The 57671-nt window shown below is 45.2% G+C and carries 51 protein-coding genes and 1 tRNA gene (1 of these 52 running past the window's edge); 33 read left to right on the forward strand and 19 right to left on the reverse strand.

The genetic code is table 11. From position 1 onward, the window contains the following. From QUB56_RS15490 to QUB56_RS15520, 7 genes are all read left to right on the forward strand, one after another. Positions 1 to 922, forward strand: a 922-nt coding sequence (locus QUB56_RS15490; RefSeq protein ID WP_332956234.1) for an ERV1/ALR-related protein, incomplete at its 5' end; no start/stop codon positions are given. 389 nt (positions 923 to 1311) lie between these two features. Next, positions 1312 to 3732: an EF-hand domain-containing protein gene (locus QUB56_RS15495; protein ID WP_332956235.1), complete on the forward strand. Its 2421-nt coding sequence runs from the start codon at positions 1312 to 1314 to the stop codon at positions 3730 to 3732. A gap of 511 nt (positions 3733 to 4243) precedes the next feature. Continuing rightward, on the forward strand, positions 4244 to 4885 hold the full coding sequence (locus QUB56_RS15500) for an RNA ligase family protein (protein WP_332956236.1): 642 nt from the start codon (positions 4244 to 4246) through the stop codon (positions 4883 to 4885). Positions 4886 to 5472: 587 nt separating this feature from the next. Beyond that, positions 5473 to 6237: a hypothetical protein gene (locus tag QUB56_RS15505; protein WP_332956237.1), complete on the forward strand. Its 765-nt coding sequence runs from the start codon at positions 5473 to 5475 to the stop codon at positions 6235 to 6237. A gap of 69 nt (positions 6238 to 6306) precedes the next feature. Next, on the forward strand, positions 6307 to 6585 hold the full coding sequence (locus QUB56_RS15510) for a hypothetical protein (RefSeq protein WP_332956240.1): 279 nt from the start codon (positions 6307 to 6309) through the stop codon (positions 6583 to 6585). 7 nt (positions 6586 to 6592) lie between these two features. Further along, positions 6593 to 7669, forward strand: a complete 1077-nt coding sequence (locus QUB56_RS15515; protein ID WP_332956242.1) for a hypothetical protein — start codon at positions 6593 to 6595, stop codon at positions 7667 to 7669. Positions 7670 to 7740: 71 nt separating this feature from the next. After that, positions 7741 to 7917 carry a hypothetical protein gene (locus QUB56_RS15520; RefSeq protein ID WP_332956244.1) on the forward strand — a complete coding sequence of 59 codons (177 nt, stop codon included), beginning with the start codon at positions 7741 to 7743 and terminating at the stop codon, positions 7915 to 7917. Here the strand turns inward: QUB56_RS15520 and QUB56_RS15525 are convergent. The 3 genes from QUB56_RS15525 to QUB56_RS15535 are packed head-to-tail and all read right to left on the reverse strand — an operon-like array spanning position 7900 to position 8653. Continuing rightward, complete coding sequence (locus QUB56_RS15525) at positions 7900 to 8262, reverse strand: type II toxin-antitoxin system PemK/MazF family toxin (RefSeq protein ID WP_332956245.1); 363 nt, start codon at positions 8260 to 8262, stop codon at positions 7900 to 7902. The two genes, QUB56_RS15520 and QUB56_RS15525, sit on opposite strands and share 18 nt — an antisense overlap. Then, positions 8217 to 8447 (reverse strand): ribbon-helix-helix domain-containing protein, encoded by a 231-nt coding sequence (locus tag QUB56_RS15530; RefSeq protein ID WP_332956246.1) that lies wholly within the window; start codon positions 8445 to 8447, stop codon positions 8217 to 8219. The genes QUB56_RS15525 and QUB56_RS15530 overlap by 46 nt, the downstream gene beginning before the upstream one ends. A 5-nt stretch (positions 8448 to 8452) precedes the next feature. Next, on the reverse strand, positions 8453 to 8653 hold the full coding sequence (locus QUB56_RS15535) for a hypothetical protein (RefSeq protein WP_332956247.1): 201 nt from the start codon (positions 8651 to 8653) through the stop codon (positions 8453 to 8455). A 192-nt stretch (positions 8654 to 8845) separates the two neighbouring features. On the opposite strand from QUB56_RS15535, the gene QUB56_RS15540 reads away from it, so the two are divergent. Continuing rightward, the gene (locus tag QUB56_RS15540) at positions 8846 to 9277 is read left to right on the forward strand and encodes a hypothetical protein (RefSeq protein WP_332956248.1); all 432 of its coding nucleotides are present in this window, start codon (positions 8846 to 8848) and stop codon (positions 9275 to 9277) included. A 307-nt stretch (positions 9278 to 9584) separates the two neighbouring features. Here the strand turns inward: QUB56_RS15540 and QUB56_RS15545 are convergent, their stop codons facing one another. The 6 genes from QUB56_RS15545 to QUB56_RS15570 all read right to left on the reverse strand — a co-directional run bounded on the left by QUB56_RS15545 (position 9585) and on the right by QUB56_RS15570 (position 16805). Then, positions 9585 to 10025 (reverse strand): ACP S-malonyltransferase, encoded by a 441-nt coding sequence (locus QUB56_RS15545; RefSeq protein ID WP_332956249.1) that lies wholly within the window; start codon positions 10023 to 10025, stop codon positions 9585 to 9587. Further along, complete coding sequence (locus QUB56_RS15550; protein ID WP_332956250.1) at positions 9968 to 10351, reverse strand: DUF433 domain-containing protein; 384 nt, start codon at positions 10349 to 10351, stop codon at positions 9968 to 9970. The genes QUB56_RS15545 and QUB56_RS15550 overlap by 58 nt, the downstream gene beginning before the upstream one ends. A 102-nt stretch (positions 10352 to 10453) precedes the next feature. Then, positions 10454 to 11647 carry a glutathione S-transferase family protein gene (locus QUB56_RS15555; RefSeq protein WP_332956251.1) on the reverse strand — a complete coding sequence of 398 codons (1194 nt, stop codon included), beginning with the start codon at positions 11645 to 11647 and terminating at the stop codon, positions 10454 to 10456. Between the two features lie 203 nt (positions 11648 to 11850). After that, on the reverse strand, positions 11851 to 12450 hold the full coding sequence (locus QUB56_RS15560; protein ID WP_332956252.1) for an SDR family NAD(P)-dependent oxidoreductase: 600 nt from the start codon (positions 12448 to 12450) through the stop codon (positions 11851 to 11853). Positions 12451 to 12492: 42 nt separating this feature from the next. Then, a complete protein-coding gene (locus QUB56_RS15565) occupies positions 12493 to 13374 on the reverse strand; it encodes a tetratricopeptide repeat protein (protein WP_445243358.1) in 882 nt (293 codons plus the stop codon). Positions 13375 to 13583: 209 nt separating this feature from the next. Next, complete coding sequence (locus tag QUB56_RS15570) at positions 13584 to 16805, reverse strand: ATP-binding protein (RefSeq protein ID WP_332956256.1); 3222 nt, start codon at positions 16803 to 16805, stop codon at positions 13584 to 13586. 420 nt (positions 16806 to 17225) lie between these two features. Here QUB56_RS15570 and QUB56_RS15575 point away from each other — a divergent pair, with 420 nt between their 5' ends. The 16 genes from QUB56_RS15575 to QUB56_RS15645 all read left to right on the forward strand — a co-directional run bounded on the left by QUB56_RS15575 (position 17226) and on the right by QUB56_RS15645 (position 32538). Then, positions 17226 to 18137: a circadian clock protein KaiA gene (locus tag QUB56_RS15575; protein ID WP_445243359.1), complete on the forward strand. Its 912-nt coding sequence runs from the start codon at positions 17226 to 17228 to the stop codon at positions 18135 to 18137. A 189-nt stretch (positions 18138 to 18326) separates the two neighbouring features. Beyond that, positions 18327 to 18641 carry a circadian clock protein KaiB gene (gene kaiB / locus QUB56_RS15580; RefSeq protein ID WP_332956258.1) on the forward strand — a complete coding sequence of 105 codons (315 nt, stop codon included), beginning with the start codon at positions 18327 to 18329 and terminating at the stop codon, positions 18639 to 18641. Positions 18642 to 18982: 341 nt separating this feature from the next. Beyond that, positions 18983 to 20545, forward strand: coding sequence for a circadian clock protein KaiC (gene kaiC, locus QUB56_RS15585; protein ID WP_332956260.1), 1563 nt, complete (start codon positions 18983 to 18985; stop codon positions 20543 to 20545). A 337-nt stretch (positions 20546 to 20882) separates the two neighbouring features. Further along, on the forward strand, positions 20883 to 22052 hold the full coding sequence (locus QUB56_RS15590) for a DUF3987 domain-containing protein (protein WP_332956262.1): 1170 nt from the start codon (positions 20883 to 20885) through the stop codon (positions 22050 to 22052). A gap of 128 nt (positions 22053 to 22180) precedes the next feature. Next, positions 22181 to 22546, forward strand: a complete 366-nt coding sequence (locus tag QUB56_RS15595) for a hypothetical protein (RefSeq protein ID WP_332956264.1) — start codon at positions 22181 to 22183, stop codon at positions 22544 to 22546. After that, positions 22486 to 22626, forward strand: a complete 141-nt coding sequence (locus tag QUB56_RS37255) for a hypothetical protein (protein WP_445243360.1) — start codon at positions 22486 to 22488, stop codon at positions 22624 to 22626. The genes QUB56_RS15595 and QUB56_RS37255 overlap by 61 nt, the downstream gene beginning before the upstream one ends. Further along, positions 22620 to 22991 (forward strand): EAL domain-containing protein, encoded by a 372-nt coding sequence (locus QUB56_RS15600; RefSeq protein WP_332956336.1) that lies wholly within the window; start codon positions 22620 to 22622, stop codon positions 22989 to 22991. The genes QUB56_RS37255 and QUB56_RS15600 overlap by 7 nt, the downstream gene beginning before the upstream one ends. A 328-nt stretch (positions 22992 to 23319) precedes the next feature. After that, positions 23320 to 24072 (forward strand): alpha/beta hydrolase, encoded by a 753-nt coding sequence (locus tag QUB56_RS15605; protein WP_332956266.1) that lies wholly within the window; start codon positions 23320 to 23322, stop codon positions 24070 to 24072. 14 nt (positions 24073 to 24086) lie between these two features. Beyond that, positions 24087 to 25694, forward strand: a complete 1608-nt coding sequence (locus QUB56_RS15610) for a diguanylate cyclase domain-containing protein (RefSeq protein ID WP_332956267.1) — start codon at positions 24087 to 24089, stop codon at positions 25692 to 25694. A gap of 427 nt (positions 25695 to 26121) precedes the next feature. Further along, positions 26122 to 27555: a hypothetical protein gene (locus QUB56_RS15615; RefSeq protein ID WP_332956268.1), complete on the forward strand. Its 1434-nt coding sequence runs from the start codon at positions 26122 to 26124 to the stop codon at positions 27553 to 27555. Positions 27556 to 27712: 157 nt separating this feature from the next. Next, the gene (locus tag QUB56_RS15620) at positions 27713 to 28078 is read left to right on the forward strand and encodes a hypothetical protein (RefSeq protein ID WP_332956270.1); all 366 of its coding nucleotides are present in this window, start codon (positions 27713 to 27715) and stop codon (positions 28076 to 28078) included. Continuing rightward, positions 28071 to 28697 (forward strand): hypothetical protein, encoded by a 627-nt coding sequence (locus QUB56_RS15625; RefSeq protein WP_332956271.1) that lies wholly within the window; start codon positions 28071 to 28073, stop codon positions 28695 to 28697. The genes QUB56_RS15620 and QUB56_RS15625 overlap by 8 nt, the downstream gene beginning before the upstream one ends. 155 nt (positions 28698 to 28852) lie before the next feature. Further along, on the forward strand, positions 28853 to 29071 hold the full coding sequence (locus tag QUB56_RS15630) for a hypothetical protein (RefSeq protein WP_332956273.1): 219 nt from the start codon (positions 28853 to 28855) through the stop codon (positions 29069 to 29071). Between the two features lie 385 nt (positions 29072 to 29456). Next, on the forward strand, positions 29457 to 29624 hold the full coding sequence (locus tag QUB56_RS15635) for a hypothetical protein (RefSeq protein WP_332956274.1): 168 nt from the start codon (positions 29457 to 29459) through the stop codon (positions 29622 to 29624). A gap of 252 nt (positions 29625 to 29876) precedes the next feature. Next, complete coding sequence (locus QUB56_RS15640; RefSeq protein ID WP_332956275.1) at positions 29877 to 32288, forward strand: DUF3854 domain-containing protein; 2412 nt, start codon at positions 29877 to 29879, stop codon at positions 32286 to 32288. Continuing rightward, positions 32278 to 32538, forward strand: coding sequence for a hypothetical protein (locus tag QUB56_RS15645; protein ID WP_332956276.1), 261 nt, complete (start codon positions 32278 to 32280; stop codon positions 32536 to 32538). The genes QUB56_RS15640 and QUB56_RS15645 overlap by 11 nt, the downstream gene beginning before the upstream one ends. Before the next feature lie 39 nt (positions 32539 to 32577). Here the strand turns inward: QUB56_RS15645 and QUB56_RS15650 are convergent, their stop codons facing one another. Further along, complete coding sequence (locus QUB56_RS15650) at positions 32578 to 33378, reverse strand: DUF4339 domain-containing protein (protein WP_332956278.1); 801 nt, start codon at positions 33376 to 33378, stop codon at positions 32578 to 32580. 343 nt (positions 33379 to 33721) lie between these two features. Here QUB56_RS15650 and QUB56_RS15655 point away from each other — a divergent pair, with 343 nt between their 5' ends. Both QUB56_RS15655 and QUB56_RS15660 read left to right on the forward strand, forming a co-directional pair. Further along, on the forward strand, positions 33722 to 34066 hold the full coding sequence (locus QUB56_RS15655; RefSeq protein WP_332956281.1) for a hypothetical protein: 345 nt from the start codon (positions 33722 to 33724) through the stop codon (positions 34064 to 34066). 38 nt (positions 34067 to 34104) lie between these two features. Continuing rightward, the gene (locus QUB56_RS15660) at positions 34105 to 34383 is read left to right on the forward strand and encodes a flagellar alpha dynein (RefSeq protein ID WP_332956283.1); all 279 of its coding nucleotides are present in this window, start codon (positions 34105 to 34107) and stop codon (positions 34381 to 34383) included. A gap of 66 nt (positions 34384 to 34449) precedes the next feature. Here the strand turns inward: QUB56_RS15660 and QUB56_RS15665 are convergent. Continuing rightward, positions 34450 to 34522: transfer RNA gene (locus tag QUB56_RS15665), tRNA-Arg, on the reverse strand. Between the two features lie 364 nt (positions 34523 to 34886). Between QUB56_RS15665 and QUB56_RS15670 the strand changes: the two genes are divergently transcribed. The 4 genes from QUB56_RS15670 to QUB56_RS15685 all read left to right on the forward strand — a co-directional run bounded on the left by QUB56_RS15670 (position 34887) and on the right by QUB56_RS15685 (position 42306). Continuing rightward, positions 34887 to 37751 (forward strand): response regulator, encoded by a 2865-nt coding sequence (locus QUB56_RS15670; RefSeq protein WP_332956285.1) that lies wholly within the window; start codon positions 34887 to 34889, stop codon positions 37749 to 37751. Continuing rightward, the gene (locus QUB56_RS15675) at positions 37744 to 39180 is read left to right on the forward strand and encodes a response regulator (RefSeq protein ID WP_332956286.1); all 1437 of its coding nucleotides are present in this window, start codon (positions 37744 to 37746) and stop codon (positions 39178 to 39180) included. Before QUB56_RS15670 ends, QUB56_RS15675 begins: the two co-directional genes overlap by 8 nt. 127 nt (positions 39181 to 39307) lie before the next feature. Then, entirely contained in the window at positions 39308 to 39703 is a 396-nt protein-coding gene (locus QUB56_RS15680) for a response regulator (RefSeq protein WP_332956287.1), read from the forward strand. Continuing rightward, a complete protein-coding gene (locus QUB56_RS15685) occupies positions 39700 to 42306 on the forward strand; it encodes a PAS domain S-box protein (RefSeq protein ID WP_332956288.1) in 2607 nt (868 codons plus the stop codon). The genes QUB56_RS15680 and QUB56_RS15685 overlap by 4 nt, the downstream gene beginning before the upstream one ends. Positions 42307 to 42410: 104 nt before the next feature. Here QUB56_RS15685 and QUB56_RS15690 read toward each other — a convergent pair whose 3' ends face one another. The 6 genes from QUB56_RS15690 to tkt all read right to left on the reverse strand — a co-directional run bounded on the left by QUB56_RS15690 (position 42411) and on the right by tkt (position 51950). Continuing rightward, a complete protein-coding gene (locus tag QUB56_RS15690; protein WP_332956290.1) occupies positions 42411 to 43499 on the reverse strand; it encodes a response regulator in 1089 nt (362 codons plus the stop codon). 314 nt (positions 43500 to 43813) lie between these two features. After that, positions 43814 to 45313 (reverse strand): ATP-binding protein, encoded by a 1500-nt coding sequence (locus QUB56_RS15695; RefSeq protein ID WP_332956291.1) that lies wholly within the window; start codon positions 45311 to 45313, stop codon positions 43814 to 43816. A 91-nt stretch (positions 45314 to 45404) separates the two neighbouring features. Further along, complete coding sequence (locus QUB56_RS15700) at positions 45405 to 45557, reverse strand: hypothetical protein (RefSeq protein WP_332956292.1); 153 nt, start codon at positions 45555 to 45557, stop codon at positions 45405 to 45407. Between the two features lie 585 nt (positions 45558 to 46142). Further along, positions 46143 to 46589 carry a response regulator gene (locus tag QUB56_RS15705; protein WP_332956294.1) on the reverse strand — a complete coding sequence of 149 codons (447 nt, stop codon included), beginning with the start codon at positions 46587 to 46589 and terminating at the stop codon, positions 46143 to 46145. Positions 46590 to 46636: 47 nt separating this feature from the next. Then, positions 46637 to 49435: a PAS domain-containing sensor histidine kinase gene (locus QUB56_RS15710; protein WP_445243357.1), complete on the reverse strand. Its 2799-nt coding sequence runs from the start codon at positions 49433 to 49435 to the stop codon at positions 46637 to 46639. A gap of 499 nt (positions 49436 to 49934) precedes the next feature. Then, complete coding sequence (gene tkt / locus QUB56_RS15715) at positions 49935 to 51950, reverse strand: transketolase (RefSeq protein WP_332956297.1); 2016 nt, start codon at positions 51948 to 51950, stop codon at positions 49935 to 49937. A 33-nt stretch (positions 51951 to 51983) separates the two neighbouring features. On the opposite strand from tkt, the gene QUB56_RS15720 reads away from it, so the two are divergent. From QUB56_RS15720 to QUB56_RS15730, 3 genes are all read left to right on the forward strand, one after another. Next, positions 51984 to 52121: a hypothetical protein gene (locus QUB56_RS15720; protein WP_332956299.1), complete on the forward strand. Its 138-nt coding sequence runs from the start codon at positions 51984 to 51986 to the stop codon at positions 52119 to 52121. Between the two features lie 747 nt (positions 52122 to 52868). Beyond that, positions 52869 to 54425, forward strand: coding sequence for a lysine--tRNA ligase (lysS, locus tag QUB56_RS15725; protein ID WP_332956300.1), 1557 nt, complete (start codon positions 52869 to 52871; stop codon positions 54423 to 54425). Positions 54426 to 54576: 151 nt separating this feature from the next. Continuing rightward, entirely contained in the window at positions 54577 to 55449 is an 873-nt protein-coding gene (locus QUB56_RS15730; RefSeq protein WP_332956301.1) for a hypothetical protein, read from the forward strand. A 184-nt stretch (positions 55450 to 55633) separates the two neighbouring features. Here the strand turns inward: QUB56_RS15730 and QUB56_RS15735 are convergent, their stop codons facing one another. Together QUB56_RS15735 and QUB56_RS15740 are read right to left on the reverse strand one after the other, a co-directional pair. Then, the gene (locus QUB56_RS15735; protein WP_332956302.1) at positions 55634 to 56233 is read right to left on the reverse strand and encodes a TerD family protein; all 600 of its coding nucleotides are present in this window, start codon (positions 56231 to 56233) and stop codon (positions 55634 to 55636) included. 217 nt (positions 56234 to 56450) lie between these two features. Then, a protein-coding gene (locus tag QUB56_RS15740; RefSeq protein ID WP_332956304.1) for a TerD family protein crosses the window boundary here: on the reverse strand, positions 56451 to 57671 show its 3' portion. The gene runs 234 nt beyond the window's last position; 1221 of the gene's 1455 nt are visible here — the last part of the coding sequence; its start codon lies beyond the right edge, outside the window; the stop codon is at positions 56451 to 56453.

Here is a 57671-nt window from a genome sequence, read left to right on the forward strand (position 1 = left end):
GCTGATGCTTCAACAAGCATGGCGCTTGACGCACCACTACCTCAATGGGGTACAGAAACGGCGGGAACGCTTGGAGTTTGGGCGCGAGTCTGGCGAACTCTCGCAATATGTGGCGTTCATCGATGTTTATATCGATCGCACTGAAGTAAAGAATTCACAAATGCGGGTCAGTTTCCCTTACTATATTGGGCCTGCGGTGTGGCGTTTCTTCCACACTACGGCTGAAATTGTCTCTACCAAGACGCCCCAACAGCAAAAAACTCTGGTGGCCATCTTCAAGGACTTCTTCAAGCTGTTTGCTACTATGTATCCCTGCCCCTACTGCCGCCACCACCTCAACGCCTACGTGGTGCAGAATAAAGAGGTGGAAATGTACCCTGTGGAGTACCTGGTGCTCGGGCGCGATCCGCGTCTGAATAACTTTGAGGTATCAATGGAGGCTAAGCTGTCCACCGTAGTAGACGGTCCTTCTCTGCGCTTGTTCTTCTGGAAGTTGCACAACACTGTCTCCTCATCAATTGCGCGATCGGAAGAGTGGTATCACAAGGATGAGAAAGCATTCTACACCACCCGTTATTGGCCCAGCATTGACTCTGAGCTAGCACGAGCCAAAGCCCTCAAACAAATCAGCATTGCCACCGATCGAATGTACCGCCTCTACGGTATGCTCAAGCCCGCAGCACGGCTGACAGGAGTGAGAGCAACTTTGCAAAAGCTGTTGGAGAAGAGGGATGACGAAGGCATTAAGGAGGCTTGCTTAGTTGCCCAAGATTACATCCAGGAGTTGGAGGAGGCGATCGTCACCGGACAATTCCTACAAGACACATATTACTTTGACCCTGACCTTGTGGATGAAGCTCCCGTCTTTAGTCCTGAAGAAGAGGAGTTTGCTCGCAGCGGTGTGTTCGTCGAGGGGGCTTAGATATCAGCCAGTAAAAAGTTAAGCTTAAAAACTTAACTTTTTACTGCTTCATGTAAGTCATCATAAATTAAAAATTAAAGTAAGTAAGTTGCTAGAAAAAAACATTAAATGATAGGGCGGATTTTGCACTAATTACATCTGTCTTAGTAGAGATATAGCGGTTCTGGGAAAGATGAGGTATTCACCAATTAATTAACAATTCCCCAATCTCAAATCTCAAATCTCAAATCTCAAATCTCAACTTGTACCTCATCTATCTGAGAAAGGCTATAATAGCTTAAACCAGCCCCTACACGATTCTACAAAATATTATTGTTATTTGGCGCTTACCTACTTATATTAGCCATAATTAATAGACATAAAATAAAAAAAATCAGGGAAAATTTAGTATGACATCTGTGGAACTTGAAAAAAAAGCCATGACTGAAGAAGAGGAGGCAAAGTTATGGGAAGTGTTCAAAGTATTTGACGCGGACGCCAGCGGTGCTATTTCATCAGAAGAACTCGGTCAAGTGATGCGATCGCTAGGCCAGAGTCCTAACGAAACTGAGCTGCGCGACATGATCGAGGAAGTGGACTTAGACAAGTCTGGCAGTATCGATTTTGAGGAATTCAAAATGCTGATGGTGTCCGACTCTGGCGATCGCCAGAGCCGTCTCAAAATGTCATTTACTGTATTTGATGAGGATGGCAGCGGTCAAATCACTAAAAACGAGATGCAAAATGTGATGAGCCCGTTTGGGGTGACAGAGCCAGAGCTCGATGAGATGATCGAAGAGGCAGATGGTGACGGCAATGCCTTAATTGACTTTGAGGAATTCTGCAAACTCGTACCGGATGAGTCAGAGATCGCAACAGGATATCAAGACTGGCCGGTTGCGGTTGTCAGTACACAGACAACCGAGATTTCAGATACTACAGCGGCTGCGATCGAAAGTATAGCAACTGCTGTCAACGAGGCAGCTTCTGACACTATTGAACCTAATCTACAAGATCTACAAGAACCAGCCACCGATTGCAATCAAGAAATAGCGCGGCTAAAAGAACTGCTCGCCCAACACCCACAAGGTGAGAAGAAGCGCGGTACGTCCCGCTTGCAGATGCAGATTGGTTTGTTTCGTCTGATCCAAGGAGCAGCTTACCGCAGCTTCCGCGAGAGTTTTTCCGCCAACCACGAGACTCACCTGCGCGTGAGAAACTTGCCCTACAGAATCGTTGATTTTGTGCGATTTGTCAGGAGCGCGATCGCGCTTTATAAAGGATTGGGTGTAGTAGAATCGGCGTGCAACCCTCTACTGGATGCAGTAGTTAAATCGCTCGAAGATGAATTTCGCCGGCTAGAACATCGCATCAAGAATTGGAAAACCATAGAAAAAACTCCTGAAATGTTGGCAGAAGAAAAAGCCATGTTGGAGGCGCGGGGTAAGTCGGCCACCGCCAAGGAGAAATTTGGGGCGGCAGTCGAGTTGGCAATCACCATCAAAAAGAAGAGTCTCAACTTGCGTGACATCGCCGAGGGCGTGCTGGCAATCAACGAACTCAACCGACTGCGAAACATGGAGCTCAGTGAGAACATGGCACCGCCACCAGCCAAATCCGAGGGAGATCCCAAAGAGTACCTGAAGAAGTGGAACCGCGTCATCCTCTCGGATGCATCAGAGGAAATCGATGGTGCGATGATGCCAGTCGCCTATTGGTATGAAGACTTTATGCCGAAGCTGTTGGCTGCCTTCAGCGTCAGCACAGCAGCAGACATCCCCTTTAATACGGTGCCTGACGAAGCAGCTTTAAACCAGTGGTACGAAGCGACTAAAACCTCAGGGGAATTTGGGCGCTATGGGGCGGATGTTGCATCCGGCTTTGCCAAATGCGCTCCCAAACAGAAGCTGATGCTTCAACAAGCATGGCGCTTGACGCACCACTACCTCAATGGGGTACAGAAACGGCGGGAACGCTTGGAGTCTGGGCGCGAGTCTGGCGAACTCTCGCAATATGTGGCGTTTATCGATGTGTATATCGATCGCACTGAAGTAAAGAATTCACAAATGCGGGTGAGTTTCCCTTACTATATTGGCCCTGCGGTGTGGCGTTTCTTCCACACTACGGCTGAAATCGTCTCTACCAAGACGCCCCAACAGCAAAAAACTCTGGTGGCCATCTTCAAGCACTTTTTCAAGCTGTTTGCCAGTATGTATCCCTGCCCGTACTGCCGCCACCACCTCAGCGCCTACGTGGTGGAGAATAAAGAGGTGGAAATTTACCCTGTGGAGTACCTGGTGCTCGGGCGCGATCCGCGTCTCAATAGCTTTGAGGTATCAATGGAGGCAAAGCTGTCCACTGTAGTAGATGGCCCTTCTCTGCGCTTGTTCTTCTGGAAGTTGCACAACACTGTCTCCTCATCAATTGCGCGATCGGAAGAGTGGTATCAAAAGGATGAGGAAGCATTGTACACTACCCGTTATTGGCCCAGCATTGAGTCTGAGCTAGCACGAGCCAAAGCCCTCAAACAAATCAGCATTGCCACCGATCGGATGTACCGCCTCTACACTATACTCAAGCCCGCAGCAAGGCTGACAGGGGTGAGACCAATATTGCAAAAGCTGTTGGATAAGAGGAATGAGGAAGGCATCGAGGAGGTATGCTTAATTGCCCAAGATTATATCAAGGAGTTGGAGGAGGCGATCGTCACGGGACAATTCCTACAAGAGACATACTACTTTGACCCTGACCTTGTGGATGAACCTCCAGTATTCACTCCTGAAGAAGAGGAGTTTGCTCGCAGCGGTGTGTTCGTAGAGGCTACTTGTTGAATATCAGTCACTAAAAACTTAAGTTTTTCAGCTTAACTCACATCTTGCACCCTTCTCAATTACTTGTTTAGGAACAGGCTTTCCGGCCTGTTCCACAAGAAAACTCATTCTTTGTGGAACGGGCCGAAGAGCCGGTTCTGGACAATGGTACAAGATATCAGTTAACTTTTTACCCCTTCAAAAATATAAATAGCAATACTCCAGGAGTTCGGTACGGGAAAAAGCGCGATCGTTTTATGGCAACCCCTTTAGCGGTTATGGCATAAACTGAGAATAGTGTCTTTTGTTGCGGAGCGATCGTCTTCGAGGGCAACGCTAACGCACGACTTATATCAATTCCGCCGTTCATCGTCGGGCGTAAAGTCGAATCCCGAGGCCAACAAATAATTCGCGCAATTTTCATTTTTTTGACCCGCCCGTCATCAGTCAACAGTCAACAGTCAACAGTCAACAGTCAACAGTCAACAGTCAACAGTCAACAAGCATAAGGAGTGCAACCGGAATCGATATCATGCTTCTTGCCTATCCCAAAATTCCAGATAGTAAAAATTGCCCTAACGAACAATGTGTAGCTTTTGAGAAGTACGATGGCACTAATTTGCATTGGGTTTGGGAAGTTGAACTTGGTTGGTATGCTTTTGGTCCGCGCCGCAGTAGATTTGATTTGGATGAGATGGGAATTGCAGAATTTAATGCTGCACATCCTGGTTTAGAAGAAGCACCGGAAATATTTAAAAAAGATTTTGCTAGTCCCTTAGAGTCTATATTTCGAGAGAACGAACTGTATCACTGCCCTGAAATTACTGTGTTTACAGAGTTTTTTGGTGCTAACTCGTTTGCGGGAAAGCACAAAAAGGACGATCGCAAACAACTGGTTCTTTTTGATGTGGAAACTGAGGGCGGTATGGTTGTTCCCGATCGGTTTATTCAGGATTTTGGTAAATTAAATATTGCGCGAGTGATTTATCGCGGCAAACTGACGGGCAAGTTTATGGACGATCTTCGCAAGGGGAAATACGGTGTGGATGAAGGTGTTGTGTGCAAGGGAGGCCGCAATGCTAATAATCTGTGGATGGTGAAGATTAAGACTGATGCGTATATGCAGAGATTGCAGCAAGCTTTTAAGGATGATTGGGAAAATTACTGGGAGTAATATCAAATCTGAAGGCTAACTTTTTTCATGAATCGATCGAGTAGTGCGATCGGTGAAACCTCCTCTTTTGCTCCCCCTTTACCAGAAGAGTTGACAAACAACCTATCTTGTGCAGAGATTGCAGTGCTGAAGGTGCAGAGCGAAAGTATCAATTTTTGATTTGGAGAGTGGGACGGCGCGATCGGTTTATATTACCCAACAGTCGGTGTGGGGGATTTGAAATCTAAAGCTTGAGTCTACCATCGGTCATTTGCCCCACTCTAATTGATGCCTCAATGGAAAATTTTCCATCACAGGCAGGGAATACAGTCAGCGCCATCATACAAGAAGCAATCCAAACGGCAGGACAAGGGCTACATTCCTTAAGCATTTTTGCCTCTGCCGAATTCTGGTAGATTATGGGGTAAAATTATATTTGCAGGAGCAGGCTGCCTAAAAGCTTTACTCTAATGTTAGATAGCATTAAATCTAAGGCTGTCTGGGGCTAAGCTATAAAAGCTATTGAAATAAAAAAAGAAAGGCTTATGACAATAGATACAATAGATATCGATATTTGAGAAGATAAAAAGGTAAAGTGCTACTCTTTTATGGTACAGCTAAGGGTTGAAGATTATCTCAACATGGTAAGTAGGACATTTAAAAATAGAGGAGGCTTAGAAGGACAAAGAGATACATTAAAAACAACAACAGCTATTCGGATTAGGGAGAGAATGGTTCAAGATATAGAAGCAGGCGCACTAATTCCACCAATAGTCTTAGGAGTAATCGTGCCGAAAGATACTTTTGACCAACTGGAGACATTAAAAAACAGAGATTCCTTTTTAGAATTGATGGAAGGAATTGATAGTGATAGCATTTCTATTATCGACGGAATGCAAAGAACTACAGCTCTACATGAAGCACAAAAGAAGACAGATATTACTAACAACAAAATTCGTATAGAATATTGGATTGCCTCTCAAGTAAATAGTCTTACCTACCGGATGTTAGTTTTAAATACTGGTCAAGTTCCTTGGAATATAAGGAGACAGATTGAAACCGTTTTTAGGTCAATTATTAAAGAATTAAATGAACAATCTACTTGCGTCAAAATTTGGGAAATGAATGACGAAAAGCGAAGTTCATCACCTGGACAATTTCAGGCTGATAACATTATAGAATTATTTTTGGTTTTTGGGGCAAGAAAAGAAAAAATTGACTTACAGGAGAGGCTAGCAGATGAATTTATGCGACAAGACTTTATAGAATCAGCAGCCAATTCAAATTTCACAAATATATTTTATGAAGTAATAAATTATTTGGGTAAATTTGATCGAGCTATAGCCACATATAAAGATAAAAAATCAAAATAATATTTTAAAGACGGTAATTTATTCAGAAAAAGTCAACCAGCTTGTGTTGGTTTTGTAACAGCAATAGGTTTGTCTGTACTGGGTAGACCTGGCTCGAATTATAGCCCAGAAAAACAGAATGAAAAATGGAATAAAATTAAAAATGATGCCGATAAAATGTTAGAACGTATATCTAGTCTAAAGAGTAACGAAATAAAAGATTTTCTAGATTTTCCAACTTTAAATGAATTGATTGGTAAAAAACCAGCTAAGTCTAATGAAAGAGAATTCTTTCTGCAAGCTTTTAAAATCTTAATCGAGGAAAACTTTAAAGTTGACAATATGACTCCGTGTTGGAGAGCTTACTGAAAAACTTATGTCTAGAAGCATGATAGACGCTAACAAATATATATTTGAGCTATTAGCTGAATTTGTCCAAACAAGTGAAGTTGCTGTGCCTGTTTCTAATAATAAACGATGTATTAAGACAAATACTAAAGATAAAAAATGGTTGCAAGGACTCAAAATTATAAACAAGCAGTTAATTTTACCCAATTTCCAAACAGCTTCATTTGAATTTAATAGCCAGAAATACTTTGTTGCCGTCGGTTGGCCGAGTAAACAAACTATTCATAGTGATGAAGTAATTGAATTTGTAGAACTGAATGCGGGAATAGTTACAGCATTACTATTTGAACTTAAAATTCCTCTTAGCCATGAAGCAAAACCTTATGATATTGCCGAGAAAATTTTATATAATGACCCTATAAAGTCAATAATTTCATATGAAAATTTTTCTTTAATAAGCAACTTTTTTGAACCATTTTCTGTCTATCGAATTCCAGAAGATTCTCCTTTTATTGAAAAAAATGATATAGATTTAATAAGGATATCAGGCTTCTATGCTTTAAAAAATAGCCAACTAATTGCCTTAAAATTTTCTAGTCAAACAGTTCATAAATTTGAAAATATTTTTTTTGAAGGCTCAAAAAACATACCTTATGCAAATTTATTATTTAGTTTAGTTTCTGTTTCTTGGAAATATTCCTTTCTCGATATTTATAGATGTATAGAAAGGCTGTTTCCCCTATCATATTTAGAAATTTTTCACAAGGAATTGAAGATCCAAGATTCGCTCTTAAAGTTTTCGGCTGATGTTGAAAAGTACATGGGTTGGAAACCTAAAGAAAAAGATGCGGTTAATAAACTAATTGACGAGTCGCCGGAAGAAGCTCGTAAGTTATTGCGACCAATTAAAAAATTGCTTGATGGTACAGAAGAAGGTAATTGTGGAGATTTTGTTTATAAAATTCGGAATTCTATAGTTCATTTTAGACCAGCAACTGAGTCTATTAATCTCGAGGAGGATAATTGGGATATGCTAATAAGAGCATCTTTATATATCGTTGAATATTGGTATAAGCAATATGACGAACAATTAACGCTTAAATAGTCCCGCCATACCTTACCAACCTTTTAAACAATTCCTACTCTAAAACTTCAAATATTAGGATAAATTAACTCATGACGGCCACAATTGCCACCGAAGAAAAACTCAAAATTCCCGTTTTAGATGCTGCTTATACCGATGCCAAAGGGGGCAATATAGGAAAAAGTTTCAACAACCCAGAAATCCTGCGCCACTTGATGCTATATTTGTCACCCCCCAGATTTTGCATTGCCCTACTCTTCAAGTTCTAAATATCGAGCCAAAATCCGTTGAATTTCTGGTATTTGTTGCAACTCCAATTGCCCAAGACAGCGCACAAGTCTGCGTTTATCAAACGTCATCGGATCGACGCACACGATAAAACTCTCGGTATTCAGACCATTGAGAGTCGAAGGAATTACTGGCAAAACAATGGGTCGTAAATGCTCGTTTGGAACAGCAGAAGTGATGGGCAGAACTGTGACTTTACTGCGTTGATTAAAAGCAGTTCCTGAAATAATTACGGCTGGTCGAGTCTTGCGGATTTCTGTACCGACTGAGGGATCGAAATTCACGAGCCAGATGCTTCCCAGTCGGTAATCGCTGCTTGCTGCCATGCTTCATCCTCATCGGTTAATTCATCACTCAGTTCATCGAGCAATAAACAGGCTTCTACCATTGCCTGCTGTTCTTGTTGTTTACGCCATGCTTGCAATAAAAGCTCCACTAGCCGACTGCGATTTTCTACACGCTCGTCAATGTAACGCACTAGCTCATCTGGCAAAGAGATAGATACTTTCATATTATTTATGCCACTTTTAATACTACCAATGGTAGCACATCGATCGAGCAGATAGCACGCTGATTAAGTAAAGCAGCAGCAACGCCGATTCCGTCTGATTCCGATCGCCCTTTATACAAAATTAGCCGGATCTCGATCTCGCCGATGCTGGGGTATTTCTCCCAGTCGAGGAGTTGCCAGTGGATTTTGAAAGCCGGTAGGGCCAATCCGCCTGTGGTTGCCCCATTTTGGCCTTCTGTGGATTTGCGGCAGTGGTGTTTGTTGACGAGTTGCAGCTAGATTTCGGTGGCGGGGCGATCGGATTTATCGAATTTGCTGCGATCGTGCAGAGGAGTTGGAGGGTTTAGTCGAATCTTTGGGGCAGTGGTAAGATGGAAAAATGAATTCAACGTTGTTTTATGTCAAATCCTGAATTGGCTCAACGGCGGCAGTTATCCCGTGATGAGAATTTTCAAATGAAAGCTGTGATGACTTATGATGATATAGCTAGCTTATGCGAGCAGCTTGGATACAGGGACAAGTTGCGTTTGGCGCAACTGCTGATACAGCTAGCCAGAAAAGAAGAGGAAACTCAAAACGCCCAACACCCAATTGAAGAGAACCGGCAAGACTTCTCGAAATCTCTAAATAGTTCGGAAATAGTTGAATATGTTTTTGAAAGGCTCATAAAGTTAAAGCCCACCAAAATAAGCTCACTTAAGAATTCTATCGCCGCCATGTTTCAATTTCAAGGCGGAATTTCTGAAGCCGAACTAGAAAGAATAATATCTCAACTCCAAAAGTTACAATATATACAAATTGACGCCAACAATCGAGTCAGATTTTTATAGTTTAAACCGCAAATATGAGGACAAATAAACTCATGGTCGCCACAATGTTCACAGAATAAACACTCAAAATTTCAGTTTTCGCTCCCGCTTACACTGATGCCAAAAGCCACCATGTATAGCGGTTCGATAAAAATACTCGATATAGCGGTTCTAAATGAGTCGTAAATTTTTTACCCCACCCCAACTATCCCCGAACCCGCTCTGAGGGAGTAAGAGATTCACAAATGATTTAGGATTGCTATAGTGTTGGAAACTCAGTTTTTTTGCCTTGTTCGGCTAGCAGCACTGCCTTACTTATTGGCTCACCTTACGGAACAAAAAGACGACCAACGCCCATCCAGGTTTCGATATCCAGCAAGATTTCCAGAATACGATCGACACAACGATTTCGATAGACTCGATCGGCTAAAAATCGCTCGGCATCTCCAATCGTAATGACAGGTAGGGAATCCACTGTATTTTCTTCTCGGATCACCTGTTCCAGGGAGTCTTCACCCCTCATGCTGCGGTTGGCAGTAAGCAAAATCATCTGATTTGCCTGAGCAAGTCGCCAAACAACTCGATCGTTACTGTCGATCGACAAATTCATCTGCTTGAAAGTGACCAAACGAATTGGGAGTAGATTTAACCAGCCTTGACTCGCAATATTACCCAATAAAATTTCTGCATGACCTCCAAGATTGCGATCGCTCAGAAAATTGATGCTTCTAGTTCGTGTTTGGCTTTCTGCTGTTGAAGTTTTGCCCAAAGAGCCTCTCGACCGGGTTTGGGTGGCATCGCTGCAACGCGGGCAGAATGTTCGCGATTGCGCTCTTCCCAGTAATGCTGAATTTCTTTAGCTTGCCTTAAAACAACTTGATACTCTGCTTCGACTTCTGCACGATTTGCCTCAATGTAGGATAAAGCAACGTTAATCTGATCCTCTGTTAAGTCAAACAAGGAACGGATAAACTTCGGGGGATATTGAGCCGTCAGGTAGTCCATCACATCATAGAGAGTGATGCGCGTACCTGAAATTGTCAGTCCGCGCTCTGTACGAATAATGATTGGTTGGTTGTTGGATACTGAAACCATACCTATAGCCTCTGAAACAGTCTAGAAAATAATCCGATCGTACCTTACAAATCTCTGATGTCGTGTTTGGAGAAACCTTTGAGCAAATCCACCAGACGCCCCCTACACAAAATTAGCCGGATCTTGATCTCGCCGATGCTTCAGCAGAATCGGAGAACCTTGGCCATCACCCACCAAAGCCGCCGTTTCCTCCAACGCTTCCCTCAGCCGCTTGGCCGCGTAAATCGACATATCCCGGGGCACATTCACCCGATCGCGCAAATACCGCAAAGCCGCATCAGAACCAGCAGGCGGCGTACAAACTTCGCCAGTCATCATCAAAGTTAAAGCACAGCGCAAAGCCTCATCAAACAAGTTGTCATCAGCAGGATTGACTCGAACGATGTTGTGGTGGTGCTTAATGACGCGGTGAAGTGCTTCAGCGCGGGAGGTTTCCGGTTCAGGGTACATCACATCCGGGAGTCCAGCCCAAGGCCCATTATCCACCCGGGCTTTATTGAGTAGCATCTGAGGTTCGCCGTTTTCATAACACCCGCCCATCTGAGGCGGTAAATCGTGGGCGTGGGTGTGAAAATCGCTCTGAGTGCCGCGATAGGTAGGGCGGGTTTCCATCGCCGCAAACCAGTCAGCAAAGCGCGGGTTTTCTTCCCGCATCGAGTAGCCTTTGTAGTAGTAAAGACTGGCATTCATCCGTTCCACGTAGGGCGTAAAGATGACATCCGCAGTGCCAAATTCATCGAGGAAATAAGGCCCCGGGGTGCTGGCGAGAGCCTTTTCTACCTGGGCGACAACGCTGATAAATTGGTTGCGGTTGTGCTGTTCTGCTCTGGCTGAACTTGCTGGATAGCACAGCCAAGAGCACCAGGCCCTAAACAGCAGTCGCTCTAACCGCCGCAGGGGAATGACTGCGGGGTTTTCCATGCCCAAACCCAAGGGGCCATAGACTCGTTCCAGGGCGATTAAGATATCATCGCTTTCGGTGATGATGCGGCCGTCTAGTTCGATCGCCGGTAGCATTCCCGATGGCACTTTGCGCTTGTACCAGCTTTCCTTTTCCCCGTAGCAGAACATTGTAACTTTGTCAATACGGTAGGGGATTTGTTTTTCTTCCAGCCACAGCCAGATTTTTTGGCAGTAGGGACACCAAGCATGGTGATCGCGGTACAGGGTGACTCGCACATCCGATTCGGTTTTACCAAACAGGCGCAAGCGGGCTTGGGCGTTCGTTGGCCCGTTGACGCGATCGACTTCAAAGTCTGTGAGGGCTTCTAGTTCTTTCCAGCTTAGAGGGATCATGCGATTTTAGATTTTAGATTTTAGATTTTAGATTGGAGAATTGAAGAAATGTATATATTGGATTTGATACGCGACAGCAAGCGTGCCGATCGCACTCCCAAATCAAAACTCAGGCTCCATCACCAAGCATAGCGGGTAAATCTATCTCTTTGACGCAGGTTGCTCGCGACAAAGACAGCACGCAGTCGATGATGCTCAATAAATCAGATAGCGGAATTGCACTGCCGCCAAGCAGCCCGCTTGGCGGCCAAATCCGCAAGTACCTCGGGAGTTCCGACGTTTCCAGGGTTGATGATGGTGACGCCTATTTGCTGCGATCGCAATTCTTCCCGCAGAGCATGAACTGCCCCTCGCAAACCAAACTTAGATGCTGAATTTGCGACTTCTCTACCAGAGAAATTGTCTCGCCCGGAGAGAGAACCCATAAACATCACTTTCGGATTTTTAGAATGCCGAAGTGCCGGCAGGAGTGCTTTCACCAGCCGAATCGGTGCGATGAGATTCACAGCGATTACCCGCGTGATGTCTTCATCCGAACAATTTTCAAAACTGTATTGACTGGTGAAAGCATTCGTTTCCCAAGTGCCGCCCATATAGAGCAAGGCATCAAGAATATCGCTGCCGACTGCCTCCACGACTAATTCAACGCCAGACAGAGAAGACAAATCGGCACTCACCCACTCGCCGACAGGTGCCCGAGTGCGGGATACGGCTAGCAAACGGCGGGACTTGGGCGCGAAATGTTCGGCAACTGCCAGCCCAATTCCGCGACTGCCTCCAGCGACAACAACAGTATTGAACATTTTTTGGCTTCCTAAATCTTTAATCTTTCATCATTCCTATTTCTAAGGCGACATTTCCCGAGAGGATGGGCCGTCTTGAATTTTGGCGAGTGCTGCTTTAATTTGGGGAGTGACCAGGAAGTTTTGGGTAGCTGCGATCAAGCGATCGCCCCAGAGATTTTCTTTGAGATATTCTACGGTAGCATAGCGTTTGTCCAGCTTCAGAGCTGCTTCTCCCATCGCTAAGCCTTTTTCTTTGTCGCCTTTGCCGTAGAGTGCTACTGCTAGAGCTAGCATTGATTCTGCTGCTTTGTCATCGAGGGCGATCGCCTGTTCCCACCGTTTGATAGCGCCATCGATATCTCCCATTTCGTATTTGACCAATCCGATATTGTTGATAGCGGGCCAGAGGTTTTTTTCTAAAGCAAAGGCTTTTTCGTACTGGGCGATCGCCTGATCGAACCGCTTCAGCTTGTAAAAACTGTTACCCAGATCAAATAAGGCGCCCGGAGTGTCTGGTTTTAGTTTCAATCCTGCTTGCAAGTATTCGACTGCTTTCTGGTAGTTCGCTTTCCGAAAATGAGCTTCTCCCAAGACAAATTTAATAGAGGCATTTTCTGGCGACAGAGATTGAGCTTGCCCCAAAGCTTCAATGCCTTTGTCAAACTGCTCGACTTGAAGGTACAAACTGCCTAGCAAAGTCCAAGTTTGAGCATTCTTAGGGGCTAATTGTGTAGCAAGTTCCGCTCTGGGGACGGCCAGTTCGTACTGCTGGAGTCTGGCTAGCTGGACCGCTTCTTCTGCAAGGCTCACGGCTGTTTGTTCGAGTTGGGCAGAGTCGATTTGCAGCGTGTAAGGCAGGAGTGCCTGTGCGACAGCAGGCTTGGGCATTGTCCACAAACCGAGTGCGAGCACCAAAGATATTAAAGGAATGCGATTAGGCACTGTACAGCCCCAGAAAAAAATATAAGGGTTTCTCGATCGCCTATAATAACCCATATTTTTGAGTTTTGATATTGCTTCCTGACTCGCAACGCTTCGCCGTTTTCTGTTAAATAGTTCAAAAATTCTGTTTGCACTCAGGAATAAGAGTTTTTCTTCACTCCTTTATAGAGGACTTCACTCCTCACTACAAACGGGTAAATTCTTGATTTTCAGCAACTTGAATGAGTTAATAAAGTCTGTTGAATTTTGTCTAATAATTCTCCTGCAGACAAGGAAGAAGGCAAAATTTTTGCAGATACTTCTTGCAGCAGAAAGTCGATCGCCTCCGATTCCGAATTTACAGCAGACCGATAATCCCAGACTAAAATTGGTCGTTTAACTGCCATTTGCCGGAGGTTCGATAGCGCCTGCAACATAGCGGGGGATTCAGAGGGAGCATCTCCCAAACACAGCAAAACTAAGTCAACGCTTTGATATTGCAACTGCTGCAAAACTTCTTTCCAGCAGGGAGCCATCGACCCTCGCAATCCTGCCGTTTGGATGTACTGAATCAAAGCTTGAAAGTTGGGAGTAGAAAACTGGGAATTGGGCAGGGGCATCTCGGCATTTGTCGGTCGATCGCGATTTTCCAATTCTGCCGTCGGGTTCCCCCCAGCAGTGCGGTGCAAATCGGGTAAAGTCGAAATGTCAGCAAATAAAATGCTGGGCTTCCAACTCATGCCAGCAGCGACTTGAATCACTTGCCACAATGCACTAGCCACCAACCCGGTACCTGAATTTTCACTGTCCTCGGGACCGATGCTAGCCAAACAGGGAAATACCGACAATCCTTTGACTTGATTTGCCAGTTGCGTAGTTGTGGGGTCTAAAGTCACCAAGGGAAGAGAACCCAAATTTCGAGACCGACTTAACTGTTCGATAAAAGCTAAGGGGTTTTGCAGTTGACTTGTACCGTCCAAGACGATCGCGTCTGGCCGCCAAATTCGGGCCACTAGTTCTGCTTGGCCGAGGTCGTCTGCTTCTAAAACCCGGCAGTAGTTGGGGTTGAGCAGTAAAGCGGAACCTTGAGAGGAACTGTTTTGCGGGCTGAGCCACAACACAGTTAAAGAACTCCTTACTTTGGCGGTACTGGCATTACTGTGGCCAATCAAGTCTACCAGCAGCCGCCGCAAAGCTGGTTCTTCTACCGGCAAGCTCAAGAAGCCTTCGGCTCGGTTGACACTGGCCCGTTCTTTTTCCCCTCTGGTGGCCGTGACGATCGCCGGAATCGATCGGGTATCTGGATCGCTCTTGAGCAGCGTCAGTACGTCCCAACCGGACAGCAGCGGCAGCAGCGGGTTGAGGAAAATCGCTTCTGGACTGAACCTGCGGGCTTTTTCCAGCGCTTCGGTGCCGGAACGGGCGACTATTACTTGGTAGCCCAAACCCGAGAGGACGTTGGTTAAATCTTCGATATATTTGGGAACAGCTTCGACTATTAATACTAAACGAGAGCGAGAATTGGCGATCGGAGTCTGATATGGGGGTTTTAATAATTCTGATTCCGCGGAGGTCGGTGCTGGGAATTCTTCGCTGCTGTTTCCCGGAGGATTTGGCGGCAGTAGCAGGGTAAATTGAGAGCCTTGGTTTTCTGAGGAAATAAACGAAACGTCTCCACCGTGGAGCCTAGCTAGGCGTTGAGTCAGTACCAGTCCCAGCCCTGTTCCTTGAAAACGCCTGGTTAGGGGGCTTTCTAACTGTTGGAATTTCTGAAATATCAGGTGCTGTTTGTCGGCCGGGATGCCGATGCCAGTGTCCCAAACTGTGAATGCGATCCAGCCTTCCCAAACATTTACTTTCAATCCGATTTTGCCACCCGCTTCGGTGAATTTTAGGGCGTTGGAAAGGAGGTTGACGAGCATTTGCCGCAGTCGCAGTCCGTCGGCAATTAATTCGCTCACTCCCGGTTCTATTTCGAGTGTAAATTCGATTTGGGCGGAGGTTTCTGCGTTTGCTACGCCATCGGTTTTGCTCTGGCCCGGAGGGTTTTTTTCTTCTTGGTGTTGGAGTTGTTTTGCTTGTTCAAAGGCTCTTTTGCAGGTTGCTGCTATTTCGACTGGTTCGGGAATTAGTTCTAGCTGCCCGGTTTCCATCCGGGTCAAGTCTAAAATGTCGTTAACTATTGTCATCAAATGCCGCCCGCTTTTATGGATTAGTTTGGCGTAGCGTGTTTGGCGGTCGTTGAGTTCTCCGATCAATTTATCTTTCAGGAGGCTGGACAAACCGAGGACGGCAGTAAGCGGGGTTTTTAGTTCGTGGCTGATGCAGGATAAAAATTCGTCTTTGAGTCGGTTGAGGTGGATTAAATCTGCATTTTTCGCTGCTAGTTCTTTGGCGACTAAATGTTCTTCGGTGACATCTTGTCCCATTACTAAAATTAGCTTGTCTGAGAGCGGCTGTTTGACAAATTGCCAGATTCGTTCTTGACCTTTTTGTACGGGGCAATCGCAAATGTAGGTGTCTGGTTTGCCGGCCATCGGACACCAAGCTGGAGCGGTTAAGGTGGAGGGGGAGGCGGCAGCGTACAGGGGGAGCGGGCAACTCGTGGCTGCGGTTGAATCGCGATCGCCCGAGCTACTTGCTCCTACTAGGCTCATGCACTCTTGGGTGAAGGGTTCTAGCTGCACGCTCTGGTATTCAGTTGTTAAATGGCTTGGTTTGTGGGGCGAGTGTTTGCGCAAATTTGCTGCTGGTTCGGGAACTGGTTCCGGGCCTGCTCCCAGGAAAATCCGCCACGCTGCGTTTTGGCTGACTATTTGTGCGGTGGGGGTTTGCAATCTCAGGGGCAGGGGCAGTTTTTCTAGGAGTTGGACTAGGGAGTTCAGGTTTTCTGAGGGTTTCAATCCTGCTTCTAGAAAGCGCACTTGAGCGTCTAGGGCGGTGGCGATGGCGGAGGAAACGGGCATTAATTCGATTTCTTTGACTGCTGCTGGCTTGGCACTCAGGCTGCTGTTAAGTGCAGCGAATTGCAGCAAGCTCAGGCTGTCTAGCATTCCTAAAAATTTACCGCTGGCATCTGTCAGGGCGATCGGGATGTTTGAGGAGCGGCCGGCGGTTTGGGGGTTTTGTCGGGCTGGGGTGTTCAGTTCCTCTGTTTGCAGGTACTGCCAGAATTCGCTGACGCTCAGAGCCGCAGGTAATGCCCTGACTGGTTCGATCGCGATCGCGCTTTCTAACAAAGGTTGCTGCCCGTCGTTTGTGCCATCGGCAGCGCGGGCCCAAAGGCTGCGGAGGTAAACTAATCCCAGCGGCTGTAGCTGTTCGTTAACTACGGCGACTCGATCGCAGTTGCTGGAGCTGAAAATTGACCGCAGCGATTCTAGCGCCGCCGTTTGGAGGCACAGCGGCACTGGCTCGATAAAATTTTTGAGACTGGGGCTGGTGGTTGGCATAACAAACCTGAGAGTCTGCTATCTATAGCAGTAATATTTTTGATATTCAAGGTAGCTGCGGCTTTCTGTATCTTAATTGTTTTATATCAGTTCGCTATTAGGTCGGGGATCGGCACCGAGACCTCGGACTTCGATGCCTGTACCTGATTTGAGGCGACTAGCAATTATTTTAAGGCTTAAGCTTAATTCCAGAAATCTAGCTCAGGGTGCTTGACACAAAAACAAACGAGTACACTTTCATTATTCATGTGCTGCAAGCAGATCCCTTATTTTGCTGTTAAGATTGGTTAAAATAAATGTTGAGATGATTGTTACAATGTTAAGTTTTTTTAAAAGGAGATATCAACTCTGAGCGATCCAGCACTTTCGGGCAACTTAGGTGGTGCACCTACTGCTTTAGTTCCCCAACTGTCTATCGGTATTTTTATCCGCTCTGAGGAAATCGCAGCCTCTGCGATCGAGCTTTTGAGGAGCGAACGCTATGCTTTAACGCACATTAAGTCGGCAGTGGAGTTTTTGGGGTTCCTTAAGCACAATTATCACCTTGATTGTTTGGTTTTTGAGGTGGATCGGGATCTGCAATCGCTTCTGGGCAAGCTGCAAGAACGATCGATCTTTTTGCCGGCGGTGATTTTTTCACCCCAGCCAGGGTTGGAAGGAAGGCCCGAAGCACCCTATTCAGATGGTTTTGAGGCGGCAGCCAGTACCGCCAACAAAAGTCAAGAGGAAAGCTGTACTTTTTTTTATCACCCTGCTGAGGTGCAACTGGCAATCGCTCGAGCGAGCGAAATAGCTTCAAGTATCGATCGGGCGATCGCCCAATTTCTGAAACTTTCAACTCCGGTTCCTGTCAATTACCCATCCGCAACGGTCGATGCGACGGTCCAATTAACGGCTCAAAGTTTGCTAAGCCGACAGCAGCGGCGGCTGGCGGAAAAATTACGCGAGCGATTAGGATACTTAGGTGTCTATTATAAAAGAAATTCACAGATTTTTTTGCGAAATCTGTCAGCACCCGAGAAGCAAAAGTTTTTGGAGCAACTCAAGTCAAGTTATCGCGACATCCTTTTGAATTATTTTTCTCAAGATGCGGCGGTCAACAATCAAATAGATGAATTTGTGAATTTGGCTTTTTTTGCTGACGTTCCCGTCACTCAAATTGTAGAAATTCACATGGAATTGATGGACGAGTTTGCTAAACAGCTAAAATTAGAAGGGCGCAACGAGGAAATATTGCTCGATTACCGCTTGACTCTGATTGACGCCCTCGCTCATATGTGCGAGATGTACAGGCGATCGATTCCGAAAGAGGCATCTCAAAGTAAAAGGTAAAAGGGAGGCGGCACAATTTAAGCAAGAAGAAAGTAGAAGATAGAATTTAACAAAGGAGAAAGGAGAAGACAAACCGGCGCGCGATCGCGAGGCGGAAATTATTATAAAATAACAAAGAACAGCGGATTTAAGACAAATAACAATTATAACTAACATCTGACAACTAATACTCAACATTTAAAAAAGTTTATGAGTTCTCTCAAGAAAACCTACGTTCTGAAGCTGTACGTTGCGGGGAATACTCCCAACTCCGTGCGAGCTTTGAAAACCCTCAAGGACATTTTAGAACAAGAATTTCAAGGAGTCTACGCGCTGAAAGTCATAGACGTTCTCAAAAATCCTCAGCTAGCAGAAGAGGACAAAATATTGGCAACCCCAACACTGTCGAAAATCCTGCCGCCGCCGGTGCGAAAAATTATTGGCGATTTGTCCGATCGCGAGAAAGTTCTGATAGGATTAGATTTGCTCTATGAAGAACTGCGCGAAGAAAACCTGCATTCATAAGATAATCAGGTGAGAGTCAGTCGATTTTAGATTTGAGACGAGGGCGTGAGACGTTCGGCTCGCGCTCTGTCGAGCCGTCGAGTCGCGCGATCGTCGAAGGATTTGAGATTTTAGATTTACTCCACAGATGAATCTGGGACCTTGAACAAGAGTCTAAAATTTTGATCTCTCCACGACAGGAGTACGTGGCACGGTATCTGTTTTTGGGCGGGGTCATTAGTCAGCAGTCGGCAGTCATTAGTTATTGAGCAAGAGTCAAAACTAAAAGCTGGGTACAAAGACTCATGATCGGCGGTTAATGACTGACAACTAAATAATACGGAGAGTTGACAAAAATCGACATGAATGAAATTAGTCAAACGGTTCAACGAGAAGGATTGCTAACGGGAGGAGTTGAAAAAATCCGCACCATGATTGAGGGTTTCGATGACATCAGTCACGGCGGAATGCCACTCGGCAGAACCACCCTAGTCAGCGGCACGTCAGGAACGGGAAAAACTTTATTTGCCGTACAATTTCTCTATAACGGAATTACCCATTTTGACGAAGCTGGAGTGTTCGTAACTTTTGAAGAGTCTCCCACAGATATTATTAAAAATGCTTGCAGCTTCGGTTGGGATCTGGCACAGTTAATCGATGAAGGCAAGCTATTTATTTTGGACGCTTCCCCCGATCCGGAAGGTCAAGATATCGTAGGAAATTTTGATTTATCAGCCTTAATTGAGCGAATTCAGTACGCCATTCGCAAGTACAAAGCCAAGCGGGTTTCCATAGATTCGGTAACAGCCGTATTTCAGCAGTACGACGCTGCATCGGTGGTACGACGAGAAATTTTTCGTTTAGTTGCGCGCCTCAAACAAGTAGGAGCAACTACAGTTATGACTACGGAACGGGTGGAAGAATACGGCCCTGTGGCACGGTTTGGGGTGGAAGAGTTTGTGTCGGATAATGTAGTGATTGTTCGCAACGTTTTGGAAGGAGAACGCCGCCGCCGCACCATAGAAATTTTGAAGTTGCGGGGTACAACTCACATGAAGGGCGAATATCCTTTTACTATGACTAATGACGGAATTAATATTTTCCCATTGGGAGCGATGCGATTAACTCAAAAGTCTTCTAACGTGCGGGTTTCTTCCGGCGATAAAACTCTCGACGAGATGTGCGGTGGCGGTTTCTTCAAAGACTCAATTATTTTGGCTACGGGTGCAACGGGAACCGGCAAAACGCTCTTGGTGAGCAAATTCTTGCAGAATGCTTGTATGAACGGCAATCGGGCGCTGCTTTTTGCCTATGAAGAGTCGCGAGCTCAGTTGTTCCGCAATGCTTATTCTTGGGGCATTGATTTTGAGGAAATGGAAGAGAAAGGACTGCTGAAGCTGCTGTGTACTTACCCGGAATCAGCCGGTTTGGAAGACCACTTGCAAACTATTAAATCAGAAATTGCTGATTTCAAACCTTCTCGAATTGCTATAGACTCCCTGTCGGCCTTAGCTAGGGGTGTCAGCAATAATGCTTTCAGGCAATTTGTGATCGGAGTGACAGGTTTTGCGAAGCAGGAAGAAATAACAGGCTTTTTCACGAACACAAGCGACCAGTTTATGGGTTCTCATTCGATAACAGACTCCCATATTTCTACGATTACTGACACGATTATCATGCTGCAGTATGTAGAGATTCGAGGAGAAATGTCGCGGGCAATTAATGTGTTTAAGATGCGCGGTTCGTGGCACGATAAAGGAATTCGGGAATACACGATTACTGAAAGAGGGCCGCAAATTAAAGATTCGTTCCGTGGTTACGAACGGATTATCAGCGGTTCTCCTACTCGCATTACGATTAATGAAAAGAGTGAGCTATCGCGGATTCTCCAGGGTGTGCAAGGTCAAGACGAGGAGGATATTTGAGAGTTAGCAGTGATTCTTCATTAAAAGTAGGTTGGGTTTTGCCGCTCAACCAAAATTATTCATTTTTTTGCATGAAATAACACGGAGTTTTTCCGAGCCAGTGATTTTGTTACAAGCGAATTTCAAAGGTGGTACCCGCCACGTGATAAATCCGTGGAATCAATCCCAAATCGAAAATCCTCAAGAAAGAGCATTTATCAGTGGGGTCAATCGAAAATCTCAAATCTAAAATCTCAAATCGATTGACCGTTATAGCGGTTATTAAGGAGGTGAGGTACAATCTTATCAATCCCCAATGCCCAAGCGTACCTAATTAAACACAGAAGTGGTATACCAGATGGAAAAAGCTCCGATTGATTTGTGCTGGATATTTCCAGAGGCACTGGCAATGGCGCTACTTTCTAAGGCTCAGAGCGATCGGGTAGATCCGGTACGGATTCTACAAACTTTGCTGCCAGTTATAGGTACAGTTTTGGGCAGCCGAATTGGGATTGAACTCAAGAAAGGCTACTCAGTTGAGGATTCCCATATTGAATATCCGATTTTCTTCACGGCCGACATCTGCCACCCCAGTACCGGCAGCGGGACGCGAGGGATTTTGCTTAAGCCGTTGCAGGAAATGCATAATGCCGATCGCGAGCGGGTGGCAGAGGCTTTTATTCAGCTTGAGCGGTTAAAAGAAGCTTGGAAAACTCTCGGAAAACAGGAAAAAGCTAAAAAGTTTGATTCCGACGAAAACCCCAGGAATTACGAAGCTAAGTATTGCAAACCTAAGAAGTGGTTGTTCGATGAAGCCACCGGTCAAGCTCTAACTAAAAGAATTTCGGAACAAGAACCAAAACAGGGCTGCCTGCTGGTGCAAAATCAACTTGCGGGAGTCTTCGATTCGCTCGATCGGTTTACCAGGGGGAAAGGCGGGAAAAAGCAATTCTTACTAAAAGCTTGGAATAAACCGCTGGGGGGAAGTGTTGAGCGAGTGGACTCTAAAAACGCCTCCTACTCTTTCAAGAATCAGACTTTGAGTTTGACTGGGAAAATCCAGCCCGCCGTGGCTAAGAGAATTTTTAATGTCGCCAGTTACCCCGAGGGGATGTTGAGTCGCTTCCTTCCGGCGATCGCATCCATCCCCCACAATTTCGCGGAAATGTCAACGGTCAAGGTGAATGTCTACGGTCCGCTCAAAAATTTGATTGAGGGCTTGCAGCGGCGGCCAGAAACCTTGCTCGTACTCCCCCCTCCCAGCTCGGATATCTTCTGGAATCACAGGGAAGATTTGCGCCGGGGACAAGATTCAAATTTTGATAGTAATCCTGCTTACTCCTATTTTTTAGAGAAGCAAATCAGTTACACCGCTCGATTTGCAGTGGTGATTCACTGCCTGGAAAATATGGAGGCAACCACACTGCCAACAGAAGTCAGCGCCGAAACCATGAATAAGGCTATTCGGCTCTCGCATTTTTATTGCAGTCAGTTTTTACTGCTGCAATCAAAATCCGGGCGTTGCTGATTTACGGTGTGAAAGGCTAAATATGCCACTCATAGAAACCAGTATCCACAAAGCTTCTGGATTTTCAACTTATTTTTTTCATACCCTGATTAAGCACCGCCTCATTTATATACCATGATTTGAACCCTATGCGACCTGCCTTCGTCAGCGGTGACCGCCCCATCATACCTAAATTCAGCAACGCCACAAAATCATTATTTACACATCATTACCAGATTGGCATCTCCCTATATCCACAAGCTGGAATGATTGTCGATACCTTGCTCAAAAAGGCAGATATTGCCCTATATCGTGTTAAGGGTTCGGGGCGCAATACCTATAGTTTTTACACAGCAACAATACCTTCGCCAGAATCCAATACCCAGGCGATCGAAAATCCCTTGAATTGTGCTGGGAAGGCGAATGCTTGCTGTATTATCAGCCTCAGCTCGATTTGCAAACAGGTAGCCTTGCGGCTGTTGAAGTTCTCCCAGGATGGCATTCTCCTGAACTAGGTTGGATTCCTCCCGATCGATTTATTTCCATCGCCTTTATAAACTGGATTGATTTGGTCCCAAGAGCGAAGGGATTTTAGAGCAAGCTTGTTGGCAAGATCAGCAGTGGTTAGGAGGAGTAATTCTTCCTAATATCGCGGTGAATCGGTCGGCATATCAACTCCCCCAACCGACTTTAATCGCTAAGATCGATCGCATTCTTGAGCGCACCGAGATGAGGCAGAAATATCTATGGCTAGAGATTACCAAAACGGCAATGATGCTTAATTTTAACATGACCTACAATATTTTGAGCCAATTATCGGAGCGTGGTATTGGGATTTCTGTCGAGGATTTTGGGACTGCCTATGCTGCTTTTAACTACCTGAAAACTTGGACGCTGAAGTCGCTCAAAATCGCTCGCTTATTTGTGCGCGATTTAGCCAGGGATCCGAGCGATCGCTGAATTGGCAAGGCCCTAGCTGCAATGGCACCTGGCTTAAATCAGGGCACAATTGCCCAAGGAATTGAAACCCCAGCGCAATGGCAATAGTTACAAGGGATCGGCTGTGAAATCTGGCAGGGTTAGATGTTTAGCAAGCCTGTCAGTGCTGAGGTTGCCACTCAATTAATCCGACATCCTCAATTGTTGTCTACCACTATTTGGGATGAGCAATCCTTATAAAAGCGCCCAAAAGTCTTATAATCAATTTAATGCTCGTGTCCCTCAAATGACTCACAAAATTATACTGAGGAATAATATAAAAGTGTTTGGACAAGGCACCCAGACCATAATGTTTGCTCATGGATTTGGGTGCGATCAAAATATGTGGCGTTTCGTAACACCGGCCTTCGAGAAAAACTACAAAATCATCCTATTTGATTTTGTAGGTTGTGGCAAGTCAGATATTAGTGCCTACAGTTCTAAACGGTACAGCGACCTCAATGGCTATGTTCAAGATGTCCTCGATATCTGTGAAGAATTGGCGTTGACTGATGTAATTTTTGTCGGTCATTCTGTCAGCAGTACGATCGGCATTCTGGCCTCAATTCAAGCTCCTAATTACTGGGACCGCTTGATACTCATAGGACCTTCACCCTGCTACATCAATGATTTACCAAATTATTACGGAGGGTTTGAGCGCAAAGATATTGAGGAGCTCCTCGATATCATGGAGAAAAATTACATTGGTTGGGCAAGCTTTATGGCGCCAATGGTGATGCAGAATCAGGATCGTCCGGAGTTAAGTGATGAGCTTGAGGCAAGTTTTTGCTCCACCGATCCGGTGATAGCAAGTCGCTTTGCCGAGGTGACTTTTTACTCGGACAATCGCAGTGATTTACCCAAGGTGTCAGTACCTTCACTGATATTGCAATGTGCTGATGACGCGATCGCTCCCACCGAGGTAGGGTATTACCTCCACCGCCACCTGCCTAAAAGTACGCTAGGGCTGATGAAAGCTACGGGACATTGCCCGCACATGAGTCATCCACAAGAGACGATCGAGATGATGATGAAGTATTTGAGTGCACCTCATACTACCTGAATTGTATAGCAAACATGACCTACCAGATAGACGACCTACTCAACACGTCACCCTGTGGATTCCTCTCGTTTGCTGACGATGGTACGATCGTAATGGTCAACGCCACATTACTGCAATTACTCGGACACGAAACCGATGAACTGCGGGAACAGAAAATAGAATCGATTCTGCCCATCGGCAGCCGGATTTTCTTTCAAACCCATTTCTTCCCCCTGTTGAAGCTCCACGGTAAAGTAGAGGAAATTTACTTATCATTAAGGTCAAAGCAGGGTATTGATATACCCATGCTGATCAACGCTGTGCGTCGGGAGAAGGGAGGAAACTTCGTCACTGATTGCATCTTGATCTGTATCCGCCAGCGTATCCTCTACGAAGGTGAAATTATTAAAGCAAAAAAAGCAGCAGAGGCAGCTATTCTCGCCCAACAGCAAGCGGAAATCGCTCTGCGGCAACAGTACGACAAAGCGATATTACTTCAAGAAATTACTCACCACATCCGTCAATCTCTTGATTTGTCTACAATTTTTGAGATGGCTTCCCGGGAGATTCGCCTGTTTCTTGATGCCGAGCGCGTCGGCATATTTAAGTTCTATCCTGACAGTAATTTTGAATATGGTGAGTTTGTTTCAGAATCCGTAGGCGAAGGATGTGAATTGGTAAGTATAAATCAATTTAACGAGTATTATTGTGGTGAGAAATACCCGGAACCATCTCAAGAAAATAGAATGCAGGTAGTAGAAGGTATCAATAAGATTGACCTTCAACACTGTTGCCGCGCTCTTTGGAAACAATTTCCGGTTCTGGCTAATTTAGTGGCGCCGTTGCTTAATGGACAAGATTTGTGGGGGTTGTTATGTATTCATCAATGTTCGGCTCCTCGGCAATGGGAGGAATGTGAAATTGACCTTGTTAAACAGATCGCTAATCAGTTAGCGGTCGCCATTAAACAAGCGGATATTTTTCATAAGTTGCAGAAGGAATTGGTAGAAAGGCAGCAGGCCCAAGCGCGACTGAGAGTAATTAATGAACAACTGGCACTCTCTAACGAAGAACTAGCCCGGGCTACTCACCTCTTAGAACAAGTGGTTAATATTGATGGGTTGACTCAAATTGCTAATCGCCGCTGTTTTAATGACCGCTTAGAGCATGAATGGCAGCGGCTATACCGGGAAAAAAAACCGATTTCTCTTTTGTTGTTTGATGTGGATTATTTCAAACGTTATAATGATTGCTACGGTCATCAAATGGGGGATGATTGTCTGTTCAAACTTGCTCAGACTGTGCAAGAGGTGGTGTACCGTCCGGCGGATTTGGTGGCGCGTTACGGCGGGGAAGAATTTGCCATTATTTTGCCTAATACCGATCTGGAAGGAGCGAGTTCGGTGGCACAACGGATTCACGCTGCTATTCAAGCTTTAAATATTCCTCACAAAACCTCTGATGTGAGCGATGTAGTTACTATTAGTATGGGTATCGCCAACTTGATTCCGATTTTGGAACTATCATCGGCTGACTTGATTGCGATCGCAGATCGTGGACTCTACCGTGCCAAGCAACAGGGGCGCAATCAGTCCCGGATCTGCGACTACAGCACCAATTCGATTTTTGACAGTGACGCTTAAATCACAATAATTGAGACCGAGGACAAAAACCTGTCCCCGGTCTCTCAAAATCACTCATTTGTTGAAACACTCAGCGCCCGATCGAACCTGCGGTGATTCTTGACACTTCATCAAAATCCGCTACCGAAATAGTCTGATGTTTTCGACCTATCCATAAGCGAGTCGTGGCAGTTCCCTACCCCAACGGGCGCGCAATTATAACACAAAGCAGTTGTTTTATGACGGGGTTTTAACCCTATTTTTTGATAAATTTAAATGAGCACGGAGGGAGTCGAAGCCTCGCTCTTGAATTACGATTTTCCGTCGTTCTAGCCATTTTTTGCACCCACTCTGAAAGTCCTGTTTTTGATTTGAGCGAACACTGAGCGACTTGCTGTAGGCTGAGTGCATCAGTCAAACTCAGCACTGTCAGAGTAGGGAGCGAAAGATGAGCGAAAAATCAAATCCTGTCACGGTAAGTACCACCGCAGACTACCTTGTTGGCTACGAGCGGATTCTAGACTACTTCCAACAAGCACAGAAAGAATGTCCCAAGGGCGTAGGGCTAAAAAGAGACAGGAAAGCTAGCGGTGGTTACATAACGCTGCAATTCAAGTTAGGTGACAAGCGGGTCAACAGAACCTGTGGGTGCTACCTGACAATGCAAGGTATCACTGATGCCCTGAGGAAAGCTCATCTAGTTGCTAGCGCGTTACAATCATTCTCTAGCGAGAGCCGATTTTTAGCCTGGTATGATGATGTTATTTTGGATAAAAACGTCATCAAAAATGATTTGATGACGTTTGGTGAGGCGATAGCAAAAGTAGAAAAAGAATACTGGGAAGGACGCACTAAACGCCGTCAACAACGTGACAGGAATAATGCTAGCCATCAAAGCTCCTGGGGGTGTGTTTACGGACAATATTTTAAACTGTTGCCCAAGGAGGCGATTATAAACTCAGTAGATGTTTTGTCAGTCATTCACATTAAGAAGCCAGGAACTAAATGCTTTAAGAACTGCTTGTGCGCCATGAAAAAACTAGCTGAGACTATTGGCGATACTGAGTTGTTGTGTAGACTTAAAGAAATTGACGGTACGCAAACAGAATTTCGGGAAGACCTTCAAACCTTGTCAGTCGATGATTTTCTCAAGCTTCGTATTCAGGTTCTCAGTGTCTCAGATGATAAGCGATACCATCTGGAATCACGCAAACGGTGGCTGTGGGTATTCTCAATGCAGATGGTGTACGGCTTTCGGGTTCACGAGGTGTTTGCTGTTCAGAACATTGACAAACCTTTTAAAACAAAGGATGGCGTTATTATCCCAGCACTGATTGAGCCAAACAACATAAAGATGATTGCTGTAGTTGGTGATAAGACCTTACTCGACACGACAACCAAAACGGGCTACCGACTGTGTGTGCCGATGCTTCCCCCTACTCATCCTGACTTGATAGAGTGCCTAGAAATTAAGTCAGGTAAGTTGCCTGAGATTGGAACACTATCAAGTAACCCGAAAACAATTGCTGGACTGTATAGCGACCGCGCCCAAAATATTTTAAGAAGATGGAATAAAGGTTTTACCCAAACCCACGCTTTACGCCATCTCGCTAATCTCAGTGGTCAAATGGCTGGAATGTCTCAGGAAACAAGAGCTAAAAGTTTGGGGCATTCACCACAGATGAATGAAACTGTTTACAAGCGTCGCGCTAACACTGAGACAACTATTGATTTATTAACTCAGTCTACGAAGGAAGCTATTCCTTTGGGTAGTGCAATTGGGGTACTTAAGCAGTTAGGTAGTGATGTGAAAAGTATCAAACTGCTAGCCGCTATTTACGGCATTACACCCCACGAAGTGATGGAGTTACTCGCTGAATAATCTGAAACAAAACTTTGCAGCCACCCCTTGACAAGTGGCTGCAATACTGCGATCGTAAGTAACAAGGAAGATTGAGGCGCGACTGCCCGGTGCGCTAACACCGAACAAGTCACGACTTCCCCAAACGTTGTTGTAGAACGCTTGGAGCGGATTTATTATGCCAAAAAATGACGCGACCCCGGAAGGGCGATCGCAAAAGTTAACGTCTGCGCCGGGGGATATGGTGTCTCTCGATCGCAAAACTTGTCACGAGCTGGGCAAGCTGATAGGACGGAGTATAGACGCACTCCAAACTATTCGCCATTGCGAAATCATCCTCACGTCGCTAGACCATCACCTTTCCGAGCTGGAAGATAGGGACTTGGCAACCAGTCCAGAGGTATCCAAAGCCCTTTTACTTTTGCAGTATTGGCTTGATTTTGTCCCAGAGTCTCAGACCGAAATGGCTGGGTGGTTGCAGAAAGCTTTCCAGACTATCCAAGTAGTTTTAGCCGCCAATGAGTTAGGAGGTGGCAATGAATAAACCTATGATTAGCCACCGCCGAATTGACCAACTCAGGGCAATCGCTTCCGATTGTGGTTTTACGAGTGAAGAGGCAAAGCGGTTCGGCAAGCTTTCAAAAACTGCTACGTGGGAAGCGTTGCTGGAAACCTACGGCATTCCCCCGCAGGTTGTAGACACTGTAGACAAAGTGGACATTCAGCCTCAATCGCTTGACACAGGGAAGAATTCAGCGCCTGGGCTTAGAGTCTTGGGGCTGGATATTTGTAAGTCTTCTGTTGTCGGCTGCTTGCTAATACACCGACCCTCACAGCCCCAAAAGGCTTACAACTCTTTAGAGTTTTGCAACTTGAAAGCTGACGCTAGGGGAATTAAGCATTTGTTGAATTTAGACCCTCACGTGGCAGTTATAAGACCTACCAGGAGCAACCATCAACGGTCTTGGGTAATTCAGCTTGCACGGGCAGGAGTCGAGGTACGACTTGTTGGCAATAAACTTCCGAGCTATTGCAGAAACACTCTCGGTCTTTCCAACAAAGACGACAAGGCGAATGCGCTCGCCCTCGCTTGTTATTACTTCGACTACCAGCACTTACCCCAGCAATTTTTGATGGTGAGAGAGGCTTGGTTTGAAAAGTAGGCAACGTGCTAGACGATTAGAAACGTGAGCCGGGGGGGGGAGGCGGGTTTATGGCCCGCCCCCCCCCGGCCGCGCCCTTGCCAGTTCACCGGGTTGAGTAATACCCGGTATAACCAAAAAGTAGTGATGAATAAAAGCTGCATTAGGGTCAAGAGATGGCAAAGAAGCAACAAGCAGCGGATATCAGAGTTGTTGGCAGTAAATCCCAGATTTCTGATTTACTGGCTTCATTCACGGCTAAGGGGTTTACTTGGCAATCGAATGAGCATTTTTATCCGAGGATAGGGCAGCCCGACTTTTTCTCGTACTACTTGGAAAATTTGGAGTGTGTGCCGCAATACGAGGGTGAGTACAAACGCTTAGTCGAGGAGTAGCTGAATCGTTGTAAAAGCGTTCACTGAGGGAGTGGCTGTAGCGCCTGTTGCTAGCGTTACTCCCCGGGGAAACCTAATAGGTTCCGGGAAAGTTAGCAAACGTACTATCAGAGGGAGTTCATCTATAAGAGATTCTGCGGAGCCTTAGGGGTCGGTAAAATCTTTCGAGCTGAAGCCCTCGCACAGCAAAGATTTAAGCGCATGGTGTACTTAAGCCCAACCCTAGGGTTGGTTTTTAATACAAGCACTTGGGTATTATGCGCAACCCTAGGGTTGATTCGTAGCACTTTGCATCAAGACCAAACACACTCAATTAGATGGAACTACTTTTTACACCTAAATCAAAACCTATGACAAAGCGTTCTGCTGCAACGGTTTGTCGCGGATGCCATTCACTCAAATACTTACAGAGCAAGAAGTTGAGGCGTTAAATGTTAAAGTCAATAGTCAGACATTTACGCAGGCGATCGCCGCTCTTATGCGAGCGAGGGGGGAGCAACCTATTGCTACTGCGGTTGAAGATGTCGGAGGGAAGAGAATTAATTTCGAGTAGGCAGTGCAGTAGTGGGAGGCAACGTGTTGTATCAGCCTTTACATCCGCAATAGAGGGGCGGTTCCAACCTGTTTGCCCTACATTTGTCGAATATTTGTAAACACCAAAAAACCGCTGCCAGCTATTGGAACCAGATGTCAGCGGTCTTTGGCACACACTCACCAGGCGGTGAGCCGTAATCTCGTGGATATATCATACCCAGAAGAATCGAATTTTTCCAATAAAAATCTAAAATCTTTTTCCGCGAAACACTTGTCTGAGTGGATAGAAGGCTCAGCCGTATCTGAAGCGACCGCACGTCTCAACATCGAATCGCTAACAGCCAAAGAACTCAACGAGCGCATCCGTCCAAAGGAACCCATTAAAACGGGGGGCTGGTGGTGCCGTGGCGTTAACTGGCGGACAGGTGCATTTATGGGTACATGGTACGGGCAAGGCAAGCCAGACAAAGCACATCACCCCGAAGGCTCCAAAGAACGCAAGTACCTCACAGGTAGCGGCATGGAACCCGACGCAATCTTCTTAGCAATGCCTGACAAAAATTATTGGGCAAAGGTTCATAGTGACAAGTCAATCCCTCGCCACTGGACAGAGGGTGTTAAGAAGGCAGGCGCAGGCTTAAGTCTTGGCTTAGCTGTCATAGCCTTGACTGGTGTGTGGAACTGGGGGAAAGACAAGAATCTGGCGAAGTTCGTAGAGGAATGGGCGCAGCCCGGAACTGTTCATTACATAGATTTTGACTCAGACTATGCCGCTAACCCCTCTTGCTGTGCCGCCATCATAAAGTTTGCCAACCTTCTAATCAAGAACGGTTGCACCGTCCACATCACTTGCTGGGATGTCAAATTTAAAGGGATGGATGATTTCATCGTGGGCAAAGGTGGGGATGCTTTCTTGCAAGCTGTCGCAGAAGCTCCAACATTTACTGAATGGGAGAAGTGGCAGAAAAAAAATGGCAAGGAAGCTAACACTTCAAAACCTAATATTTTTACATCCTCACGCCCGCGCACGTATGAGAATGTAGTATCTTTGTCATCTTTTAGTAGTGAAGATGACTACATCCCAAGCAGCGCAGCAGTTGCAGAACAAAACTTTGTTTTAAAGGCTGAGGAGGCTCTTTATTCAGAGGGCCACTGGGCGTCTATTGCTGGTCAGCTTTACCAGTTCATTGGTAGCTACTATGAGCTGCGGCCAGAAGTTGTAGAGAAGCGGCGCATCCGTGACTACTTGAGCAACTACTCGGAGATGGTGCGGGGTGTCCCTCGCAAAAAGTACGCGAACTCTGCAAGCATTAACCAGGTTTATGAATGGGTAATTGCAGGGTTTGCAGTAGACCCGAACACTATCAACCCTGAGGGTTTGAATTGTTCAAACGGGGTTGTCAAGGTCAATCCTGACGGTACTCACAAGCTTTTGCAACACGACCCTAAAAATATCTACACCTATGTAGGTTGCAAGTATGAACCCAGCATTGATGCGACAGATTGCGATCGCCTTTTGGAATGCTTGGAGCCATTGCAGCGTGAGATATTTTTGCGGACGGCTGCAGCTGCTCTCAATCTAAAATTGGTGCGCTCAAAGCTGACGGGGCGCGGGGTAAAAGGTTTGCTCTGCCACGGGGAAGGGTCGAACGGTAAAGACACCTTGCGCGCTGTGCTCGCAGCAGTTTATGGAAATGGGATGACAGGTAAGTCGCTGTCGGATTTCAAATCCTACGACACCGGCCGCAAGTTTACTCTGGCAGGGATTGAGGGGAGCCTTTGTAATTGGGCTTCAGAGAATACTGCAAAAGTAGACCTCGACGGCATCCAAAGCCTTAAGCAGTTCATCACGGGCGACCCTATCGACATCGAGCGGAAGGGTAAAGACAGCTACGAATATAAGCCGACCGCTATCTTTTTTGCCAACTGCAACAAGCTCCCATCCATCACCGGGGGAAATGCCGCGATTGACGACCGATACGGCATCCTAAGATTTGACAAAACCTACGTCCGAAATGCAATCGCTGCCGAGGGGCAATTAGAAGCCGACCCGCGCTTTAAGGATGATGAAAAATTCATTCTTGAGCAAATTGCGCCGGCGATGCTTAACAAGTTGCTGGAGCGCCTGCCCTTGCTGCTTGCCGAGGGTATCGACTACCAGGCAACTAAGGAGGCAATGCAGAAAGCCCAGGAGGAAAGTCGCCATCTTTGGCAGTTTGCTCGCGAGGTCGGTTTGGAGGTTCAATCTGATGGTCGCGTTTGGGTTCCCGATCTATGGGAGATCCTGTTGGACTGGTATGAAGGCATGGGAATTGTAGACAGAGAGCCTGATGGCAAAGGGAAAGAGAAGCTGATTTGGCAAGAACTTTCCAATAAATATGATGCTCCTGTGAAGTCTATCAACCAGTTGTCATCAAGGCTTAGTGAGATTTTTCCTAAAGTTCAAGTGTGTAAATATTTGGGGCGAGACGAAATGGAGCGAAGAGGACAAAGATATTTGCTTGGAGTTGGATTTGTGCAAGGTTCCGCGACAACTGCGAAAACGTCGGTTCCATCGGTTCCAGTAGACACAGCAAGGGATACGGCGGTTCCAAGGAACCGACGAAACCCTTACACAGAGCAGTGGAACCGATGGAACCGACGATTCTCCACTTCTGTTGGAGTTACTCAATATGATCGATAAACTTCCCCTTTCTGACAAGCAAAAACTGACAAAGATATTGACGGGTGTCCCGTGCTCCGACCCGCTCAAAGCATTTCGAGTCGGCGATAAGGTGGCTGGCAACAATCCAGAGGATGCTAGCTACAACTGGCACGGCCGTATCGTTGAAATACACACGAGCATAAGTTGCAAAGTTGACTGGCAAGAGCGAGAAGGATACAAGGGTGGCCGAGTAATCTCAATGCTCTTCTGTAACCTGCGGAAAATCTAGTTAACGACTGGCTCAGTATCACTTACTGTAGCCTGTTGTCTATTTCTCAGTGAGAAATTTTGCCAGTTCTGAAATTTCACCGGCGCGCTGCCATTCAGCTTCACCCCGCCTAACTTTTGTGCGAGCTGTGATTTTTTGAATCTCCCAGAGTTGCAACGCGGTATACGGCCCTTCGGCTTTACCCGATCGGAACACGTACCAGTCAGCAACTTCGGGGGGTGCTGGTCTCACAGGTCGCATCCTAGTTGCTCCAGCATCGGCGCTCAGTTGGTTGAGCTCTTGTTCTATTGGATTTGGAGCGGGTAAGTTTGTGGCAGCAGGCGATCGCCTTTCTTGCTTGGCCGCCCGTCGCTGACGCGCCCAAAGATCGTATTGATAGAGGTAAGCGGTGGCAACAGGCAAACAGTAGAGGGCAATTCTTAATTTCCACATTGAAGATTCTCGATCAGAAGGCGCGGCAATAATAAGTGCACCAATGAACAGCGAGAAGAAGAAGCCGAAGAACAGAACCACGAAAGCATTTAATCCTTCTCTCCAGTGTCGCCAAGTTCCCGAGCACCGCTTGCTGGTAAGCCATTTATGGATGCGATCGTAGTTCGGGACTTGACTCGGTAAACGTGTGATAGCTACTTCGATCGTTGCGGCAGTCAGGTAGTGAAGGAATGTGAACACGAATGGCTGCACTAGCCAGGCAACCGTCAGCAAGATGAAAAAATCACCAGTGTTACTAACTTCTGAGATGCCACTGATTACAAAAAAGCCGAAGCTCCTGGAAAGAACGAAACCCCTTAACCATGAGATAGGATAAGGAAACCACGCGGGCCATGATGGAATTTTCATGAGCTGGCAATTTTGATAGGGATAACAAGATTGTCTCAAGCTTTAGTCTCCGTGGTTTATTCAACCTTCCAGGTCAGTACCTGGGAGGTTGAATCGTTTTTAGCTTTTATGAAGACAATGTTTCGCTTACCAGCGCCGTACCAAAAAAAACACAAGGGGGGCTGAGTAATCTCAATTCTCTTTTGTGACCTGCGGAAAATTTAGCCGCTGTCTGACAATTGACGACTCAATCCCATCCCCCTGAATAGGGGGATTTTCGTGTCTACAAGTTTTGTAGACAATGTGTTGACAGTGTTGACAGCCGTCTGTTATTGTAGACAAATAATGTATACAGGTGTCTACAATGAGTCAAAGTCAAGTGGTATCGTTCAGGGCTTCCGGTCACTTCCTGAACTGGATAGAAGCTCAGAGGCTAGAGGGTGAGTCGGTGAGTCAAGCTGCGCAACGCATTCTCAAGGAACTTTCATGCACGTCTACAATGCTGTCTACAATATCTACACCTGGTGACACTAACGTCGTGTCTACAGTGTCTACGAATTTGTCTACACGAAACAATAACAGCGTCGTGTCTACAGAATTGTCTACAAGTATGGTAGAAGCTGTAGACAAGGCTGTAGCCGATCGCCTTGACCCCGTGATGGAACGGATGGCCGCCATTGAGGAACGGCTGGGAAAATTGAGTGCCTGAGTGATGGCAACGATGAATCACTCAGGCAGGAATTGAAAGTGGCCAACAAGCAACTTACAGAATGGGATGCAGAACTTAATCAGTTACACGAGCGCAACGGTGACTTGGGGCTGAAGGTTCAAATGTTGGAGCAAGAGCTTAAGGAAGTGCGGCGCTCACGGGAAGCAAGTAAAAACTCAGCTCCGACCGTCGCAGAATTTCCAGAACCGGCCGACTTGCTCAACCAGTTGAAAGCGCGGCGCAAAAAGTCCGGGGCAAACTTGGCAGATATGGACGTGGTTTTGGAGATACTTGGAACAGACAGGAGCGAAATTTGAGCGGAAAATAGGACTATCGGTAATATGATTAACCTGAAACCCTTACTCCACAAAAGACATAGAAAATGAGCACGGAGGGATTTGAACCCCCGACCCTCAGGACCGGAACCTGATGCTCTATCCACTGAGCTACGTGCCCTCGACTTTTTTGAGTATAACACGTCTTGCGGAAAATGGCGAGTGCCGATCGCAAATTGCCTAACCTGCCTCCAAACCGCTTGACCCATGCGGGTTCAACTCGCCCGCGCGATCGTGTATCAGGCAGTTCTCGAAGCTAGAGACTGCAAATTCTACCTAAATTGTCAAAATAATACAACAATCGGTCAAATAATAGGCTTTAATATAGCAAAGATTAGGTTCACATTCGATCGGAGTTTAGCATCTACCGTCGGTAATATAGCCTGCAGCAATTCTCTCTGGTTAGTCGGCAGTAAATGGTGTTGCTGTTAAGACAGGTTATGGAAGGACGATTCTAGACTAAGTTCACCAAACCTCTCAATCTTATGGTTTCTAAAATTTTAGACCAATTACCGCTGCGAACTGTTCTCATAGTTCCATTTATACTGCAAATCGTAGGAGCCGTGGGACTCGTAGGATATCTGTCTTTTAGGAACGGACAAAAAGCAGTTAATAACCTTGCCAGTCAGTTAATGAGCGAGGTGAGTTTGCGTGTCGAGCAAAACCTGCAAGCTTACGTGACAACTCCCCATCAAATCAATCAAAGCAAGCTGGATGCTGTCTTGCTCGGGTTGTTAAAGATGGAAAACTTATCAGCTTGGGAAAAATATCTTTGGCGGCAAGTACAATTATATCCCTATATCAATTTTACCTCCGTTGGCAACAAGTATGGAGACTATCGAACCGGAGAAAAACTGTCAAATGGCTCTCTAAGGATTAATGTGTCAGGCAAATCTACTGGTTTTGATTTTTATTCTTACAATACTAATGATACAGGCGATCGGGCTAGCGTAGCCACAGTTGTCAAAAACTTTGACATCCGCAAACATCCTTCGTACCAAAATGCGGCTAATGTGGGCAAACCAACTTGGAGTTCCGTTTATATTTCGTTTCTAGAACCGACATTAATACTCAGCGCCCTCCAACCCGTATACAAGAATAATCAGCTAGAAGGAGTATTAATTTCTGCCTTGCGTCTAGACCATATTGGGAGATTTTTAAACACTCTCAAAATTGGGAAATCCGGGCAAGCATTTATTGTCGAAAAGAATGGTACGTTACTGGCAACTTCAACTGGCGAACAACCATTCCGTACCAAAGATAATAAAAAAGAACTGTTCAAAGCAGAAGAGAGTGTTGACCCCTGGACTAAAGCTACAGTTAGATATGTAGCAGCTCGTTTTGGGGAATTAAAGGAAATTAAAACTTCCTATCTCTTAAATTTTGAAATAGACGGCAAGCGACAATTTGTAAAAGTTCTACCATTCCAAGACGGCAAAGGTTTAGACTGGCTGATTGTCGTAGTTGTGCCCGAAGCAGATTTCACCAAAGAAATTGAGGCTAATACCCGCACAGCGGTTTTGCTTTGTTTTGCAGCTTTAGGACTAGCGGTGGCGATCGGCATTCTGACTTCTCGCTGGGTAACAAATCCTATTTTGCGCTTAAATACAGCAGCCAAGAATATTGCTAAAGGTGAATGGGACAAAACAGTAGAAATCGAACGCTCCGACGAATTGGGGGAATTAGCCAAGTCATTTAACAGCATGGCTCAACAACTGCAACAATCTTTTGAAACTTTAGAACACCGAGTGCAAGAGCGGACGGCAGAATTGGCTGTAGCTAAAGACAAAGCGGAAGTAGCGAATCAAGCTAAAAGCGCCTTTCTTGCTAACATGAGCCACGAATTGCGATCGCCTCTCAATGCAATTCTCGGCTTTTCCCAACTGATGACTCGCAGCCAAACCCTATCGCCAGAACATCAAGAAAATATTAGCATAATTAGCAGCAGCGGAGAACACCTGCTCACCCTAATTAATAACGTGCTCGATTTATCTAAAATTGAATCTGGGCGCACCACCCTCAATCCCAAAAAATTCGACCTCTATCGCCTGCTAAACGACTTGGAAGATATGTTTCAGCTCAAAGCAGATGACAAGCAATTGCAGTTAATTTTTTACCGCAGTCCCGACGTGCCACAATACGTTGAAAGTGACGAGTTAAAGTTGCGGCAAATCTTAATTAATTTGCTCAATAACGCTCTTAAGTTTACCGATGAGGGCGGTGTATCGGTCAGAGTTAGCAAGCAGCCATCAGGCAGGAATCACGATGGAGCAGGAGAAATAGTTTATCGGTGCGAAAAAATAATAAGTAAAGAAGTTCCCGCCAGTAATAATCTGGAAATATCCCAATTAAGCCCATCTAAAAACGCGAATTTTGCCACCCAAAATGACGAGGCAGATTCTGCCTATTCCTTCTTCCTGCATTTTGAAGTCGAAGATACTGGTCCGGGTATTGCTACCCATGAATTAAACAATCTTTTTGAAGCTTTCGTGCAAACCCAAACCGGAAGAGATTCGCAAGAAGGTACAGGCTTGGGATTGCCAATCAGCCGCAAATTTGTGGAATTAATGGGTGGCGAAATGAGCGTCTGTTCTGCTGTTGGCAAGGGAACTAATTTTAAGTTTGACATTCAAGTGATCGCGGTCGAGGAGGCTGATATTGAGAGCCCGAAACCGACCCGCCATGTTATTGCCCTGGAACCCAACCAACCCACCTATAGAATTTTGATAGTAGACGACAAACCGCTAAATCGCCAACTGCTAATTAAACTTCTCAATCCTCTGGGTTTTGAACTGAAAGAAGCTACTAACGGTCAAGAAGCTATTGAGATTTGGGACAGTTGGGAACCGCATTTAATTTGGATGGATATGAGGATGCCCGTGATGGACGGCTACGAAGCAACGCAATATATTAAAAGCACTATTAAAGGTCAAGCTACTGCAATTATTGCACTGACTGCGAGCGTTTTGGAGGAAGAACGGGCAGTTATATTGTCGGCGGGCTGCGATGATTTTATGCGGAAACCTTTCCGGGAAGCAGATATTTTCGATGCTATGCACAAACATATCGGAGTGCGCTATATTTATGAAGATCGGGGTCAAGCTAATTTATTGGCAATCAAAGAGGGCGATCGCGCAATGACTGCGGCTGATTTCGTGAAATTGCCTAATTCGCTGGTAGCTGATTTAAAGCTGGCCATACTGAATGCAGATATGGATTTAATTGATAGCTCGATCGAGGAAATTCGATTAAAGGATGCATTAACCGCCAATGCGATCGCGAATTGTATAGAAAATTTCGAGTACGAGAAAGTTTTAAAGTTAATCTCTCAAGCAATATCACATGAATAACGACCTTCCTATCACCGATCGCGGTAATATTTTAGTAGTTGACGACACCCCAGCTAATTTGAGGCTGTTAGCCGGAATTTTGAATGGCAAGGGCTATAAAGTCCGCCCCGTACCTAGCGGGGAGTTAGCGCTTTCGGCGGCAAAAGGTATGCCTCCCGATTTGATTTTACTGGATATTATGATGCCCGAAATGAATGGGTACGAAGTTTGCGAAAAAATAAAAGCTGATGAACGCACTCGCAACATTCCGGTAATTTTTATTAGCGCGATTAATGACGTACTAGATAAGGTCAAAGCCTTTGCTGTGGGCGGGGTAGATTATATTACCAAACCATTTCAGATGGAAGAAGTTCTAGTTAGAGTAGAAACCCATTTAGCCATGTGCCAGTTGCAAAAAAAGCTGCAACAGAAAAACGATGAACTGACCGTCACTTTAGACCAACTGCAAGCAACTCAGAATCAATTAGTGCAATCGGAAAAAATGGCGGCTTTAGGGCAACTAATTGCGGGCATTGCTCACGAAATTAATACGCCACTGGGGGCGATTCGATCGTCTATTGGAAATATTACAAGGTTTTTGGATAACAATCTCGAAAGTTTGCCAGTTTTTTTTAAAGAACTGTCAACCGAACGCCAGCAGGATTTCGTGAGTTTGATGTACAGTTCCAGCCAACAAACTTACTCTTTATCTACGCGAGAAAAACGGGGATTGAAAAAAGGCGTAAAGCAGCAACTAGAGTCGGAAGGGATTGAAAATGCTGACAGCCTAGCTAGCATTTTAGTCAATATCGGATTGCTGGGAAATCTGCAAGAATTCTTGCCGTTGCTCAAAGACCCTGACAGCGAAAATATTATAAAAACAGCCTACGAATTTGCTAGCATTCACAGAAGCGCCCGAACCATCGCTACCGCTACTGAACGGGCTGCAAAAGTCGTATTTGCCCTCAAGAATTATGCACGTTACGATGTAAATGGGGAAAAAATACAGGTGAATATTAGCGACGGAATTGAAACTGTATTAACTCTTTATCAGAACCAGATCAAACAGGGTGTGGAAGTCGTCAGAAACTATCAAGCTCAATTGCCTGCGGTACTGTGTTATCCGGACGAACTAAATCAAGTTTGGACAAATTTAATTCACAATTCCTTACAAGCGATGGACAATCAAGGAACTTTAATAATTGAGACTCTACAGCAAGATACCAGCGTTATGGTAAAAATTAATGACAGCGGTAAGGGGATTCCACCGGAGATTTTGCCTAAAATTTTTGAGCCGTTTTTTACTACCAAACCAGCAGGAGAAGGCAGCGGGTTGGGATTGGATATTGTCAAAAAAATAATTGAAAAACATCAGGGTAAAATTGATGTGGAGTCGGTTCCCGGTCAAACTGTATTTACAGTATCTTTGCCGATTAATTTAACAGAGTAGGTAAAGCGCCCCAGAGTGAAGTCTGGGGCTAATAATTTGCAGTCTATCCGCGCGGAATGTAGAATTGGGAAAACGGTGTGTTTACCAATCGGGGTTCACCCCCCCAAACTAAACGAGGAAACTAGCGATGTCTAAATCAGCCATTTTGTGTGTTGACGATGAAGTAGGGGTGTTGGAAAGTCTGGAAATTGAACTGCAACAGGCATTTAACGGTAAATATCTTTGCGAATTTGCTGAAAGTGCTGTCGAAGCCCTAGAGATTATTGAAGAGCTATGTGAAGCTGAGGTTAAGATTCTAGTGATTGTCTCTGATTGGTTGATGCCCGGAATGAAAGGAGATGAGTTGCTGATTAAAATTCATCATAAATACCCGCACATTGTGACAGTGATGCTGACGGGACAAGCCGACAATGAAGCAATCGAACGAACAAAATTTGAAGCAAATCTTCATGCTTACATACAAAAACCTTGGGAAAATCAACAATTAATTAAAGCGATCAAGTCGGGTCTAGCAAATTTATGAAAAAACCAGTCATTATTTGTGTGGATGATGAGCAGACTATACTGGATAGTCTGGAAATAGACTTGCTAAAAGCCTTTGAAGATAAATATTTAATTGAAACAGCCCAAAGCGGCGAAGAAGCTTTAGAGTTGCTGTCAGAACTTTTAGCAGAACAGTATGAAGTTCCTTTGGTTATTTCAGATCATATCATGCCTAATATGAAAGGAGACGAGCTATTAAGGAGCGTTCATGCTATCTCGCCGAACACTCTCAAGATTATGCTGACGGGGCAGGCTGACTTGGAGGCGGTAGTTAATGCTATTAACTATGCTAAATTGTACCGATACATACCTAAACCTTGGCAATGTGATGACTTAAAATTAACTGCTACTGAGGCAATATACAGATATTTTCAAGATCAAAAATTAGCTGAAAAACAAATTGAACTTCAAGAGATGAATCAGGAGTTGACCAAATTAAATCGCAAGCAAGCGATGCTGATTGCCAAACTCCACGAAAATGAAAGTCGGTTGACGCAATACCTGGAAGCTATGCCCTTAGGCGTGTGCGTGCTTGATGCGAACGGTCAATCTTTTTACGCAAATCAGAAGGCGCGGGAGGTATTTGGCAAAGGTACTGTGCCACATATTAATTCGGAGCAGAAAGCAGCAATTTATCAATTCTATAAAACCGGAACTAATCAGAGATGCCCCGTGGAAGACTTGCCAATTATGCAGGCGCTGAGGGGCGAAAGTGTCCGGACTGAGGGTGTAGAAATTCGGACGGGCGACAAGATTATTCCGGTGGAGAGTTGGGCAACTCCTATTTATGATTCTCTCGGGGATATTTCCTACGGAATTATTGCTTTTACTGATATTACGGAACGAAAGCAAGCTGAAGCAGCGCTTGTCCAAGCTGAAGAGAAGTATCGCCGAATATTTGAAAATGCTCTTGAAGGTATTTTTCAGACTGCAACTGACGGAAAGTTGATTAGTGCTAATCCTGCTCTCGCTCAAATCTACGGCTATGATTCCCCTGAAGAATTGATCGCAAGTGTTAATGATATGGAGCGGCCATTATACGTGGAACCTAACCGCCGTCAAGAGTTTTTCCGGCTGATGGAAAAGTACGGTACTCTGTCTGAGTTTGAGTCGGAAGTTTACCGCCGAGATGGCAGTATTATCTGGATTTCTGAGGACGCGCGCACTGTTTTTGATGCTAGCGGTGAAGTGCTTTACTATCAGGGTTTTGCTGAGGATATTACTTTGCGAAGAGTGGTAGATGTGGAACGGCTCAAGTTTACGAATGATTTAGAAAAAGCTTTGGTAGCTCAAGAAAATTTAAATGAAGCGCTGTTAGAAAGCGAAAATAGGCTGACTCAATTGCTGGAAGCGGTGCCGGTGGGTATATTTGTCGTAGATGGTATGGGGAAACCTTGCTACATAAATTCTTGGGCTCAGAAAATATTGGGTAAAAGCTTGGTTTCTGATGTTGTTCCTGGCAATTTGTCGGAAGTTTATCAAACTTACTGCGCCGGAAGCAATGAGCTGTATCCGATCGATCTCCAACCGATTATGCGGGCGTTGCGGGGAGAAGTGGTGCGGGTTGACGATGCCGAAATCCACCGCCCGGACAAGATTGTGCCGATCGAGGTTTGGGCGACTCCAATCTACGACGAACGGAAAAACGTAGTTTACGCGATCGCGGCTTTTCAAGACATCACACAGCGTCAAGAGGTAGAAACCGAGCGCCGCCAATTCACAAACGAGTTGCAAAAAGCTTTAGCAGCGGAAGAAAAATTAACAGATGCTTACGGGCGGTTTGTGCCGCACGAATTTCTCCACTTTCTCGGATATGAAAGTATTCTGGAAGTAAAATTAGGCGATCAGGTACAGAAAGAAATGTCGGTGCTGTTTTCAGATATTCGCGATTTCACTTCTCTTTCTGAAACGATGACTCCTGCAGAAAATTTTCAATTTATTAATGCTTATTTGTCGCGGATGGAACCGGCAATTATTCAAAATTTTGGTTTTATTGATAAATACATTGGCGATGCGATTATGGCGCTGTTTGATGGCAGTGCGGACGATGCTGTGAAAGCGGGAATTGCTATGCTAGAAGAGCTTAACGAGTATAATATTAGTCGCAATCGACCCGATTGTCCGCCGCTACAAATTGGCATTGGAATCAATACGGGTTCTTTGATGTTAGGCACGGTTGGCGGCCAAAGTCGGATGGACAGCACGGTGATTAGCGATGCGGTAAACTTAGCCTCCCGCGTGGAAGATTTGACGAAAGAGTATGGAGTTTCGATGTTAATTACTCAGCATACTTTTATTGAGTTGAACGATCTTTATGATTTGAGGCTGATCGATCAGGTAACAGTTAAAGGCAAATCGCTAATGGTAACAGTTTATGAAGTATTTGCGGCCGATCCGCCAGAGTTACGACAGAAAAAGTTAGAGACCAAGACACTCTTTGAGCAAGCTTTGGTACTCTACAATAGTGACAGGTGTGTCGAAGCTACAAGATTGTTTTCGGGGTGCTTGCAAATCAACCCTAGGGATAACGTAGCTCAAATTTATATGCAGCGGTGTCTCAAACGGGTTATCCCTCCTGCATAATACCATTTGAGATTTGAGATTTGAGATTTGGGAATAACTTATTCCATAAGGGTTGGGAGTTTGCCTACAGTTGCATTTTTTTTTGAAACAGGTCTAATCATTGTTTAGACAGGCAGGGAAACGCAAACTATTGTTTGTTGCTGCGGCAAACTTTCTATTTTAAATTTTCCTCCATGCAATTCTGCAAGGCGTTGAACAATAGCCAGACCCAATCCCAAACCTGCTTGTTGGTAAAGTTTGCGATCGAACTGCCTATAAGCTTCTAGCTGTGAAATCTGATCGGCAGTCATGCCGCGACCTTGGTCTTTTACAGACAGAATAAAAGTCTGATTTTCCACCAAAGTGCTTAAGAAAACTGGCGTTCCTTCTAAAGAAAATTTGAAGGCGTTGTCCAATAGTTCTTCAACAATTTTTGCGAGTCTCACAGAATCAATAGCTACCGACGAATCCTGCAAGTTTAATTGTAAATCGTCTGATCTATTCGCGTGTTTCGCTTGCTGCAGCGCTTTTTGAGTCAGCAAAGATTTTACGCAGCTAAATTCGCTATTGCGCATCTCCTTTAGGAGTTCGGGATTTGTGGCTGCTATCTCCAGTTCTGCATACAGCAAAAAGTTCTGAATCAGCCTGTACAAGCGATGACCGGAAGTTTGAATTTGACCGATCATCTCTAAGATATCTGATTCCTTTAAGACGTGATATTCTGACAGTATTAGCTCGGAAAAACCCATAATGGCATTCAAAGGAGTCCGCAATTCGTGGGGGAGCGACATACTAATGTTGGTGCGCAATTCGTCTAGCGTTTGTTGAGATTTCCTGCTAATTGTTTTCTGTTTTTCAAGCCGAATAGCAATTGCTTTTAGCAGTTCTTGCGGCGTACAAGGCTTAGTAATGTAATCGTCTGCTCCCAGTTCCATGCCCGTGCGAATGTCACTTTTATCGGCTTTGGCTGTGAGGAAAATAAATGGAATTGTGGCAGTTATGGGTTCGGAGCGCAAGGCTTTGAGGACGCCGTGACCGTCTACTTCCGGCATCATCATGTCGCACAAAATTAAATCCGGGATTTGTTCGATCGCCAGTTTGATGCCGACTTTACCGTTAATCGCTCCAATTCCTTCAAAATTCTCGGCTTCCAGCAAGTCTAAAATATTTTCTCTAATCGCTTCTTCGTCTTCAATTACCAAAATCTTTGCCACCGTTATTGCTCCTTTTAATTAGTAGTTTGTTGGGAAAAAACTGCCTTTACACACTTGACAATTTTGTTTATTTATGAACTGGATTTAGCTTTGAGCTGCGGATGTTTTTAGTTTATATAGCCACCGCCAAGACGCTGAGAACGTTATTAATGACTTTTTCCCCATGCGGTCGATTACTTCTTCCTTCTCTCGTGACGATAACTAAAGCCTTCTTCTTGCTTATTCCTGACCTCCCTTATATCCGTTACATCCTCTGAAAGCGAATCCGTTGCCGAAGTTCCTTCTTGCTTCTGCCTTCTTCTCTAATTCAGTTGTTATATGCTAGCGCAAATCAAAGGCAAGGTAATAGTGAAAGTTGTGCCTTTTCCTTCTTGACTGTCGATCGCGAGTTTGCCGCCGTGAAGCTCCACAGCCCTTTTCACAATTGCTAAACCGAGGCCTGTTCCCGAAATTGTACCGACATTTGTAGCTCGGTAAAAAGTTTCTAATATCCGCTCTCGATCGGCTTGAGGAATCCCGATACCCCGGTCTTGAACTTGGAAAACAGCTTCTTTGTTTTGACAGTTGAGGTGCAAGGAAACTGTACTGGCAACGGGAGAATATTTGAGGGCATTGGAGAGGACGTTTCCCAACATTTGCTGCAGGAGTTTTTCATCCATTTGAGCGTAGCAGTTGCCGCCTTCATGTTGAAAAATGATCGGGTGTTGGTTGCTGTCGTTGAGCTGCTGCTCTTCTACCAGTTGACGGCAAAATTTTTCGAGGTTTAAGGGAACCGGTTGAAACTGCAAGGTATTTGCTTCTATTTTGCCAATTACGAGGATATCTTCTAATAACTCTGTCATCCGTTTAATGGCTAATTGAATCCGCACAAAATGAGTAGATTTTTTATCTTCTGACCACTGAGAACTGTAATCTTGCAGCAATCCAGCCGAAAATTGGATCGTTGTCAAGGGGGTGCGGAACTCGTGGGAAACCATTGTGACAAATTTAGCTCGCAGTTCTGAAAGTTCCTTTTCTCGTGCGAGTGATTTGAGAATTTCGGCTGTCGCGAGTTTGCGATCGCTAATGTCACGGGCTTCAGCAATCAGCAGCAAAACTTGTCCAGTCTCATTTTTAACAGGTTTCAGTGAGAAATCAACTGTCACAAGTTGGCCGCTTTTGGCTAACAAGTCGATTTCGCTGCGGAAAAACTCACCGCGACTTGATGAGGCGATCGCGCATTGCAATTGTTCGCAAACCTGTAGCGACTGAGCCCAAATCGCCATTTCCCAAATCGGCCGGCCGACAATATCCTCCAATCGCATTCCTGTAAACTCGAGGGCTGTCTCGTTCACTTCCAGCACGATTCCTTCGGGAGTCAGCAGCTTTGTTAGCTGAAACGAAGAGTCAAAAATCGCCCGAAAACGCCGTTCGCTTTCCCGCAGCATTTGAAATGTTTGAGATCGTTCGATCGCGTAGCGGATCGTCCGCACTAATAATTGAGTAGTAATTTGACCTTTAACAATGTAATCTTGAGCTCCCAAGCGAACTGATTCAAGTGCGATCGCCTCATCATCCAAGCCCGTCATTACCACCATTGCCGTATCCGGGGCAACTTCTCGCAGGCGAGTTAGGGTTTCCAAACCGCGGCTGTCCGGCAAAGAAAGGTCGAGCAAAACTACATCAAAGGGTTGTTTGCACAATTGTGCGATCGCCTCATGCAGGAACTCAACCGACACCAGTTCCCACTGGACGCCCACAGATACTTCTAACAGTTCTGCAAGCAAATCAGCATCAGCAGGATTGTCTTCTACTAACAGAATCTTAATCCACATAGCTTAGACGTTTTTGACTGTAAAATTTTTACTCTACCAATCTCAGGTTAAACTTTTTTGCTTTCCCTTGCCATTTTCAACTTGAAAATTATTATTTGGGAACTGTCACCACCACCCGCCACCAATCCTCAATCCATCTCACCAGCTTAGCTACTTGACTAAAATCGACAGGCTTAGCCATGTAGCACCGGGCTAACAGGGCATAAGACTTGAGAATATCTTCATCGGCTGCTGAGGTTGTCATAATTACCACCGGAATCATTTTTTACTTGGGTGCTGAGTTAATTTCTCCCAACTCTTCTCAACTACTTTTTTTAGGCAAATTCAAGTCCAGTAGAATTAAATCGGGAGGGGGTACGTCCACATACAAACCTTCTTGCTTTAAAAAATTCATTGCTGACACCCCATCTTCTCGTATTGTGCAACTTGTTAAAAAAATTCCTTGACGCCAGACTTTCTCAAGCCAAGTCAATCGATTTTAGATTTGAGATTTTAGATTTTAGATTGACCCCACGGGTAAATGCTCTTTCTTGAGGATTTTCGATTTTGGATTTTGGATTGATTCCACGGATAAATCACGTGGCGGGTACCACCTTTGAAATTCGCTTGTCATAGCATTTGAGATTTGAGATTTGAGACGGGGGCGCGAGAGCGAGGCATCGAAGGATTTTAGATAGGGAAATGAGTGATGACTATCCGGGTTGAGCTCGCGGGGCTACAGTTAGATTTTTTTTTAATGGTATCAGCATCGCTGGGCGAATTTTCCACCAGCAGAATGTCAAGACGTTTTAAAAAAATTATATCGTTCATCAGCCAAGTATCTGTTCGTTTAATTTACAGGCAGTTGGACGACTGCCAGCCAGAATTCCTCAATTAACCTGATTACTTTAGTAAATTGTACGAAATCTACAGGCTTGGTAATGTAACAGTTGGCGTGCAGCGAGTAGGACTGAATAATGTCCTCTTGGGCGGCTGAAGTGCTGAGAATCACTACTGGAATTAGTTTTAAACTTTGGTCGCTCTTAATTTCTGTGAGCACTTCTACGCCTGTTTTTTTGGGCAAATTTAAATCAAGCAAAATTAAGTCGGGACGGGGTACCCTGAGATAGGGTTCTTTTCGGCGCAAAAACTTCATTGCTTCGACTCCATCCTCCACAAAATGCAGGTTATTCAATATTTTACCCTGACCTAGAGCTTCTCTTGCCAAATCGGCATCGCTGGGAGAATCCTCAATCAGCAGAATCTCTCTGGGTCTAACAGTGCTTCGATCGCTCATAACCGGCGTATCCTTATTGATTATAAAAAAAATTGAATTTTGAGGCTTCAGGTACTAATTATAGGAATAGTGAAGTAAAAAGTCGCTCCTTTTCCTTCCTGAGATTCCACCCAGATGCGCCCGCCGTGGCGTTCAACAATTCGCTTGCACATTGCCAAACCTATGCCTGTGCCGGAATATTGGCGGCGCGAGTGCAGGCGTTGAAAAATGATGAAAATGCGATCGGCATACTCCGGAGCGATGCCAATGCCGTTATCGCGGACGCTGAACACCCATTCGCTCTCTTGCCTGCAGGCAGCGATATGAATCAAGGGGATATCTTGGCGACAAAATTTGATGCTGTTGGCGATCAAATTTTGGAATAATTGCACCAGTTGAAATTCATCCGCCATTACGGTTGGCATCGCGTCGCAGGTGATGACAGCTTTCTTTTCGGCGATCGCAATTTGCAAATTACACAAACTTTGCTGCACAGCCGCCTTGCAGTCGGCCGGCTCAAACTCCTGACCCCTGGTTCCCAGGCGCGAATACGCCAACAAATCGTTAATTAACTGCTGCATTCTGGTCGCGCCATCGACAATATAATTAATATACTTATCTGCGCGATCGTCCAAATTTCCTTGATAGCGCTGGGCCAGCAATTGAGTGTAACTGGTAATGGCTCGGAGCGGTTCTTGCAAATCGTGGGAAGCCACATAAGCAAATTGTTCTAATTCCTCGTTGGAACGCTTCAAATCTTCTGTAAGTTGCAGCATTTGCTGCTCTGCTTCTTTGCGGGCTGTAATGTTGTAAACCAAGGCGCAACAAGACAGCAGATTACCTTGAGAGTCCATGACTGGACTGGTAGACATATCAGTCCAAATATCTTTGCCGTCTTTGGTTTTGAATTTAAATTCGTGTTGTTCACCAATACCTTGCTTGCGCCGCTGGAAATTATCAATAGCTTGTGGTTTTTGCTGTTCGTCCATAAAATCAAAAATCGACCGCCCGAACATTTCTAATTCACTATAGCCGAGCATTCGCGCCATTGCGTGGTTGACGTAAGTCGTGAGGGCATTGCTGTCAATTACCCAAATACCTTCTTCTGCTAATTCAACTATTTGCCTGTACTTGAATTCGCTTTCAAGCAAAGCTGTTTCAGTTAGTTTGCGCTCGGTGATATCTTTCATAAAACAGTGGTGGCCGTTAAATATCCCTTGTGCGTCGCAAGCTTTTACCATCGTTAATTGCTTGTAAAAAAACGACCCATTTTTCCGCACGCCTCTAGCTTCAATTTCTACTTGGCCAGAAGTTAGCATTTCCTGATAAGCTGAGATCATCATCTCAACATCGCTCGGATGTACGGTGAGCTGCCATTTCATGCCAAGCATTTCTTGCGGTTCGTAACCGCATTTATGAGCGTAAGCTCGGTTAACCTTCACGTAGCGTCCATCACTGTCCAGTCGCGAAATGCCTTCCACCGCATTTTGCAAGGCATTGGTCAGGTCGCGCAGCTCTTTTTCAGCTTGTTTGCGATCGCTAATATCCTGGCCGATACCCAAAAAACCGTTAATATTTCCATTGCTGTCAAATAAGGCAGTCACCGACAGCAGTACCGGAAACCGCGAACCATCTTTGCGAATGTAAGTCCATTCATTTTCGTCAGCGATTTTCCGGCGCGGCAAGGCAACCAAGGCTTCAATTCCCGGCTCTATTTTCACTCCCAATTCTTGAGAAAGAACTTCAGCTCTTTTAGCGACCTCCAGAGGATCGTGAATTATTTCGACCGTGACTTTCCCCACCACTTCTTCTCGCGAATAACCTAAAAGTTGCTCGGCCGCCCGATTAAATGTTTTAATTGTACCGTCGGGGTCTGTAGAAATAATTGTGTAGTTAGCGCTATTAAGAATGGCATTTTGCAGTTGGGTCAATTCCAACAAAGCGATCGCAATTTTTTCGCTGTAGGCTATTTCTTTTTGCAATTTGTGGTTGGAAATTTCAATTTGAGCAGTGCGATCGGCAACTCGATGCTCCAGAGTTTCATTGAGCCGTCGATTTTCCTCTTCTACCTGCTTGCGTTCTGTAATATCAGTAATAGTACACACATAACTTTTAACCTCCCCATTTTCTCCGATTTGACCTACAGCTTGACCGAATACCCAACTGATTTGAGTTTGATTAATGCCTTGAAAGCGGTACTCAGATTTAAACGGCAATTTCTCCGGCGCGAGGCTATACCATTCAGTAAAAACCCGCTCGCGGTCCTCTGGATGAATGCCTTGCAACCACCCTTTGCCCAAAGCTTCATTGCAGGTAATTCCCGAAATTTGACACCAGCGCTCGTTGACATACAAGCAGTCTCCAACAGCATCTGCATAAAATATTCCCACCGGCGAAGCTTCAGTTAAAGTTTGATAGCGAGCTTCCGTTTCTCGGCGTTCAAGGATTTCTTTTTGCAGGATTGAATCTATCATCCCTAATTGAGTTGGACTGAGGAGAGTTAATGCTTGGGGAACTAAAGGAATTAATGCAAAAGCGGTGTAGGCAGAAATCGCGGCGGTAATAATTTTCAGACTGCCAGAAACCCAATAAACAGGATGCCAAAGCGTCCAAACTTCCATTATATGAATAGTGCCGCAGGAGATAATAAAGGCTGCAAACAGCCAAAATATGTTGCGAAAGGGTAAGTCTTTTCGCTGACGCATAAAATAAATTAGCGAGATCGGTATTGAATAGTACGCCATGGCAATGATAGAGTCTGACACTATGTGGAGCGCGAGTAGCTCTCGCTGCCAAAGGTAACAGTAGCCGTGAGGAATATAATTTTCGGTGAATAACAGGTGATTTAAAAAGTTCCAAATCATCATAAATGGAATGGGTAATCAGGAATGGGTAATCGAGAAGTGGTAATGAGTAATTGGTAATTGGTAATTTAACCCAATTACTTATAACCTCTCTCAAATTTTTAAAATATACAGTCTTGGACGCACCGGGGGCTAAAAACTCGGTTTCTGGGTAGATGCCTCGTTGCCAAACCGACTATTGTCCTAGAAACTGGCTTTTCTTCCGTAAGTATTAATATAGCAATTCTCCATGATTCGCTAGCTGTAGCGAGCTCTAGGTTGGGGAGAACGAAGTGAAACCCAATATTCCGATTTGAGATTTGAGATTTTAGCTTTTCCTTCCTTCTTTTTTATCTTGTAGATAACTAAAGCCTTCTCTCCTCGATAACTAAAGCCTCCTTTGATCCATCCGTTACATCCGTTACATCCTCTCGCCTGCGAATCCCTTGCCTCCATTCTTCCTTTTTCTATAAAAAATGGGGCGAGCCAGAAGCCCGCCCCACCAAAAATTATGCTGCTGCTATTAACCCAACAGCGCCTGAGCCTTAGCTACCACATTATCAACGGTGTAGCCAAACTTTTCTAAAGCAACTGGGCCCGGTGCAGAAGCGCCGAATCTGTCGATGCTGATGCTGTCGCCTTCGGAACCCAAATAACGTCCCCAGCCGAAGCTAGAAGCTGCTTCAACTGCCAACCGCTTAGTAACAGCTTTCGGCAGTACAGATTCGCGGTAAGCGGCATCTTGTAAGTCGAACAACTCCCAGCAAGGCATCGAAACTACCCGCACTTTATTGCCTGCGGCGCGCAATTTTTCAGCGGCATCAACGCAGAGGTATGTTTCGCCGCCGGTGCCGATTAAGATGATGTCGGGAGTGCCGCCGTCGTCGGACAAAATGTAAGCGCCTTTGGCTGTTCCTTCGATCGAGCTTCCAGCCAAATTGGGCAAGTTTTGGCGCGACAGAGCCATTAAAGTTGGGCGAGTGCGGCTTTCAACTGCCACTTTGTAAGCGCCGGATGTTTCGTTACCATCTGCTGGGCGCATTACCAACAAATCGGGAATTACTCGCAGCGAAGCGATAGTTTCCACCGGTTGGTGAGTGGGGCCGTCTTCGCCCAAGGCTACGGAGTCGTGAGTCATTACATAAATAACTGCAGCTTCCGAGAGTGCAGAGAGGCGAATTGCTCCCCGCATATAGTCAGCAAATACCAAGAACGTTGCGCAGTAAGGAATTAAACCGCCGTGCAGGACCATACCGTTGGCGATCGCACCCATGCCGTGTTCCCGCACACCAAACCGCAAGTTACGTCCTTCGTACTGACCTTTTTGGAAGTCTTTTTCACCCTTGAGCAAAGTCATGTTAGAAGATGCCAAGTCAGCGGAACCGCCGATCAATTCAGGTAGGACACCTGCCAAAGCATTCAAACATTTTCCAGAATGATTCCGAGTCGAATCTGCCTTATCTTCCGGCTTGTATGTCGGCAAAACTTTATCCCAACCTTCAGGAAGTTTGCCGGCAACGGTGCGCTCATATTCTGCTGCTTCTGCGGGATAGGCTGCTTTATAAGCATCAAAAGCTTTCTGCCATTCTTGCTCAGCTTGAGCACCGCGATCAACTGCTTTGCGGAAGTGTGACAAAGCATCCTCAGGAATCTCAAACGGTGCGTGTTCCCACTTCAAGAAATCGCGAGTTGCTTTCACTTCATCGCTACCCAAAGCAGCACCGTGAGCACTGTAAGAATTGCGCTTGTTTGGAGAACCGTAACCAATGATGGTGCGGACTTTAATCATGGACGGTTTGTCCGTGACTTTTTTGGCTTCTTCAATAGCTTTGTGAACTGCTTCTAGGTTAGTATCTTCGTCTAGAGCGGTATTGTCTACTGTAATGACGTGCCAGTTGTAAGCTTCAAAACGCTTGCCCACATCTTCAGTAAAGGCCAAGCTTGTGTCGCCTTCAATTGAAATGTGATTGTCATCGTACAAGGCAATTAATTTGCCGAGTCCCAGGTGTCCGGCCAAAGAACAAGCTTCGCCAGAAACACCTTCCATTTGGCAGCCGTCACCCAAAATTACATAGGTGTAGTGGTCAACAATTGTGTGGTCGGGCTTGTTATACTTAGCAGCGAGGTGAGCTTCTGCCATTGCCAAACCGACGGCATTAGCAATTCCTTGTCCCAGGGGGCCGGTGGTAACTTCTACGCCTTGGGTCATGAAGTTTTCGGGGTGTCCGGGGGTTCTGGATTCCCACTGGCGAAATTGCTTGATGTCGTCGAGGGTGACGCTATCGTAGCCGGTCAAGTACAGGAGGGCGTACTGCAGCATACAGCCGTGGCCGGCGGAGAGGACGAAGCGATCGCGATTAAACCACTTGGGGTTTTTGGGGTTGAACCGCATGAACCGATCCCACAGCACGAAGGCCATAGGGGCAGCGCCCATCGGCAGTCCCGGGTGTCCTGATTTTGCTTTTTCTACCGCATCGATGGCCAGAAAGCGGATAGAGTTGATGCAGAGTTCTTCGAGTGATTGGGTTGCAACAGCCATAATTCTGGTTTTTATATGTAAGAGAGAGTGTGTGTGGTCGATTCTGACAGAGGTGCGATGAGCCGAGTTCGATCGCTCGCGTCTCTGCTGTTCAGTTTCTGTGGAACTGCCGTGAGGCTGCACTACATATCATCTCACCAGTTGCGATCGACAGACAACTTAATTTTTTAATCTTTCGGCCGCTTTGTGCAGTCGATCGCAAATTGTTATAAGGAATACCCTGAAAACCCCGTGACTTCAGTCCGGGGATGAAAGGGCGTTACAGGATTTATCCTGCCTGCTCTCTTTACCCCAGTCCTGAATCTAAAATCTCATCTTTTCAATTCAAAAAACTTTCGTGAAAAGTTTTGGACACGACGGGACAGTATGGTAAACTGAAACGGTCACGGTTAAACTCCCTTGCCATCGTGAAACGGGACATGAGACACACTTTTAGGCATAAACTGGGGGACAAAGTGCGACGAAAACACTATAAACAGTCGAAACCGAAAATGTAGGTTTCAATCCAGCAAACACAAACTTTTTTACGCTCGAATTGTTAAGTAGGGTAGGGCATACCCGAACTCTAGGGAAATATCCTAGTACGCTTTTGGAGATAGATCCGCTGGGATGTTTCTGAGTTAGGCTCGTCAATTGGTGGTATCCTCACGGTTGAAAGGTTTAAGAATTGCCGCAAGGACAGAACATTTTAAGGTCAGTCGCTGAATTAAGAATCCCCTCGGCTTCAGCCAGGGGAGTGTCAAGATAGAGTTTGGTGTTTCTGACATCTTGCAGCTTTGTCACGAACAGACCTTTCGGGCCTGTTCCACAATGAGTGAATTTTCTTGTGGGGCGGACACGATCGCCTGCCGGGCCGTGCACAATCGCGAGAATAGTGCAAGATGTAAGATATTTGTAATTTTAATCAGGCAATAACTAATGACTCTGAGTGAAGCCGAAGCCCGCAGTAAAAAAGTAGAGGAACTGCGATCGCAAGGCATAGAACCATATCCCAGTGAATCCTACGCGCGATCGCACACAGCCAAGCTTGTTCGCGAAATATTTAGTCAGCCGGGAAAAGAACTCCAAAACGGAGAAAGTGACCCCGAAGAAATTTCCCTGCGATTAGCCGGTCGCATCACTTCCAAGCGAGACAGCGGCAAAATTGGTTTCATCGATTTAAAAGACGCCACAGACAAAATTCAACTCAAAATCGAGAAAGCAATCGTCACCGGCGAAATCGGTTTGAGCTTTGAACAAATTAAAAAATTGCTCGATGTCGGCGATTTTGTCGGCGTCGAAGGTATCGGCTGCCGCACCCCCAGGGGAGAACTTTCTATTTTAGTGAGGGAATTAAAGCTTTTATCAAAAGCTACCATTCAATTTCCCGATGCTTATTACGGAATTAACGACCCCGAAGTTTGCCGCCGTCACCGCGAAATGGATTTGGCAAGCAACCAAGATGCGCTCAACCGTTTTATGCTGCGCAGCCGCATCGTCCAAAGCATCCGTTCCTATCTCTGGCAAGCCGATTTTTACGAAATAGAAACGCCGACACTGCAAGCTATTTATGGCGGTGCTGCTGCTAAGCCATTCATCACTCACCACAATGCTTTGGATGTGGATTTGTATTTGCGAGTGGCTCCAGAACTGTTCTTAAAAAGAGCAATTTGCGGCGGTTTCGAGCGAGTGTTTGAACTGGGTAAAGCATTTAGAAATGAGGGCATTGATAGCACGCACAATCCCGAGTTTACCTCTTTAGAAGTTTACCAAGCTTATGCTGATGTATTCGATATTTTAGGAGTTGTCGAAGATGTGATTTGTTTCGCGGCGGCGGCTGTATTTGGGGATGTCAAGGAAATTGAAAATCAGGGGGAAAGGATTAGTTTAGAACGTAAGTTCGATTACAGCGAAAAGTATCCCGGTTTCAGCGGCAAACACTGGCAAGTGAAAACGATGGTAGAAGCTGTCAGGGACGAGTTCGGATTGGATTTTGACAGTTTGGATCTAGAAAGTGCGATCGAATCCGCAACCAAACTAGAATTGCACCTGTCTAAGTTAGAAAAACAGAGTTTAGGCTACGTGCTGTATGCGGTTTTTGACAAATTAGTTGTTCCCAAACTAATTCAACCTACATTCATCCTCGACTATCCTGTCGAAGTCAGTCCCTTAGCAAAAGGACACCGCAGCAAGCCGGGATTTGTAGAACGTTTCGAGCTGTTTATCAACGGTACAGAATACTCAAACGGATTCTCAGAATTGAACGATCCGAAAGAGCAAAGAAAGCGGTTTGAGGAACAGCTAGCACAGAAAAATGCGGGCGATGATGAAGCGCATCCAATGGATGAAGACTTTATTCAAGCGCTATCTTTGGGAATGCCTAATTGTGCGGGAATGGGCATCGGTGTAGACAGATTGGTGATGCTTTTAACTAATACTCAAAGCATCCGAGATGCGGTGATGTTCCCGACAATGCGACCTGTTAAAGATTCGTAAAATATTTTAGTTCAGTTCACCTCCCCGATTTATTAGAGAAGTCGGGGAACTCGCTATCTGCAGCTAAATATTAATATTTATGACATTTAAAATAATAATTATCGCGGCAGTTCTAATGTTTTTGTTTATTTAACTAACCCACCGATCGCACATGATTTTAAGTGAGTCAGTTACCCTCAAACCTAAATATCAACCTCAAGCATCAGACACCTGTATTGAGGCAGAAATCATCCAGTTTAATCTGTGGAGGCAAATGCAACCCGCAAAGAGATTAGCGTTAGCCTGTGCGGCCACGAGGGGCTGCCGCCAATTAGCCTTGTCGGGAATCAAAAAACGCAACCCTCAATTAGATTCCATCTACCTCAAACAAGAGTTTATCAAAGCAACTTTAGGACAAGAATTTATTGAAATTGCCCAATTACTAGAGACAAAACTTGTAATGCAAGATCCGATCTGGTTAGCAGCTAAAATTGGTAACATCCTAGATACACTGTCAATTCCCTACTATGTTGGCGGTTCAATTGCTAGTTCCGCTCACGGCGAACCCAGATCTACTCAGGATGCAGACATTGCTATCAGCATCCGAAAAGAACAAACTCAGTCCCTCATGCAAGCAATGCAAAGCGAATTCTACATCAGCGATATTGCAGTTGAAGACGCTTTGAGGGGGAGAAGTTCAAGTTTCAACGTCATCCATCTAGAGACAGCCATTAAAGCAGACATTTATTTGATTAAACCCGATCGCGAATACGAACAATCTCAGATCTCGCGCCGACAGCAATTCTACCCAGACGACAGACCAGAATTAACCTTTTATATTTGTAGCCCCGAAGATATAATTTTGCAAAAACTCATTTGGTACAGAATGTCAAGATTTCAGTCAGACAAGCAATGGCGAGATATTCTAGGAGTGATGAAACTTCAGGCAGATTCGTTAGATAGGGTTTACCTGCAACATTGGTCTTCCCAGTTAAATGTCGCTTCAGAAATCAATCGGGCTTTTTCTGAATCAGGATTAAATTAACCAGAACACGCAGATAGCCGACTTCTTAAAGAAGTCGGCTATCTAACAGCCAGGGCGTTTTACGATTAAGTTGACCTACTTAGGATCGCGAATTAAATAACTTACAATTTTAATTATTATTGTGGGATGGGCGTCCCGCCCGTCCCACTTTCAAGAGTGGAAGTTATTTAATTCTCATTCCTTATCACCGGATAAACGAACCGACAACACCGTTAAAATCTTCAGCCAAAGGATTTCCCACAGCCTTAAATTTCCACTCGCCGCTTTCTCGATAAACTTCTCCCATCAACATATTTAATTTTCCTTCATAAGAAGGGTCGTTTGACAAGCGATAGCGAGCTATTTCTTTCCCGGCGGCGTCTACAGCTCTCACAAAAGCATTTTCTACCATGCCAAAATGCTGTTTTCTCTCTTTCCCATTGTAAATATTAACTCCAAAAATTATTTTGTGATATTGTGCTGACAAAGAGCTCAGTTTCACCAATATTTGTTCGTCGTCTCCGTCTCCCGCCCCCGTAAGATTGTCACCTGAGTGAACAACTGCTTTGTCTTTTGACTCCAAATTAGAGTAATAAATTACATCCTCTTTGTAGTTATTTAATTTGCCATTTTCTCCCAGCAGCATAGCGTAGGAATCTAAGTCAAAATTTGCACCGCTGCTGCGACCGAAAATACTTTTTTTAACTTTCGCTACATCCCAGCCCAAAGCCATTGTCAGTCTGGACAAGTCGTATTCGCTTTTGCTGAGAACGATCGATTGTCCTTTTGTCAAGTTGATAGCCATAGTTTTGTGATTTTGTAAGGTTTATAGTGAACGGGACTAAGGCAAAGTGTCACAAGCGCGATCGAGTTTTAGGGTGCGTCAGGCGAAGTTCTAGACTGATTATCGAGAATTTTGGTGTCTGACACACCTTACTAATAGTGCCAGTTGCGTAAATCCTAGTGAAGTAGAATGATTGCCATAAGCTAGCATTTTATTTGGTTGGCTGCAAAAGCTGTTTCTAGGGTAAGAGATTTTTGAGTCGCGCTGATTTTACCCAATGCGGATATTCTGCTGTTAACAAATCGTATAATTCCTCATCTGCAATATGTTCCGGGTCTTCTAAACTGAAGAAATCGGCGTTGTCTAGGTAGCGCGATCCCATTTCGTCAAGCTGTTCTAAAAAGCTAAAATCGCTCGCTACGGCTCTTGCTAACCACCCGCGAGCTCCCTTACTTTTGACATCTTTCTGCGACTTGCCGATTGCCATAAACTGCCAAAATATCGGCTCGCGGGACGACCATTGTAGCTGCTGCTTGCTTTCCCATTCGTCCGCAGTTTCTCCATCAGTTACAAACATGACGTAGACAGGCCGATCGGCTTTAATAGGTGCGTAGCGCCTGCTACCGAGAGCGTCAGGAAAATAGAAGTTTCTAATTTCCTTCATCACTTTACCGTAGTAAGTACCTCCTTCTAAAGGATACTGTTGCAGTATATGGTGGATGAAGTTTGAGAAATTGTCGATCGACATTTCACCGGGATTGTGGGGGTTGACTCCAAACAGAAATATTTCGATGGCTGCGTTGTCATCAAACCGACATCCCAAAGCCAAAATCTTCTCGGCCAAACGCTGAATTTTTCCTGAATGGTACAGGGAAGACATGGAAGCAGAAATATCGAGGCAAAGTGCTACTTGAGCATTGTGATTTGTTAGATTTGCTTTCTTGAGGGAGATATCGGCTTTCTTAGCGAGATTGAAAATGTGCGGCGCTTTCTCCTCAAGCTTTTTGTCTAATGCTATAGCTTTCTGAGTTTTGTGGCTGTGTTCAGGAAGAGGTAAATTAGGCAGTTCTACTGTACGTTTTGCTGGCTTTTCTTGCTGTTTAGTCTCTGAATGATATTTCTCAACAAAACTCTGCAACCCTGCTTTATATCCTTGTCCTACTGCCTGAAATCTCCAAGCTGCATCTTTTTTATACAACCGTCCAAATTCCACTGCTGTTTCTTCAGAAAAAGCTTCTGTTAAATCATACCGCGCTAGTTCGCTGCCGGTTTGGCGATCGTACAATCTGATAAAAGCATTTCTGATTTTGCTGAAATTTTGATGTTTAGCGTGTGCGTCGTGAATCGTGACCACAAAAACCATTTCTTCAACAGCAGCCGTTACTTTTTCTAAGTCTACATAAATTGTCTCGTCATCCCCTTGAGTTTGACCTGTTTGATTATCTCCCGAATGGGCGAT

The organism is Microcoleus sp. AR_TQ3_B6, from assembly GCF_036702785.1.
In the GTDB taxonomy this organism is placed as follows: Bacteria; Cyanobacteriota; Cyanobacteriia; order Cyanobacteriales; family Microcoleaceae; genus Microcoleus.

Bases quoted from the DNA above. Each gene is read 5' to 3' on its own strand.
- QUB56_RS15680 (WP_332956287.1), top strand. From the start codon at position 39,308: ATGTCTAAATCAGCCATTTTGTGTGTTGACGATGAAGTAGGGGTGTTG.
- QUB56_RS15675 (WP_332956286.1), top strand. From the start codon at position 37,744: ATGAATAACGACCTTCCTATCACCGATCGCGGTAATATTTTAGTAGTT.
- QUB56_RS15525 (WP_332956245.1), bottom strand. From the start codon at position 8,262: ATGGCAGCAAGCAGCGATTACCGACTGGGAAGCATCTGGCTCGTGAAT.
- QUB56_RS15645 (WP_332956276.1), top strand. From the start codon at position 32,278: ATGATCGATAAACTTCCCCTTTCTGACAAGCAAAAACTGACAAAGATA.
- QUB56_RS15505 (WP_332956237.1), top strand. From the start codon at position 5,473: ATGGTACAGCTAAGGGTTGAAGATTATCTCAACATGGTAAGTAGGACA.
- QUB56_RS15730 (WP_332956301.1), top strand. From the start codon at position 54,577: ATGATTTTAAGTGAGTCAGTTACCCTCAAACCTAAATATCAACCTCAA.
- QUB56_RS15625 (WP_332956271.1), top strand. From the start codon at position 28,071: ATGAATAAACCTATGATTAGCCACCGCCGAATTGACCAACTCAGGGCA.
- QUB56_RS15520 (WP_332956244.1), top strand. From the start codon at position 7,741: ATGACGGCCACAATTGCCACCGAAGAAAAACTCAAAATTCCCGTTTTA.
- QUB56_RS15495 (WP_332956235.1), top strand. From the start codon at position 1,312: ATGACATCTGTGGAACTTGAAAAAAAAGCCATGACTGAAGAAGAGGAG.
- QUB56_RS15540 (WP_332956248.1), top strand. From the start codon at position 8,846: ATGTCAAATCCTGAATTGGCTCAACGGCGGCAGTTATCCCGTGATGAG.
- QUB56_RS15710 (WP_445243357.1), bottom strand. From the start codon at position 49,435: ATGATGATTTGGAACTTTTTAAATCACCTGTTATTCACCGAAAATTAT.
- QUB56_RS15650 (WP_332956278.1), bottom strand. From the start codon at position 33,378: ATGAAAATTCCATCATGGCCCGCGTGGTTTCCTTATCCTATCTCATGG.
- tkt (WP_332956297.1), bottom strand. From the start codon at position 51,950: ATGGCTGTTGCAACCCAATCACTCGAAGAACTCTGCATCAACTCTATC.
- QUB56_RS15655 (WP_332956281.1), top strand. From the start codon at position 33,722: ATGAGTCAAAGTCAAGTGGTATCGTTCAGGGCTTCCGGTCACTTCCTG.
- QUB56_RS15570 (WP_332956256.1), bottom strand. From the start codon at position 16,805: ATGCCAACCACCAGCCCCAGTCTCAAAAATTTTATCGAGCCAGTGCCG.
- QUB56_RS15670 (WP_332956285.1), top strand. From the start codon at position 34,887: ATGGTTTCTAAAATTTTAGACCAATTACCGCTGCGAACTGTTCTCATA.
- QUB56_RS15610 (WP_332956267.1), top strand. From the start codon at position 24,087: ATGACCTACCAGATAGACGACCTACTCAACACGTCACCCTGTGGATTC.
- QUB56_RS15500 (WP_332956236.1), top strand. From the start codon at position 4,244: ATGCTTCTTGCCTATCCCAAAATTCCAGATAGTAAAAATTGCCCTAAC.
- QUB56_RS15735 (WP_332956302.1), bottom strand. From the start codon at position 56,233: ATGGCTATCAACTTGACAAAAGGACAATCGATCGTTCTCAGCAAAAGC.
- QUB56_RS15605 (WP_332956266.1), top strand. From the start codon at position 23,320: ATGTTTGCTCATGGATTTGGGTGCGATCAAAATATGTGGCGTTTCGTA.
- kaiB (WP_332956258.1), top strand. From the start codon at position 18,327: ATGAGTTCTCTCAAGAAAACCTACGTTCTGAAGCTGTACGTTGCGGGG.
- QUB56_RS15555 (WP_332956251.1), bottom strand. From the start codon at position 11,647: ATGATCCCTCTAAGCTGGAAAGAACTAGAAGCCCTCACAGACTTTGAA.
- QUB56_RS15590 (WP_332956262.1), top strand. From the start codon at position 20,883: ATGGAAAAAGCTCCGATTGATTTGTGCTGGATATTTCCAGAGGCACTG.
- lysS (WP_332956300.1), top strand. From the start codon at position 52,869: ATGACTCTGAGTGAAGCCGAAGCCCGCAGTAAAAAAGTAGAGGAACTG.
- QUB56_RS15635 (WP_332956274.1), top strand. From the start codon at position 29,457: ATGCCATTCACTCAAATACTTACAGAGCAAGAAGTTGAGGCGTTAAAT.
- QUB56_RS15620 (WP_332956270.1), top strand. From the start codon at position 27,713: ATGCCAAAAAATGACGCGACCCCGGAAGGGCGATCGCAAAAGTTAACG.
- QUB56_RS15700 (WP_332956292.1), bottom strand. From the start codon at position 45,557: ATGACAACCTCAGCAGCCGATGAAGATATTCTCAAGTCTTATGCCCTG.
- QUB56_RS15560 (WP_332956252.1), bottom strand. From the start codon at position 12,450: ATGTTCAATACTGTTGTTGTCGCTGGAGGCAGTCGCGGAATTGGGCTG.
- QUB56_RS15705 (WP_332956294.1), bottom strand. From the start codon at position 46,589: ATGAGCGATCGAAGCACTGTTAGACCCAGAGAGATTCTGCTGATTGAG.
- QUB56_RS15685 (WP_332956288.1), top strand. From the start codon at position 39,700: ATGAAAAAACCAGTCATTATTTGTGTGGATGATGAGCAGACTATACTG.
- kaiC (WP_332956260.1), top strand. From the start codon at position 18,983: ATGAATGAAATTAGTCAAACGGTTCAACGAGAAGGATTGCTAACGGGA.
- QUB56_RS15615 (WP_332956268.1), top strand. From the start codon at position 26,122: ATGAGCGAAAAATCAAATCCTGTCACGGTAAGTACCACCGCAGACTAC.
- QUB56_RS15630 (WP_332956273.1), top strand. From the start codon at position 28,853: ATGGCAAAGAAGCAACAAGCAGCGGATATCAGAGTTGTTGGCAGTAAA.
- QUB56_RS15595 (WP_332956264.1), top strand. From the start codon at position 22,181: ATGCGACCTGCCTTCGTCAGCGGTGACCGCCCCATCATACCTAAATTC.
- QUB56_RS15515 (WP_332956242.1), top strand. From the start codon at position 6,593: ATGTCTAGAAGCATGATAGACGCTAACAAATATATATTTGAGCTATTA.
- QUB56_RS15530 (WP_332956246.1), bottom strand. From the start codon at position 8,447: ATGAAAGTATCTATCTCTTTGCCAGATGAGCTAGTGCGTTACATTGAC.
- QUB56_RS15550 (WP_332956250.1), bottom strand. From the start codon at position 10,351: ATGGTTTCAGTATCCAACAACCAACCAATCATTATTCGTACAGAGCGC.
- QUB56_RS15695 (WP_332956291.1), bottom strand. From the start codon at position 45,313: ATGTGGATTAAGATTCTGTTAGTAGAAGACAATCCTGCTGATGCTGAT.